At 41.2% G+C, this 57671-nt stretch carries 49 protein-coding genes, 1 pseudogene and 1 riboswitch (1 of these 51 cut by a window edge); of the genes and pseudogenes, 24 read left to right on the top strand and 26 right to left on the bottom strand.

Features of this window, described 5'->3' with window-relative positions:
• Positions 1 to 292 precede the first annotated feature (292 nt).
• On the bottom strand, positions 293 to 1579 hold the full coding sequence (locus tag EGC82_RS05970) for an acetyl-CoA hydrolase/transferase family protein (RefSeq protein WP_124729951.1): 1287 nt from the start codon (positions 1577 to 1579) through the stop codon (positions 293 to 295).
• Positions 1580 to 1931: 352 nt separating this feature from the next.
• Positions 1932 to 2561 (bottom strand): YitT family protein, encoded by a 630-nt coding sequence (locus tag EGC82_RS05965; protein ID WP_059746567.1) that lies wholly within the window; start codon positions 2559 to 2561, stop codon positions 1932 to 1934.
• Positions 2562 to 3869: 1308 nt separating this feature from the next.
• On the opposite strand from EGC82_RS05965, the gene EGC82_RS05960 reads away from it, so the two are divergent.
• Genes EGC82_RS05960 through EGC82_RS05950 form a run of 3 tightly spaced genes read left to right on the top strand, consistent with a single transcriptional unit; the run spans position 3870 to position 8562 of the window.
• The gene (locus EGC82_RS05960; protein WP_124729950.1) at positions 3870 to 6743 is read left to right on the top strand and encodes a xanthine dehydrogenase family protein molybdopterin-binding subunit; all 2874 of its coding nucleotides are present in this window, start codon (positions 3870 to 3872) and stop codon (positions 6741 to 6743) included.
• Positions 6740 to 7276, top strand: coding sequence for a (2Fe-2S)-binding protein (locus tag EGC82_RS05955; protein ID WP_124729949.1), 537 nt, complete (start codon positions 6740 to 6742; stop codon positions 7274 to 7276). Before EGC82_RS05960 ends, EGC82_RS05955 begins: the two co-directional genes overlap by 4 nt.
• A complete protein-coding gene (locus EGC82_RS05950) occupies positions 7273 to 8562 on the top strand; it encodes a cytochrome c (RefSeq protein ID WP_124729948.1) in 1290 nt (429 codons plus the stop codon). Before EGC82_RS05955 ends, EGC82_RS05950 begins: the two co-directional genes overlap by 4 nt.
• A gap of 131 nt (positions 8563 to 8693) precedes the next feature.
• On the opposite strand, the gene EGC82_RS05945 is transcribed toward EGC82_RS05950, so the two are convergent.
• Together EGC82_RS05945 and EGC82_RS05935 are read right to left on the bottom strand one after the other, a co-directional pair.
• On the bottom strand, positions 8694 to 9161 hold the full coding sequence (locus EGC82_RS05945; RefSeq protein WP_124729947.1) for a hypothetical protein: 468 nt from the start codon (positions 9159 to 9161) through the stop codon (positions 8694 to 8696).
• A 441-nt stretch (positions 9162 to 9602) separates the two neighbouring features.
• Positions 9603 to 9953 (bottom strand): HopJ type III effector protein, encoded by a 351-nt coding sequence (locus EGC82_RS05935; RefSeq protein WP_124729946.1) that lies wholly within the window; start codon positions 9951 to 9953, stop codon positions 9603 to 9605.
• A 69-nt stretch (positions 9954 to 10022) separates the two neighbouring features.
• Here EGC82_RS05935 and EGC82_RS21225 point away from each other — a divergent pair, with 69 nt between their 5' ends.
• Entirely contained in the window at positions 10023 to 10190 is a 168-nt protein-coding gene (locus tag EGC82_RS21225) for a hypothetical protein (RefSeq protein WP_164839097.1), read from the top strand.
• Positions 10191 to 10380: 190 nt separating this feature from the next.
• Here the strand turns inward: EGC82_RS21225 and EGC82_RS05930 are convergent, their stop codons facing one another.
• The 5 genes from EGC82_RS05930 to pbpG form a co-directional block, all read right to left on the bottom strand.
• Positions 10381 to 10857, bottom strand: a complete 477-nt coding sequence (locus EGC82_RS05930; RefSeq protein ID WP_124729945.1) for a hypothetical protein — start codon at positions 10855 to 10857, stop codon at positions 10381 to 10383.
• 232 nt (positions 10858 to 11089) lie between these two features.
• The gene (locus EGC82_RS05925; RefSeq protein ID WP_124729944.1) at positions 11090 to 12382 is read right to left on the bottom strand and encodes an MFS transporter; all 1293 of its coding nucleotides are present in this window, start codon (positions 12380 to 12382) and stop codon (positions 11090 to 11092) included.
• Positions 12383 to 12500: 118 nt separating this feature from the next.
• The gene (locus tag EGC82_RS05920; protein ID WP_124729943.1) at positions 12501 to 13130 is read right to left on the bottom strand and encodes an FMN-binding negative transcriptional regulator; all 630 of its coding nucleotides are present in this window, start codon (positions 13128 to 13130) and stop codon (positions 12501 to 12503) included.
• Positions 13131 to 13219: 89 nt separating this feature from the next.
• Positions 13220 to 13864 (bottom strand): cupin domain-containing protein, encoded by a 645-nt coding sequence (locus EGC82_RS05915; protein ID WP_124729942.1) that lies wholly within the window; start codon positions 13862 to 13864, stop codon positions 13220 to 13222.
• A gap of 171 nt (positions 13865 to 14035) precedes the next feature.
• Positions 14036 to 14884 (bottom strand): D-alanyl-D-alanine endopeptidase, encoded by an 849-nt coding sequence (gene pbpG / locus EGC82_RS05910; protein ID WP_341867784.1) that lies wholly within the window; start codon positions 14882 to 14884, stop codon positions 14036 to 14038.
• 350 nt (positions 14885 to 15234) lie between these two features.
• On the opposite strand from pbpG, the gene EGC82_RS05905 reads away from it, so the two are divergent.
• From EGC82_RS05905 to rpiA, 3 genes are all read left to right on the top strand, one after another.
• Positions 15235 to 16638, top strand: coding sequence for a hypothetical protein (locus tag EGC82_RS05905; protein WP_124729940.1), 1404 nt, complete (start codon positions 15235 to 15237; stop codon positions 16636 to 16638).
• Between the two features lie 11 nt (positions 16639 to 16649).
• Positions 16650 to 17462 carry a mechanosensitive ion channel family protein gene (locus EGC82_RS05900; protein WP_124729939.1) on the top strand — a complete coding sequence of 271 codons (813 nt, stop codon included), beginning with the start codon at positions 16650 to 16652 and terminating at the stop codon, positions 17460 to 17462.
• A 64-nt stretch (positions 17463 to 17526) separates the two neighbouring features.
• The gene (rpiA, locus tag EGC82_RS05895; protein WP_124729938.1) at positions 17527 to 18186 is read left to right on the top strand and encodes a ribose-5-phosphate isomerase RpiA; all 660 of its coding nucleotides are present in this window, start codon (positions 17527 to 17529) and stop codon (positions 18184 to 18186) included.
• Between the two features lie 206 nt (positions 18187 to 18392).
• Here rpiA and EGC82_RS05890 read toward each other — a convergent pair whose 3' ends face one another.
• The gene (locus EGC82_RS05890) at positions 18393 to 20255 is read right to left on the bottom strand and encodes a methyl-accepting chemotaxis protein (protein WP_124729937.1); all 1863 of its coding nucleotides are present in this window, start codon (positions 20253 to 20255) and stop codon (positions 18393 to 18395) included.
• Between the two features lie 276 nt (positions 20256 to 20531).
• On the opposite strand from EGC82_RS05890, the gene EGC82_RS05885 reads away from it, so the two are divergent.
• From EGC82_RS05885 to EGC82_RS05875, 3 genes are read left to right on the top strand one after another with little or no spacing between them, the layout of a single operon-like run.
• On the top strand, positions 20532 to 21095 hold the full coding sequence (locus EGC82_RS05885) for an RNA polymerase sigma factor (protein WP_244212544.1): 564 nt from the start codon (positions 20532 to 20534) through the stop codon (positions 21093 to 21095).
• The gene (locus EGC82_RS05880) at positions 21092 to 21733 is read left to right on the top strand and encodes a hypothetical protein (RefSeq protein WP_124729936.1); all 642 of its coding nucleotides are present in this window, start codon (positions 21092 to 21094) and stop codon (positions 21731 to 21733) included. Before EGC82_RS05885 ends, EGC82_RS05880 begins: the two co-directional genes overlap by 4 nt.
• Positions 21730 to 22668: a DUF4097 family beta strand repeat-containing protein gene (locus tag EGC82_RS05875; protein ID WP_124729935.1), complete on the top strand. Its 939-nt coding sequence runs from the start codon at positions 21730 to 21732 to the stop codon at positions 22666 to 22668. The genes EGC82_RS05880 and EGC82_RS05875 overlap by 4 nt, the downstream gene beginning before the upstream one ends.
• A 214-nt stretch (positions 22669 to 22882) precedes the next feature.
• Here EGC82_RS05875 and rsuA read toward each other — a convergent pair whose 3' ends face one another.
• Positions 22883 to 23572, bottom strand: coding sequence for a 16S rRNA pseudouridine(516) synthase RsuA (gene rsuA, locus EGC82_RS05870; protein WP_124729934.1), 690 nt, complete (start codon positions 23570 to 23572; stop codon positions 22883 to 22885).
• Between the two features lie 293 nt (positions 23573 to 23865).
• On the opposite strand from rsuA, the gene EGC82_RS05865 reads away from it, so the two are divergent.
• From EGC82_RS05865 to EGC82_RS05850, 4 genes are all read left to right on the top strand, one after another.
• Complete coding sequence (locus EGC82_RS05865) at positions 23866 to 25953, top strand: M13 family metallopeptidase (protein ID WP_124729933.1); 2088 nt, start codon at positions 23866 to 23868, stop codon at positions 25951 to 25953.
• 150 nt (positions 25954 to 26103) lie between these two features.
• The gene (locus EGC82_RS05860) at positions 26104 to 26883 is read left to right on the top strand and encodes a nucleotidyltransferase family protein (RefSeq protein ID WP_124729932.1); all 780 of its coding nucleotides are present in this window, start codon (positions 26104 to 26106) and stop codon (positions 26881 to 26883) included.
• 115 nt (positions 26884 to 26998) lie between these two features.
• Positions 26999 to 27400, top strand: a complete 402-nt coding sequence (locus EGC82_RS05855) for an SMI1/KNR4 family protein (RefSeq protein WP_124729931.1) — start codon at positions 26999 to 27001, stop codon at positions 27398 to 27400.
• 126 nt (positions 27401 to 27526) lie between these two features.
• Positions 27527 to 28027, top strand: a complete 501-nt coding sequence (locus EGC82_RS05850) for a DUF4447 family protein (protein ID WP_124729930.1) — start codon at positions 27527 to 27529, stop codon at positions 28025 to 28027.
• Positions 28028 to 28330: 303 nt separating this feature from the next.
• Here the strand turns inward: EGC82_RS05850 and EGC82_RS05845 are convergent, their stop codons facing one another.
• Positions 28331 to 30898, bottom strand: a complete 2568-nt coding sequence (locus EGC82_RS05845; protein ID WP_124729929.1) for a TonB-dependent receptor — start codon at positions 30896 to 30898, stop codon at positions 28331 to 28333.
• 224 nt (positions 30899 to 31122) lie between these two features.
• Here EGC82_RS05845 and EGC82_RS05840 point away from each other — a divergent pair, with 224 nt between their 5' ends.
• The 4 genes from EGC82_RS05840 to EGC82_RS05825 all read left to right on the top strand — a co-directional run bounded on the left by EGC82_RS05840 (position 31123) and on the right by EGC82_RS05825 (position 35528).
• A complete protein-coding gene (locus EGC82_RS05840; RefSeq protein ID WP_124729928.1) occupies positions 31123 to 31662 on the top strand; it encodes a PH domain-containing protein in 540 nt (179 codons plus the stop codon).
• A gap of 12 nt (positions 31663 to 31674) precedes the next feature.
• Positions 31675 to 32940: an Nramp family divalent metal transporter gene (locus tag EGC82_RS05835; RefSeq protein WP_124729927.1), complete on the top strand. Its 1266-nt coding sequence runs from the start codon at positions 31675 to 31677 to the stop codon at positions 32938 to 32940.
• 195 nt (positions 32941 to 33135) lie between these two features.
• Complete coding sequence (locus EGC82_RS05830) at positions 33136 to 33600, top strand: YehS family protein (RefSeq protein WP_124729926.1); 465 nt, start codon at positions 33136 to 33138, stop codon at positions 33598 to 33600.
• Positions 33601 to 33839: 239 nt separating this feature from the next.
• A complete protein-coding gene (locus EGC82_RS05825) occupies positions 33840 to 35528 on the top strand; it encodes an NAD-dependent malic enzyme (RefSeq protein ID WP_124729925.1) in 1689 nt (562 codons plus the stop codon).
• Positions 35529 to 35669: 141 nt separating this feature from the next.
• On the opposite strand, the gene EGC82_RS05820 is transcribed toward EGC82_RS05825, so the two are convergent.
• Entirely contained in the window at positions 35670 to 36104 is a 435-nt protein-coding gene (locus tag EGC82_RS05820) for a DUF3069 domain-containing protein (protein WP_124729924.1), read from the bottom strand.
• 423 nt (positions 36105 to 36527) lie between these two features.
• On the opposite strand from EGC82_RS05820, the gene EGC82_RS05815 reads away from it, so the two are divergent.
• Both EGC82_RS05815 and queG read left to right on the top strand, forming a co-directional pair.
• On the top strand, positions 36528 to 38411 hold the full coding sequence (locus tag EGC82_RS05815) for a tetratricopeptide repeat-containing diguanylate cyclase (RefSeq protein WP_124729923.1): 1884 nt from the start codon (positions 36528 to 36530) through the stop codon (positions 38409 to 38411).
• A 40-nt stretch (positions 38412 to 38451) separates the two neighbouring features.
• Positions 38452 to 39678 (top strand): tRNA epoxyqueuosine(34) reductase QueG, encoded by a 1227-nt coding sequence (gene queG / locus EGC82_RS05810; protein WP_124729922.1) that lies wholly within the window; start codon positions 38452 to 38454, stop codon positions 39676 to 39678.
• Positions 39679 to 39902: 224 nt separating this feature from the next.
• Here queG and EGC82_RS05805 read toward each other — a convergent pair whose 3' ends face one another.
• A complete protein-coding gene (locus EGC82_RS05805; RefSeq protein WP_124729921.1) occupies positions 39903 to 40109 on the bottom strand; it encodes a dodecin in 207 nt (68 codons plus the stop codon).
• A 224-nt stretch (positions 40110 to 40333) separates the two neighbouring features.
• A pseudogene (locus EGC82_RS05800) lies at positions 40334 to 40686 on the bottom strand (5-methyltetrahydropteroyltriglutamate--homocysteine S-methyltransferase); the annotation flags it as partial.
• A gap of 259 nt (positions 40687 to 40945) precedes the next feature.
• Between EGC82_RS05800 and EGC82_RS05795 the strand changes: the two are divergent.
• Positions 40946 to 41848 carry a LysR family transcriptional regulator gene (locus EGC82_RS05795; RefSeq protein WP_124729920.1) on the top strand — a complete coding sequence of 301 codons (903 nt, stop codon included), beginning with the start codon at positions 40946 to 40948 and terminating at the stop codon, positions 41846 to 41848.
• On the opposite strand, the gene EGC82_RS05790 is transcribed toward EGC82_RS05795, so the two are convergent.
• From EGC82_RS05790 to EGC82_RS05765, 6 genes are all read right to left on the bottom strand, one after another.
• Positions 41831 to 42571 (bottom strand): HDOD domain-containing protein, encoded by a 741-nt coding sequence (locus EGC82_RS05790; protein ID WP_124732569.1) that lies wholly within the window; start codon positions 42569 to 42571, stop codon positions 41831 to 41833. The two genes, EGC82_RS05795 and EGC82_RS05790, sit on opposite strands and share 18 nt — an antisense overlap.
• A 119-nt stretch (positions 42572 to 42690) precedes the next feature.
• The gene (locus tag EGC82_RS05785; protein WP_124729919.1) at positions 42691 to 44664 is read right to left on the bottom strand and encodes a TonB-dependent receptor; all 1974 of its coding nucleotides are present in this window, start codon (positions 44662 to 44664) and stop codon (positions 42691 to 42693) included.
• A 142-nt stretch (positions 44665 to 44806) separates the two neighbouring features.
• Positions 44807 to 45020, bottom strand: a riboswitch (cobalamin riboswitch).
• Between the two features lie 457 nt (positions 45021 to 45477).
• Positions 45478 to 46143 carry a hypothetical protein gene (locus tag EGC82_RS05780; protein ID WP_124729918.1) on the bottom strand — a complete coding sequence of 222 codons (666 nt, stop codon included), beginning with the start codon at positions 46141 to 46143 and terminating at the stop codon, positions 45478 to 45480.
• Positions 46144 to 46269: 126 nt separating this feature from the next.
• Complete coding sequence (locus EGC82_RS05775) at positions 46270 to 46599, bottom strand: DUF3622 domain-containing protein (RefSeq protein WP_124729917.1); 330 nt, start codon at positions 46597 to 46599, stop codon at positions 46270 to 46272.
• A gap of 194 nt (positions 46600 to 46793) precedes the next feature.
• Positions 46794 to 48707, bottom strand: a complete 1914-nt coding sequence (locus EGC82_RS05770; protein WP_124729916.1) for a peptidase U32 family protein — start codon at positions 48705 to 48707, stop codon at positions 46794 to 46796.
• 172 nt (positions 48708 to 48879) lie between these two features.
• The gene (locus EGC82_RS05765; protein ID WP_124729915.1) at positions 48880 to 49446 is read right to left on the bottom strand and encodes a phosphoribosyltransferase; all 567 of its coding nucleotides are present in this window, start codon (positions 49444 to 49446) and stop codon (positions 48880 to 48882) included.
• Positions 49447 to 49818: 372 nt separating this feature from the next.
• Between EGC82_RS05765 and EGC82_RS05760 the strand changes: the two genes are divergently transcribed.
• Both EGC82_RS05760 and EGC82_RS05755 read left to right on the top strand, forming a co-directional pair.
• A complete protein-coding gene (locus EGC82_RS05760; protein WP_124729914.1) occupies positions 49819 to 50478 on the top strand; it encodes a DNA-J related domain-containing protein in 660 nt (219 codons plus the stop codon).
• 525 nt (positions 50479 to 51003) lie between these two features.
• Complete coding sequence (locus EGC82_RS05755; protein WP_124729913.1) at positions 51004 to 51660, top strand: thiol:disulfide interchange protein DsbA/DsbL; 657 nt, start codon at positions 51004 to 51006, stop codon at positions 51658 to 51660.
• A gap of 57 nt (positions 51661 to 51717) precedes the next feature.
• Here EGC82_RS05755 and EGC82_RS05750 read toward each other — a convergent pair whose 3' ends face one another.
• Both EGC82_RS05750 and EGC82_RS05745 read right to left on the bottom strand, forming a co-directional pair.
• Positions 51718 to 53517, bottom strand: coding sequence for an alpha-amylase family glycosyl hydrolase (locus EGC82_RS05750; protein WP_124729912.1), 1800 nt, complete (start codon positions 53515 to 53517; stop codon positions 51718 to 51720).
• Between the two features lie 73 nt (positions 53518 to 53590).
• A complete protein-coding gene (locus EGC82_RS05745) occupies positions 53591 to 54562 on the bottom strand; it encodes an aldo/keto reductase (protein WP_124729911.1) in 972 nt (323 codons plus the stop codon).
• 144 nt (positions 54563 to 54706) lie between these two features.
• Here EGC82_RS05745 and EGC82_RS05740 point away from each other — a divergent pair, with 144 nt between their 5' ends.
• A complete protein-coding gene (locus tag EGC82_RS05740; protein WP_124729910.1) occupies positions 54707 to 55594 on the top strand; it encodes a LysR family transcriptional regulator in 888 nt (295 codons plus the stop codon).
• 82 nt (positions 55595 to 55676) lie between these two features.
• On the opposite strand, the gene EGC82_RS05735 is transcribed toward EGC82_RS05740, so the two are convergent.
• From EGC82_RS05735 to EGC82_RS05725, 3 genes are all read right to left on the bottom strand, one after another.
• Complete coding sequence (locus tag EGC82_RS05735; RefSeq protein WP_124729909.1) at positions 55677 to 56192, bottom strand: cytochrome b/b6 domain-containing protein; 516 nt, start codon at positions 56190 to 56192, stop codon at positions 55677 to 55679.
• Positions 56193 to 56195: 3 nt separating this feature from the next.
• The gene (hemG, locus tag EGC82_RS05730; protein ID WP_124729908.1) at positions 56196 to 56717 is read right to left on the bottom strand and encodes a menaquinone-dependent protoporphyrinogen IX dehydrogenase; all 522 of its coding nucleotides are present in this window, start codon (positions 56715 to 56717) and stop codon (positions 56196 to 56198) included.
• Positions 56718 to 56910: 193 nt separating this feature from the next.
• Positions 56911 to 57671, bottom strand: the final stretch of a protein-coding gene (locus tag EGC82_RS05725) for a di-heme oxidoredictase family protein (RefSeq protein ID WP_124729907.1). It continues 868 nt past the right edge of the window; only the last 761 of its 1629 coding nucleotides appear in the window; its start codon lies off the right edge, out of view — the gene reads right to left on this strand; its stop codon occupies positions 56911 to 56913.

Below are 57671 nucleotides of genomic sequence, written 5' to 3'. Positions count from 1 at the left end.
CATCAGATGTACCATCGGAAGCGTTAGCATTTTCACTCTTTATTAATAAGATGGGCTGAAGCTGTCTACAAATAAAGTCAAAAGCTGGATTACTTTCCGTCGCAATTTTTTCGCAGCTGTTGTTTTATAAAAAGCGAAAATGTTGCCGGAACGGCAGGGGCCAATTCTTTTATAAACAGTAAAGAGGGAACAGCCGTTGGTTTCCTCTTGCTCTGGTGTGGGCGAAGCGCCACGACTTTAGTGGCCGCAGGCCATAAACAAAAAATTGACTCAAACTGTCCAACCACAGTATTTAAACCTTTAGTCGCCACATCTCAAAAGCCTCTTGGCAAAGCTGGTCTCTAAATTTAGGATGGGCAATATCAATAAGCGCTCGGGCTCGCTCGCGCAACGATTTGCCGCGTAGATAAGCGGTTCCATACTCTGTGACAATATAGTGTACATGCGCACGGGTGGTTACCACACCAGCACCTGGCGACAAGACTGTGGCAATCCGAGACACTGTGCCATTAGCCGCAGTACTGGGCAATGCGATGACAGATCGGCCGCCTTCAGAAAGGCCTGCGCCGCGGATAAAGTCCATCTGCCCGCCTACACCTGAGTATATTTGCGTGCCCAGTGAATCAGCACACACCTGCCCTGAAATATCGACCTGTAACGCGGAGTTTATTGACATTACATTCGGATTTTTACGAATAATCGCAGTGTCATTAACCTGCTCAATATCCATGAATATCACCGAAGGATTGTCATCAACAAAGTCATAAAGTCGTTGGCTACCCAATGCAAAGCCTGTCACCGTCTTGCCGGGATGGACTTTCTTACGACTATTATTGATCACGCCAAGCTCGACCAAATTAAGCACGCCATCAGAAAATAGCTCAGTGTGAACGCCCAAATCTTTATGTTCGGTTAAGCACGCCAATACAGCATCTGGAATGGCGCCAATGCCCATTTGTAAGCAAGCGCCATCAAGTACTAATTTGGCCACATTCTGGCCGATAGCCAAGCTTATCGCATCGCTTGGGGCGAATAGATGTTGTGGTAAAGGCATGCTCTGTTCATACACAGCTGCGAACTTATTGTAATGAATAAAACCGTCACCATGGGTGCGAGGCATCATGGGATTAATGTGAGCAATAATTTTACCCGCCATTTGACAGGCCGCTAACGTTGCCTCAACCGATATACCTAACGAACAGATACCATGTTTATCTGGTGGGGAAACTTGAACGATAGCAGTGTCGATATGCTGTTCGCCGGAACGAAACAACTTGGGCACCTCAGAGAGGAAAATTGGCACATAATCGGCATCACCTTGTTGCAACAGCGAGCGCGTGGGTGTGCCAGCAAAGAAACAACGATGGCGTAGATGATCCTTTAAACTGGGAGCACTTAACGACTCTGCACCCTCGGTATGCAACTGCAATAATGTTAAACCATGCTTTGTTAACGCATGTTGGGCTAACGCGTCTAACAATAATGTTGGGGTTGCCCCCATGGAATGAGTCCACAGGGTTTCACCACTTTCAATTAAGGACACGGCCTCTAATGCACTGCTACAAATAATTGGTTTCATTAATATTACTCAAGGTAATTAAGCTATTTGTAGTGTAAGTGGTAAATTAGCATGTTAATAGTGTTGTTGTTTGTAACATTGATCTAACACAAAAGAGTGCAGTAATTGAGACATTGCAGGGCAAGATTTTATTTGAGAGGGGCCATTATTCTAGGTTATCTAACGAGTGTATTGAGTCCCATCAATCCCCCCGCTATATCTTGTTATTTTTGATATTAATGTGGCGAAGAAAATATTGTCGCAACAATTGGGATGCTTCGGATACTATGGGCAGCAGCACTATGTCAATTCAAACTGCGTTAGTTCAACAACACAGGCTAACAATATATAAAATAGGCAAATACAGCCCTATTTATGCGGCAACGCTAACTTTTTTAGTTTCGACATAAGCTTGGTAACGACCGGGTTTATGATTAACCGCAATTAACACATTTAGCATAGCCGCGCCCATAACCGACAATAACACCACTTCAAAAGGAAACATCAACAGCGAAGAGCTTAAAATGATGGTATCGACCAATAAACCAAAATTACCTGCACGGATTGAGTACTTGTTTTGCAAGTACAGCGCTAAAATACCTAAGCCCCCTAAACTCGACTTATGCCTGAACATAATCAACATTCCGACGCCAATCAGCATACCACCAACGGTGGCGGCAAATAATGGATGCACATTGTCTATATGAATAAACATCGGCATGTAATCAGTCATTACCGAGATGAGTGACACCGAAATGAAGGTGTTGATGGTGAAACGCTTAGAGAGCTTAGTCCAAGCGATGTAGTAAAAAGGCACATTAACTAAGAAAAATAACATCCCAAAACTTAACGATGTTAGATGCATTCCCATTATCGCTAAGCCTGCAGTACCGCCAGTAATAAGCTGATTACTGGTATATAGTGTCACGCCTAAAGACACCATTACACCTGCACAAAACAAAGCCATAATGTCTTCGTAAAATCGGTGTGTTGGAAACTGCATGCGATTTTGTATCCTTTAGTTATTTGTTACGTAATGATTGATTTAGGTTAGCAAGGCACTGGCTAAACAGCGGCGTTTAGACACTGCAACTTATCAAGGGCGCGCAGTGTACCGAATCAACTTGGATTAAACAGTTAGCTAAATGAGACAGATGCAGCGTTTTACAGCACAAGTGTTCATTCAGGTTTACGACTTTAGCAACTTAAGTAACAAAGGTGTTTGTTAATTGTTAAAATTAGTTTGGGTTGAGGTCTACGATATGAGCATGATCATACTTATAGGAAATATTGGCATTATATAAACAGAGGTAAAAATTAACCTTGGCAATGATTCTACACAACCTTTAGTGGTAACTCACAGCAGCCTAGTTGCAATATGGTTTGGTTAACATAACCTTAGTAATGGACAGTAATCACTTTTCAAGCTGCCTTTGCCTTTTGCAAAAAAGACATAAATAGTTGTACCAACAAGGCCAAATTAAGTACTGTGGGCACTCAATAACATTGAAGCCATGGAAAATAATTAAATGCAATATTCACTACAATAACCTAAGGATTTTGTAGCCACCATTCCCATCTAAAAGTAGTAAATATGAGTATAATTTCTGGAATATCATTGACCAATACCTCACAATTTGAATAAGTCACATCACACATTAAAGAGAATAAATTTTCGGCGTAATAAAGGTAAAAATAAGACCACTTCGTAATATCGAAAACTCAACTCATCGCTAAGCAGTTAACCTTGATCTTTATTAAACACCAAAAATGACGACACGAGTAAAACAAATTGATAACTTTAGCCTTACAAATCAAACGACTAATTAAAAAATAAAGCAAAAAATCATTATCGAACCCAATTATTTTTTATACTGACTAAAATTAAATAATTAATCTGCATAATAAGCTCAACAAGCTCAATTAAATCATGAATACTTTACTGTCTATGTACTTAATTCAACAATAAAAAATAATAATAACGCTAATAACACACTCAATAGTTGAGCAATGGTCATTATGACGATGCTAAAACTAAGCAACATTATTTTTATCATTAACTCGACCGCTAAAATGACTTATTCGCAGATTAAATCATCAAAAAGCTGAATTACTCAACCATGCTGTATGTACTAGAAAAGTCCTGTAACAATCGACAATATGCATCTTTATATCAATATGTTACCGTGGTGGGTGCTAATTTAGATTCTACGCAATTAAAATTAGTTATTACAATCAAGTAAATGAGTCTAAATCGGGCGACGACTAACATGACGTCTGATTTTCCCCTTAAGAGAAACTGAGGTGAGATATGGATATATCAAATGCGTCGCGCCGGAGCTTTATAAAACAATGTGTCATTGGTGGGGTCGCTGTATATTCAGCGCCTTTATTGTGGGAAATGGGTCGCGCCAATGCGTCGATCATCTCGCCTGAGCTGGCAGCACAATGGCAAACACAGGCTAAAGGCCAATCTAAACCTAAATTTCGCAACGACGGTATCGCTAAAGTCACTGGCCAAAAAGTCTATGGCCGAGATTACCGTGCAATGGACATGGCTGGCTGGCCAAAACAGCAAGGCTACGCCTTTATTTTACGCGCAGCCGATGCATCGCATATTTATCAAGGATTTTCCCTTGACCACCTTCCAGCTTCAGCTAAACCATATAAAGTCATTACCGCGGCAGATCTAGCACGCGATAAGGTAAAACTACCTGAGTTTTACGGCGACAACATGTTGTTGCCTGAAGGGCAAACTGCCGCTTATCTGGGCCACGCCGTAGCCATATTATTATTCGACAGTTTCCCCGCGTTTAAACAAGCAAAGTCATTATTACAATTTGATAATGCGCTACTACGTTATGGTGAGAAAACCCCTTTTGTATCTGACACTAAAGACCCTTATGCCAGCTGGCGTCTTATTCGGGTAGAAGGTGAAAATGGTGCTCGTGAAGATGTTTATAGCCCGTTGCACGATGGGTTATTTTTTCCCAACATTAAGAACCATCAACCAGAATGGTCTGGCGATCCGAGTGCCAAAGGTACTGTGTCAGAACGCGGTCTTTTTTATGCAGGCGAAATAGAAAAACAAATTGAAAGTGCAAAAGAAAGCCAACAATGGCAAGTATTAGAGCGCGAGTACCGCACTCAAATTATCGACCCGATGATGATGGAACCTGAAGCCTTTAATGGCTGGTTTGATGCCAGTAGCCAAACGTTCCATACGGTTATTACCTCGCAATCTCCACAAGATTTTCAAGAGATGGCAGTGCACATGCTGTCGTCTGGTCCATTAGCAGAAAAAGTTAAAAACCTCGTGGTACATTCGCCTTATATCGGCGGCGGTTTTGGCGCTAAAGATCATTCAATATTCCCGTATTATGGCGTGCTAGCCACTATTTATGCTAACGGTCCCGTACGTTTAGCTAACGACCGCTTTGAGCAATTTCAATCAGGTCTTAAGCGTCATCCTTTCATCATGAAGAGTCGTTTAGCGGTAGATAAAGCCACCTTGAAAATTCAAGCGTTAACCTCACAGATGACTGTTGATGGCGGTGGCCGCGTTAACTTCAGTCCGTCGGTCACCTCCGTTGGCGCAACGGCAATGCAAAGTATTTACTACACGCCGCGCAACGATATTATTGCCACCTCTTACGCGTCGCGTAATCCAGATGCGGGCTCGATGCGCGGTTACGGTACATTGCAATCGATGACTGCAATGGAAGGCATGATCCACGAGATAGCCGCTGAGTTAAATGTTGATCCGTTTAAGCTACGCGCCACTAACGTGATGGAGTCAGGACAGCGTAATACCCAAGGCGCTATCCCTAATGGCACCCTACGCTACCGTGAAATGCTCGACATGGCTGAACAAGCCCCTGTATGGCAAAACCGAGCTGCTACAAAGGCTAATTATGAAGCTAAAAATCCAGGCATGCGTTACGGCGTAGGCTTTGGTATGGCGACCAAAGATTATGGTACTGGTGCTGCTGCACCAAGTGCGGCAATTAGATTAGCCAAAGACGGTAAAATAACCTTAGAAATTGGCTTTATCGAAATGGGGACTGGCACGCAAACGTCTCAAGCGGTTGTGGTTAGTGAGTCATTAGGTAATTTTGCCCACGAAGTAAAACTGGCTGAAATAGATATTTGGGATGCAATGCAATTGGTGCAGACCGATAATCCATACATTATTTCCCAGCAACGCCAAGATGAAATGGCCGCCAACCCACGCTGGACACCCGTTAAAGCCATGGCATCATCGGCATCTATGTCGGCGTATTATCAAAGCCATGTCACTCGTATTGCCGCCGATATTATTTATCGTCACGGACTTTGGCCTGCTGCGGTGTCGATTTGGAACGAGTTGTATTTCAACACACCAATGGGCGCAACCAATCTCAATGATTCTCGTGATGGTCGTTGGACTGATGGCAAGCTAACTGCCATGGGCTTCCCACCGCTTTCAATCGACATTCTCGCCAAGCGTGCTCACGATTTAGGTTTAGTGGTTGGCGTAATGGGCCATGCCTTTAACCGTTGGGCTTGGGCTGAAGCTGATTTTGAAATTTTCGGCACCAAAGAGCGCATTGCCCTAGATGCATTAGCGCTGCAATACGGCGAAGGTGACAAATATCATGGTAGCGCAGATCGTAAAGCCCGCATGAGCTCAAACGGCTATCACTTAATTGATCGTCAAGCCATGAACTATCCAAAGGCTGAGCTTAATAATGCCATGGTGACTTACTATGCTCCGTGTGCAACCTTAGTTGAAATTGCCGTGAATGAAGGTAATGGCGAAGTCAGCTTGCTCAGTTCTCACACGTGGTTAGAAGCCGGTAAAGTGATTGTGAATGAGTTAGTTGAAGGCCAAATACAAGGCGGTCTTGCGATGGGGATTGGTCATGCTTTGCATGAAGAATTACCGCCATTTGAAGCCGGTGCCGGTAATGGCACTTGGAATATCAACCGTTATAAGGTGCCGCTAGCACGACACGTTGGGGTTTGGAGCCAGCAACATACTATTTTACCGCAGTTGTCTGAAACGGATCCGAGCCGCGGCATTGCCGAGGTGGTCATGATACCTGTGGTTTCTGCGCTAGTTGAAGCCGTTTATCAAGCTACCGCAGTGCGTTTTTACGAATTACCAATGACAGCGAAAAAAATCAAGGAGGCCATGGCATGAGCCAGTCAATTAAGTTAACTATCAACAACCAAGCTATTGGCCCGATTGACGTCGGCGATGGCACCATGATGATTGAATTTTTGCATGAGTATTTAAACCTCACTGGCACTAAGTTTGGTTGCGGTGCTGGGGTGTGTCATGCCTGTACTGTCATCGTAGATGACGAACAAGGCATGAGTGAAGTCGTCCGTACTTGCATCAACGGTGTTGAGCGTTTCAACGGTAAACGTATCCGTACGGTTGAAGGCCATGCTAAGCAAAACGCTCAGGGCGAAATCACTGCTCTAAGCCCTGTACAGCAAACCTTTTTGGAACATTTCTCGTTTCAATGTGGTTGGTGTACCTCGGGTTTTGTCAATGAATCGACCGCATTAATTGAGCGACTAGAGCGTAAACCTATTGCCAAAGATCAAGTAGAACGCGTGATTGAAGATGCCTTAGGCGAACATGTCTGCCGTTGTACTGGTTATGTAAAATACTATGCTGGGATGAAAGATTTAATCCTCAAGACAAAGGGGTTAACCCTGTCATGAAACCATTATACCAATATCACTTAAGCCGTTTAGTAAAGGCGCGAATAAAGCTCAGCCAAAATCTATTACTGATTTTGGGTTTAAGTTTAGGCTTGGGTTTATTCGCCTGTTCCAGCAACGCGGCTGATGAGGTTAGTACTAACAGTAGCGACTTCGAACGCGGTGCTTATTTAATGAAAATTGGCGACTGTGTGGCCTGCCATACTGCAGTAGGTGGACGAGAGTTAACCGGTGGACTGCCATTTGAAACCCCGTTTGGGGCGGTATATTCAACCAATATCACCTCAGATAAAGATACCGGAATTGGCAAATACAGTTATGACGAGTTTTTTGATGCTATGCATCATGGCGTCGGCGTTAACGGTAATTTGTATCCTGCCATGCCCTACACCTCTTACAGCCTGTTATCGGATCAAGATACCAAAGCGATATATGCTTATTTGATGAGCACTAAACCCATCAAGCAAGCCAATCTCGACAATGATGTCTCTTTTCCTTTTAACGTGCGCTTTGGCCTGAAGGCGTGGAACTTAATCGCCCATGATGCTGAAAAGTTTGCACCGAAAAAAGACAAAAGTGAGCCTTGGAACCGAGGTAATTACTTAGTCAATGCGCTAGGTCATTGCGGTGAATGCCATACTCCTCGAGACAGCTTATTTGCCATGGAGCAAGATAAGCATTTTCAAGGCGCTATTATCGAAGGTTTAGAGGCATCAGATATTACTCCTGCTGAACTTAACCGACAAAACTGGACTCATGATGATTTAAAGTCTTTGTTTACTGAAGGTTATTCTCGCAAAGGTACGGTATTTGGTGGCATGTATCCTGTGGTTTACCACAGTTTTAGCCACTTAACTGATGCCGACATGCATGCGGTAAGCAGTTATCTGCTTGATACTGACGAAACCGTTGCAGCTAAAGCGCTGACCTTTAATGGCCACCAGCGTGAATTACCCGGATACAACCTATACATGGGTTATTGCGCTGGTTGTCATAGTCAAAATGGTGAAGGTCGACCTAATGTTGCTCCAGCAATGGCGGGGAACGCCACATTAGATAAGGCTAGCCCACACAATGTTGTCGCGGTTATGCTTAAAGGCATAAAAAGCCAACACTACAACACCACCACCAGCTTTTATGCCATGCCAGGTTATGCCGAGAAGTTGAGTGATGAACAACTTAAAGACTTAACCAATTATCTGCGCGTCACCTGGAGTAATCAGCCAGGCGATGTAGATGTGGATACCATTCATGATTTAAAAGAAGTGATATTCGAACATGATTAAGCGTTTAAATCATATGTTTTGAATGATGTGTAAAATCTGTGATTAAGCAAAAGCCGACCCTTGGTCGGCTTTTTCGTTTCGCTAATGATTAATGGTAAAACTAACGCCATAACAAGGTTTACCCAACGCGGTTACAACACATCGTTAAGGTCTTGTATTGCATCAATCACCATGCCTGTACCAATGCTAATCAACAACAAATCAGTACCCACACGGACAATCTTTTGTCCTTCTGGCGTACGACCTAGCTGAACAGTAAGCGCTGATGGTACCTCGTAGTAAACAACATCAGCTGGCAGTGAGTAACCTTTTCGCCATTGTTTAGCACTGCCCGGTGGTTGACAGCCATTATTCTTTTTGGCTAATCCTGGTGGGCAATGCTTAGCATCACGGGTGGTATTATAGTAATTAATAATAATCACCTGGCGATCATTACTAAAATAAGTTTGGTAAGTTTCTTCATGATCCTTATGATGTTTTTTGTCATGTTGTTCAGATTTGTGCTTACCGTTATTGTCGTGGTCTTTAGCAAAACTATGGCTTGTCGAAAACACCATTAAAGAACTTAACATAATAAGAGGTAGTATATGACGATTCATAAAATGGATTCCTTTGCGATTAAATAGGCGCTAGTCATAATGCTTAACCAGCGATAATGCCTGACCGTTAAAAAAACCAAATAACATTATTGATACTATTACTATGGATGCAAGATAGTCGTATTTAAAACTATTGTCGATATTAATCGATGCTAGGGCCTGTTGATCTTTGCTGGTTGAATTTTGTTCGAGTTAAAAACGTTTTAATCGAGGCGAATGGATTGATGCCTAGTCATCTAAGCAAAATGCATTCAACAAAGAGTAAAACGTTTTTAGCCGAACCCTTCGGGCAGCGTTTGTTGGCCATTTTTACTGTGTTATCGACTTTTTATGTAGAATAACTACACCTCAAAGTCTCTGCCTTGTACAAATGGCCAACAATTCGCTGCAAAAATAACCTTGAAAGATCAACAGGCCCTAGTGCTTTGGTATGATGATTAATTACTTCAGTGCTAATGCCAATTGCGAAAATAAAACCCCATCCCAACCGTATAATGAAAACTGACGAATATTTTGATGATCAGATCCCTGTGGTGCAGCCAGAACATCTCGATAATGCTGGCCAAACATCGCCAAGGTTTGCTCCATAGATAATTGATGAATTTGCCCAAATGCCAATATTTTACAAGAACCAGAGTTTTGCCCTGCCTCGTTAAGCTGATCACCATTTTTAAATGCACTTGGACTAAAATCATAATGGCTATCAATCAATACCATAGACTCTTCGAAACGCACTGAGTCAGCTTGTTCAGCTAAAGATAATATAAACTGACTGATCGGTGTTAAAGCCATAAAGTACGCCTGCCCTTCGTTAACCTCTGATCGGGTTAATATAGATAAAATGATAGATACACGAATAATATGACTACAGACAATATCAAAACAGCTGCCGTTACTACAGTGAAAAAGACTAACGATAGCGATGACAGCGGAATAAATGAAGTGAGAGTGATAGTTGGTACTAATAGTGTGGTACTAGTATTGGTATTGGTATTGGTATTGGTATTGGTATTGGTATTGGCAGGATAGTAATACCAACAGCTAGCTCAATGTGCATTGAACTAGCTGCAAGCTATTACGTTAACGCTGGAGGATCTTAATTTTTTGCAGCTAATTGTTAACCATTTGTACAAGGCAGAGACTTTGATGTGTAGTTATTCTACATAAAAAGTCGATAACGCAGTAAAAAGGGTCAACAAACGCTGCTCGCAGGGTTCGATTAAAAAGCACCATTAAGATCATCAAGTGCATCGAGAACCATTCCGGTGCCGACACTGATTAACAGCAAATCGGTACCCACACGGACAATCTTCTGACTTCTTGATGAGAGCCCTAACTGAACAGTAAGCGCTGGAGGCACATCATAATAAACAACCTCTGCGGGCAAATATTGGCCTTTCTGCCATTGCTTTGCATATCCAGGAGCGTAGCAGGCATTATGCTTCTTTTTTAGTCCTGGTGGACAATGCTTAGTATCACGCGTTGTAACGTAGTAATTTTTAATAATAACTTGGCGATCATTACTAAAATAATTTTGATAGATTACTTCGTCATCATGATCATGCTTATGCTTTTTTTCATGTTTTTCAGATTTATGTTTGTGACTATTACCGTGTGAGTCATCTTTAGCGACGCTATGGCCGCTAAACACCATTAACATACTGACAATAATGAGGGAGACTATTTGACGATTCATATAATTGGTTCCTTTGCGATTAAATAGGCGCTTGTAATTATGCTTAACAAGCGATGTGCCTTACCGTTAAAAAAGACCAAATACTATTATTGATAGGGTTGTAATTTTGTCAATCTAGCCCCATTCAATGTTGTTGTCGAGATTAACTTATTAAACCTGCGCTCGCATTTTAACAAGTCGCCAACAACGCATTGTAATTAAAGTAGATTAACGACTACTACACATCATTAATCTATTTTAATGCAGCAAAATCAGGTCTCGGTAGCTTATCTAACATGCTGTATAAATAAATCACCACCAGCGATAAAGCAGCCCCAATGATAAACAACCAATAGCCGCCTAAGTGGTCTAAAATAATCCCGCCGCCCAGAGGGGCAAAAGCAAAACCCAAGTCATAAAATGAAGCCGCGCCAAAATAGGCCCCGCGCAGATGTTTAGGTGCTAAGCGATCAATATGTACATTCATCGTGGGGAATAAAATGGTTTCCGCTAGGCTCATAATAACAACCGCTCCTATCCAGCCCCAAAAGAAATCAATCGGGTTATAGGCTAACCACACTTGTGAGAACACCAGCAGCATTAGTCCAAACTGGATCCGATGGATTAAGCTATAACCCGCCATCAATCTCAATAATAAAAACTGGGTCGAGATAATCACCAATGCATTGGTAAAAATCATTGCTGAAATCAGTGTCAGTAAATTTGGCGCATTTGCTCGGGTAAGATATTGAATAAGCGAACTGTCCATTTGCGCATAAATGAACATGCACAAAATGTTAGCAAAAATAAGCCCTTGTAGGAGCTTGTCTTGCCATAAAATAGACATTATTTGTTGTCTACTTAACGCCGCTGGCTTACGTTTAATTGCAGCGGTTGCATCACCCATAACCGGAATAAGCCCATCAGCGGCAGGTTCGGTTGCTAAAGAAGCCGTTTGCCGAGCTTGGTGCCTAAAACCCCAAAATAATAATCCCAGTAATACCGCAAACGCGGCTGCGGTGATGTAAAAACTCGACTGTTTACCGGTTAAGCCTAACCATATGCCTAGCATGGGCCCTACAGCACAGCCCACGTTAACGATGAAATACAAAGACTGCATCGCCAATTCGCGGGTTTTAGGATCGTCAATAATGTCGCCGATAGTGGCCGACGTCAGTGGTCGCCATATTGCTGTTGCCATAGAGCACAGCGTCATGACCACCACATAACCTTTGACAGAGTCGACTTGTGCCAGCAATGAAAACGAGATGATATAAAGCACACCGGTAAAGTACATTAACTTGTGGCGGCCAATGCGGTCGGATAATGAACTACCAATAAAACTGGTAAATACCGATATAATCGCTGCACTCGACAGCACTAAACCCACTTCGGTGGCGCTTAAGGCAAACTTTTCATACAAGATGACCGCCAAAAATGGCCACACCATGTAAAAACTGCCGCGGGTAATAAATGAGCCAAACAGCAAAATCCACATCAACCGTGGAAACTGTTTAAATCGTGCTATCGATACATCGCTGTGCACTGTTCATCCTTAAAGAGTGAAGAGAAATAACCTGATGTGATGGTTAAAAAAATATTGCCCATTAATTTAATGACCAATAAATAGAGTTCATCGTATCGGTGATGGTGCTATTGAACCACTATTGATTACCTAATCCGATGTTGTGACGCACCATATAGTCTAATAGCTGTTTTTCATCGGTTCGAGTTGACTGTGATAGTCCTTGAGCAACACCTTGCTGATCGCGTTGATGACGATGTTGCCCAAGTTTTTGTTTACCTTGTAATTCATCAATGACAATCTTAAAGCCAACAATGCCCTTGGCTAATTTATCCTGGTAGCCCTGTGGTATAAAACCACCATTGTCTAATAATGAAGGTTCATATTGTTCAATGGTAGATTCCAGCACTTGCACTGTGGTTGCATCATCGAGTAATTCAAGACGTCCTTTGGCATGCACAACACTGTAATTCCAAGTTGGTACCGCAGGTTGCGAGTCGTACCAAGTGGGTGAAATATACGCATGTGGCCCATTAAAAATGCATAACACTGTCGCGCCTTCAGCCTGTTTCCAGTGCGGATTAGTTCTAGCAAAATGACCATACAAGGTGCCATGCTGGCCCTCTAAAGGCGCAAGCAATAGTGGTAAGTGGGAGCAATCTAAATCATCAGTAATCACCGCGGCAAAACCATACTGCTGAATAAACTGATGAATAAACTGATGAATAAACAGTTGTGCGCTCATATCCCACTTGTCAGGTACGTGCATCGTCATTCCTTTATAAAACCTTAAATTAATTAAGCCTTTATAATAAACTTATTGACTAAACACAATATTTTTAGCGCATTATAGTCGGCTTACAGATGACCGACTTTAACTAAAATAACCGTGTCTTGTTCTACATACGGGTTGTGCTGACTTAAATGCGGGCTGCGGATCCAAGTTCCTGCAGGATAGCGACCAAGTTCATCGATAAACTCTCCGCTAATGACATAGATTTCTTCGCCGCCAAAATGTCGATGTGGTTGAAAATGTGTCCCCGCAGGCCACTTCACTAATGCAGTCGACTCGGTACCATGTTGATGTAACGGCATAACTTGCAACCGACCATGACCCGGCAACCATTGTGTTTCATTGGTATTAATGGCCACTTGTTGTGAGTCTGTAGGTTGAAATTGGTGCAGCTTTACCAACAACGTACAACCTTCTACGCTAAACGGCGCATGGACAAAACCTTCAGGATTACGCAAATAGGTCCCTGCAGGATAGTCACCGGTTTCATCAGAAAACACCCCGTCGAGCACTAAAATTTCTTCACCTAATGGGTGAGGATGTGCATTAAACTTAGCGCCTGCTTCATACTTAACAACACTGGTCGCATGGCCACGTTCAGCTTCTTCACGCGCTAGACGTTTACGCACGACCCCAGCAGCGGGGCTATTTTGCCATTCAATGTCGGCAGTGTTTATCACCACTCGTTGGTTAAGATCCATGTTTAACATATTGCTACCTTACAACCGTTTAATTGCCACTATTGTAAGGCTTTAACAATCGATAAAACAGCAGGTACTTTATGGTACCTATGGATGTGAATAAGCCAACATCAAAAGTAAATTGACAAAAAAAGCCCATTCAATAAAAGTGAATGGGCGTTAATTGTGGTCATTCAGCAGTTAAATACTGTTATTCAGCATCGCTTGGCGTTGTTTTTTATAGGCTTTAGCCGATGCAGGGATTGGTGTTGTACGCCCAGTCTCTAGCCAGTTCTTTAATCGGTTGGCATCAGCCATGTGGGTGTATTTACCAAATGAGTCCAGTACCACAAATGCCACTTTACGCTTGTTCATTTCAGTTAACATCACTAAACAATGGCCCGCTTTATTGGTAAAGCCCGTTTTGGTTAATGCAATATTCCAATTGTTTTTAAATACCAGTTTATTAGTGTTTTGAAAATCTAAGGCATAACGTGGTGATTCAAAGTTAACGTGCTTTTTAGTAGTCGAGCTCAGCTTGCCTAATAACGGATATGTTTGGCTGGCTTTAAGCAATAATATGAGATCGTTAGCGCTAGATACATTGTCAGGAGACAAGCCTGTTGGTTCAACATAACGAGTTTGGCTCATGCCCAGAGCGGTCGCTTTGTCGTTCATTGCACGCACAAAAGCCTTAAACCCACCTGGATAATTATGTGCAAGTGAGGTCGCTGCACGATTTTCTGACGACATTAATGTTAATAACAACATGGTTTCACGAGTCACCACGCTGCCTAAACGCACACGTGAATAAATATTGCGCATCACAGGTGAGTCAGTAATTTTTACGGAGATTTTTTCATCTAATGCAAGCTTGGCATCCAATGTCACCATGGCCGCCATTAACTTGGTCACTGACGCTATAGGCACAGGTTGATTTGGATTACTTGAATATAAAACTTCATTGGTGGTTAAGTCGACCAACATAGCACTACCGGAGGCTAACTCTTGCTGAGGTTTGTTTTGCACGGCTTGTGCCGCAAAAGACATTGGGCTGCTCAACGAAGTTGAACATAATAAGGCACAGGCAAACAAGAAACGAAATTTCATTAGTATCACTTGAAAAATAAACCTAATAATTTGACTGAGTATACGATAAAGGATTAGGCGGACAATAGATAAATAATCACTTTTAGTTAGTTTTTAGTGGATCATTATCATAGATCAAACCAAAAACATTAGTAACGGCTAATATTTGTTCGTTTTGATTACCACTATCATCGCCTTGCATTGAATTCATCATTATCCATCGTATTCGTTAATGTATGCGTCTGGCACCAATACCGCTTTTTGTTTACTTCATGTTAAGATTAAATAATGCGTTAAAAAAGAGAGTGTAAATGGATATTAACTTGCGTTTATTTAGTCGATTGAGTCAATGGGTTAATACCTTTTTCGCACCTAAGGCGACCCTTAAAACTGAGTCTGATGACGCACAGAAAGGGCTTATCTCACTCAAAACCATCGCAAACCAATATCAACCGCGAACAGGCGAAGAACCCGTTAATGAAACCATGTCATCGCAGTTCATCTACACTGCAGAAGATTTTATTGCTCGCCAATCACAAATAAAACAAATCACCGACGTGATTAATTTATGGCGTAACCATCATGGTGAAATAAGCGCTATTGTGGCACCCGCTGGCGCAGGGCTGTCAGCCTTTTTAGGCCAAATTCCCTCGTTATTAGCAAACATCAACACACAACAGCAAGACGCCTCAACATCTAAAGTCAAGCCGTTACCCGAAAAAGGGCTAATAATGAGCTTTTACAATGCCCCGCTTAGTGCTAGTGATGCGATAGCAAATGTGTGCTACTGCTTTGACATGCAACCACCAGCGACAATGACCGATACAACGATTACGGACATCATCATTGCGATAAACAAACTGCCAGCACAATTAATTGTTATCGATGATTTGCACAAATTGATGTTAAGAATGATGGGAAATGCGCAAGCGTTAGTGACCTTTGCCACCATTGTGATGGAAACCCGTAAGCACCACTGCTGGATTCTGGGCTGTGAAAAGTTCGCTTGGCAACGATTAAGCACGCAATATCAAATTACCCACTTTATTAAGCACATTATTACATTCGACTATTTCAATGCAAAAGAACTTGCCAGCATACAAACCAAACAGTTGGTCGATTTAGGCTTAATAAGTGATGATTATTTAATCTTGAAAACGGACGAAGCTGAACGTAATCGAACGCAAAATTTATCTGAGGCAACGCACACTGAAAGTGAAAAAGATGATGATGTGAACCCATACGATGACCAATTAAAGCAGCTGCATATGATTAGCCAAGGTCATCCTAAACTCGCTATATTATTATTACAGTATTCGTTAACACATCAAACGGATATTGCTCAAAGCAGCTCGAATAACAAATCTGACAATAGCTCTAAGAATAATTCAAGTAAAGACATTGGTGACAACTCAAAACAATGTACTGATATTTGTAAAGTTAACGCATCCGTTTTGCCATTGTGTCAAGACAACGACTTGTTTTCATTAGCTGAAATTTATATTCATGGTGGATTACGCATAGCACAACATGCACACATTTTTGCTCAAACAATTGAGCAAAGCAGCTTACAACTGGCTTATTTAGCACGCCAAGGGTTGATCATTGCACAATATTCGCAGCGAGATTTTGCACAACACTTTTATTTTATTACTCCTGCATTATCCAAAATTATCGCCAGTCACTTGGTCAATAACAATAAGCTGTTTAATTAAACGAGGCCAACATGGACGATTCACGTAAAGCATTACAAGCATTTTTAGACATCATCTCGTTTGATCGCATCGTCAGTATTTTACTATTGTGTTTAATTGCGTGGCTATTGCTAATCTCTATCGAGTTTTTATTAAAGCAGTTAAATAAAGCACTGCCTAAATTCCGCTTGATCTGGAATCGGTCATACCCTTTTGTCCGCTTATTCGTGTGGCTGTCTGTCATTATTTACTCGATTGTTGGCATTATCGACCCGCACGAAAATCTCATTCTAGCCGTGGTCGGGTCTATCAGTATTGTGGTGGGTTTAGCGACACAAGAACCGGCTAAGAATATGATTGCAGGGTTTATTATTATGATTAACCCGCCATATCGCGTAGGCGACATGGTCACATTGTCTGGCCATTATGGTGAAGTCATTAAGCTGGAATGGAGCGTTACCTGGTTGCGCACTTTTGATGACAATACCGTGATGGTACCTAATGCTGAGGCGTTAAAAACGGCAATATCCAATGCAAATAGCGGCGCTTTAGATGAAATGGTAGTGGTAAAGTTTACGTTGCCTATGCATGTCGACCACAAAAAAGCCATAGCCCTTGCTCGCGAAGCCACACAGTGCTCACCTTATACTTTTTTAAATAAACCCATTATTGTCAATTTAGGTAACGAATATGACTTAGGTGAGTTTTTACAAACCATTACCGTTAAGGCCTACGTAATGGATGTACGTCTAGAGAAAAAGTTCATGAGCGATATTAATATCAGAGTATTGAGTGCGTTTAAAAATGCACGTTTTTATGATGGACAGCAAACGCCGACACACTAATTTGCGCTATAATCGCGCCAATTAGAGTAGAAATAACAGATTTTTTAGCATTGGGAATACTATTATGACACAAGATGAAATGAAAAAAGCAGCAGGTTGGGCAGCACTGCAGTATGTCAAAAAAGATACTATCGTCGGCGTGGGCACAGGCTCTACCGTTAATCACTTTATTGATGCACTTGCCACCATGAAAGATGATATTGAAGGTGCGGTATCAAGCTCAGAAGCATCAACTAAAAAACTCATTGAACTTGGCATTGAAGTATTTGATTTAAACAGTGTTGATTTGATAGATGTGTATGTTGATGGTGCGGATGAGATTAACGATCGCATGGACATGATTAAAGGCGGCGGAGCTGCATTAACTCGCGAAAAAATTGTCGCGGCGGTCGCTAAACGGTTTATTTGTATTGTAGATAATACCAAACAAGTGCCAATTTTAGGTGAGTTTCCATTGCCTGTTGAAGTGATCCCGATGGCACGATCTTATGTGGCACGTGAGTTGGTAAAATTAGGTGGCGATCCGGTTTACCGTCAAGGTGTAGTAACTGACAACGGCAACGTAATTTTAGATGTCTACAATATGAAAATTCTAGACCCTAAAGTGATGGAAACTAAAATCAACGCCATTGTCGGTGTCGTTACCAATGGTTTATTTGCTAACCGCGGCGCCGATGTCCTACTCGTAGGCACCCCTGATGGCGTTAACACCATTACACTATAATGAGCTAAACCACGGACTTGGTTTAACTCATTAGACTGAATAAAGCGTATAGCCGACATGTATAACGACGCATCGTTACTATTGATAGCAAATATTTACCGCTAAATGCATGCAGCTAAATACGTACCGCCAAAAATGGCCTTGCAGTTAATGCTAGGCCATTTTATTATCTTTTTATTATCTTTTTATTACTGCATGAACAGAATTTACACGCTAAATTGGCTCACTGCTTCATTTAGTGCTTTGGCGCGTACTCTTACGTCTTCTGATGCAGCAGCATTCTTTTCTGCAGCATGTGAAGACTCATCGGCAATATCGCGGATCACTACCACATTTTTATTTACTTCTGCAGCAACCATACTTTGCTCTTCAATCGCTGCAGCAATTTGAGTACTCATGTCCATAATATTAGTTACATCGCTGGTAATTTGACGTAACACCTCGCCAGCAATTGATGCTTGTTCAACACTTTCGCGTCCTTGTTGCTGGCTTTCTTGCATGAGGTCCACGATAGAGCGAGTACGCATTTGTAAAGTCGATATAATACTCGTGATCTCTTGAGTTGATTTTTGCGTCCGTACAGCAAGCGAGCGTACTTCGTCAGCAACCACAGCAAAACCACGACCTTGCTCTCCCGCCCTAGCCGCTTCAATTGCCGCGTTTAACGCCAATAAATTAGTTTGATCAGCAATGCCACGGATAACATCAAGCACACTGCCAATGGTGACACTGTCTCGCTCTAATTCAGCCACTACCGTTGCAGAAGCCGTTAACTGTGTTGCCAGTAGAGTAATTTTTTCAATGGTTTGCTCTACACCTTGCTGCCCAGATTGAGCATTATCGTGGGTTTGACTGGCTTTGCTGGCAGCTAACTCAGTATTTTTAGCAATTTCGTCAATGGTTGCTCCCATTTCGGTCACTGCTGTAGCCACCATGTCAGTTTCATTTAATTGCCGTAATACCCCTTCTGAAGCCGAAACAGCATTGCGAGACAGTTCATGGCAAGACTCATTCATGGCTGTTACAGATTCATTAACTTGCTGAATTAACTCTTGGAATGTCATCAACATTCTATTGAAGTGATGGGCAATAAGCGATAGTTCATCGTTACCCGACTCATCACAACGCATCGATAAATCTTTGCTGACCTCAATCGATGAGATTACAGAAGTAATATTCCTAACTGGATTGATGATACTTCGAATAATCAATAACGTTGAAATACATAACGCTGCAGCGATAAGCAAGAAAATACTTAGACCAACAATAAATGCTTGACTTTTACCACTGGCAATTTCGGCTAACGTTTGATCACGAAGTACCACGGTATCATTATCTGTTTGATGGATTTTATCTCGTAGTTCAGCCATTTTACCGTCTTGCTCAGACAACCCAAACAACACTTCTTTGTCGACCAAATTGTTAAAATTAATCTGATAATCTTTGATGTCTGCAGTCAATTGCTCTTTATGAGTGAAACTTAAATTAGACTGTTGAACTTGAGTTAAAAAGCGGACAACTCCGTCATCAAAAGCTTGTACATACTTAATATCCCGACGAAGCATAAAGTCTTTTTCACTGCGACGTAGTTGTAACATACCCACCAGCAAAGCATCCTCCGAGCTGTTACTCAGTAAGGTTTCGACTTTTTTAACCGCCGAACGCAAGTCGCCATATAAACCGGAATCGTGGCTTAAACCTATTTCCACTTTTAGCGCAATAACTTCATTGAAAATCGTTTTATAATCGTTGAGATTGTTTTTAAAATGATCTAAAGCATCAACATTCATATCCTGATGCTCAAGGGCGACACGTACTTCAGCCATAAAGACCAAAATATCATTCATACTGCGTGTAAACTTGTCGATGTAGACGGTGTCTGATCGATGGAGAAAATCCTTTTCTTCAGTACGTAATTCCAGCACTTTTTTTTCAATTTCAACAATGCTATTTGATGCGGTAGATAATTCCGACAACACTGATTCGGAATAATTTTGTAACCCAAACATCGCAAGTACTGACAAAACGGAAACAATAGAACTTAAAATCAGTTTTGAACGAATAAGCATATTTTTTACCACCTAGGAGTAAGATTAGAATCTTGTCGTTATTATTATGTTGTACTGCCTTTATCATTATCGTTGTAACTGACATGGTTAATTATCAATACCGATCAATTTAACACTTATGCAACAAATGTATTCTATTTAACTATCGGCCCACATAAAAAAAACTAGACCATAAAGTGAGTAACGCTTATTTATTTCCCCCCGATATAAACCTTTTAACGACTTGTATCTGTCAAATAACTACACAATTATAATGGACATATTGCGACATTAAGGATGCATGTTATCAATCAGCTAATTTCAAAGCCCTTGAGCCACTTAGAAGCACTTGATGACAATCAATTGGCCGCCATCGCAGCTTCAGGTTGTAAGCAAGCATTCGAACAACTGTATCTGCGACACCATCAACGTGTTTATGCCATCTGTTTTCGACTCAGCGGCCAAACAAGCTTAGCAGATGATATGACCCAAATTTGTTTTATCCGCTTATGGCATAAATTGGATCAATTTAGAGGCGACAGCCAATTCACCACTTGGCTACATCGCTTATGCGTTCGCCAAGCGATTAACGAGCTAAAGGTACAGCAATCGTGGTGGCGACGCTTTATACCGACAGAGCAACTTGAGCCGCTGGACATACCTACAGTTGCCTTTGATGAGTATCACCAATTGGATAAATGTATTGCCAAGTTACCTCAACGAACTCGTATCGTATTTGTACTGTGTGCGATTGAAGGTTATCAACATAAAGAAATTTCCGCCCTACTCAACATTGCCGAAGGCACCAGTAAAGCGCAGTACCATAATGCTAAACAATTCTTACAGGAGATGCTTGCATGAACCCGTCACCGCAAGACCTCGATAGTCTAATCAAGTCATTGCCGCTAGAAATGCAACCGACAACTGATTTGTGGCCAGAGATTACAGCTCAGTTGTCGCCTCAATCTCAGCAAAAAACACATCTAACTCGACCTTGGCTTATTGCCGCTAGCGTTGCGGTTTTGTCTTTACTAGCGATGCTGCTTTGGCAACGCCCTGATGGTAATTCGTTACAGCCGCAAACAGCCGCAATATCGGTAACTGCACCAGTGTCCACATTAAATACGGTAGTAAGCCTAACAACATCGTCCCCCCAAACAGAGGCAACTCAAACGGAGTCAACATTAGCCGAATTAGTCGATCAAATCGCGTTGACTCATCAGACCCAACTGGATGTGTTTAATCAAAACCAATACATCGTGAGTTGGCAATTATCATCAACTGATGCTCCACAACAGATACAGAGTGATATTAGCCAAGCATTAGCAGCGTTGGATATCGCCTCAAAACAAGTACAAGCGGCATTAAAACAACAACCGACTAATCAACAAATGTGGCAATTATGGCGCTGGATCATGCAACGTCAAATAACCCTATTACAGCAAGGCCAAAAGCTACCATTTACGTCTAAACGGACATCACAAGGAAATACAATATGAGCATTCTTAAATACGTGTTAATCGTGCCGTTAATCGGTATCAGTTTTATCTCAATGGGCAAAGAAGCCGTTGACCAGCAATTGAGTGTTTCTGATAACCCTTCGGTAAGTATGAAAATACAACGCGGTAATGTTGAGCTAGTCAGTTGGGATAAAAATAGCATTCAAATTAAAGGTGAACTTGATGACTTAAGCCAAGGCTTAATATTTGAAGTTAAAGGCAATAGCGTTATTGTAGAAGATAAATTACCCCGCAGTTATCAGGGCAGTAATAAACAAGGATCACAACTAACCATTTACCTTCCTAAGCAACTTGATTTAGATGCTGAGGGAGTATCAGCAAATTATCAATTATCACAGCTAAATGGTCAAATATCGTTAGCGTTGGTCAGTGGTAAGATTAACGCCAAACAACTCGGCGGTAACACTAAGCTGACTACCGTATCAGGTAATATAAATACTACCGAGTTAGCGGGAAAAATTAATCTCGAAACGGTATCGGGCGATATCACTGACAGCAATAGCCAAGGTGAAGCTGAGCTGCGCTTAGTGAGTGGCGAACTGAAAAGTCAAAGTGCCTTTACACAATTGTCTGTCGACCAAGTGTCTGGTGACATAAACGCAACGGTTAACCACATAACCGAGCTAAATGTGGTGACGATTAGTGGCGATGCACAATTTAACTTAGGGGCAGACTTACACAAAGCCCGGCTGGAAACGATTAGTGGCGATATGACACTGACGTTTACCAGTATGCCTAACATCAGTTTTATGATTGATGGCGGCCCTGGTGGAAAAATTGACAATCAATTAACCGATGATAAACCGCTAAAACAAAAGTACTCACCAGCCAAAACGTTGCAGTTCAAAACTCAAGCTGGCGCAGGTCAAGTCAATATTAATACCATTAGCGGTAAAATCAACCTGACTAAGTAGCCTCTACTCGGAATAATAAACAGTTAATAAACCGCTCTTTGTTGCATTAACGATATTGAGTTAATTGTATTAGTTGACAATATTTAGCTAAAAAAATACCCACTGGTGATGATAAATTATCACCAGTGGGCGTTGTTGATATCGGCAAGCAAATATCAATAAGGTAATACTCTAAAACCAACAGACTCAAACTCAAATATTGAGATAAATACCACTACACTGACTTGATTTCAGCATCGGTTAAATAACGCCATTCACCTGCTGCCACGTCCGCATTTAATTCTATGCCACCGACGGCTTCACGATGTAAATTAACGACATGATTACCGACTGCAGCAAACATGCGCTTAACCTGATGATACTTACCTTCACTAATCGTCAATCGCACATGCGTTGAGTCTATAATATCCAGCAAAGCTGGCTTGGTCAGGCCATCTTCATTGCGCAGCTCAACACCATCGGCAAATACCTTGATTAAACTATCATCAATAGGTTCGGCCAATTCTACCCAATAACGTTTGCCACAATCTTTCTTCGGCGAGGTAATTTTATGCGACCACTGACCATCACTGGTAATTAACACTAGCCCTGTGGTGTCGACATCTAATCGGCCTGCTATGTGCAAGGTGTCCATTTTTTCAATATCAAGTAAACTCAATACTGATGGATATTCTTCATCAATGGTTGAGCAAATAGTGTTTATCGGTTTGTTTAACATGATGTAACGCTCGCCAATCACGCTAATTAAGGTACCGTCTAAATGCACCACCATTTGTGGTAATACTTTAAAGCCGGAGTTTTTTACCACTACACCATCACAGGTAACATCGCCACGATGCAGGGCTCTCTTGGCCAATGACCGAGTTAATTCGGTACTTTCACAGATAAATTTGTCTAAACGCACAATACTTACTCAATCAAAAAATATTGGCGCTATTATGCTGCTTACTCACTTAAATAGAAATCAATCGCCGATTTTTTTCACCACTACGGTAATTTTTGGTTACACATAGTCACAAAAAACCCTGTAAAAATGCGCCTATACGGCTTGTTTTATAGACGGATAAGGCTTTAACATACAATTCACAATAAAAGTAATAGCTTTTCCCTTTGGATAAAGGGGTTATTGCTGGATTAAGCGACACTGCTCGCAATGCCCCATATGAAGGGCTCTATAAATAAAGCAAAGGAAACAACATGAGAAAACTGGTTATTGGCGGTCTATGCGCCTCGTTAATTACAGGCTTAAGTGCTTGTAGTGATGACAAAGCTGTCGTTGCACCTGCTGCAGACGTTGCTAAAACAGCGACAGCCACTGCGGTAGCACAAGCCCTGACTTCAGGCATCAACTTTGACAACATCGACAAGTCTGTTCGCCCTCAAGACGATTTCTACATGTATGTTAACGGCGCATGGATGAACAAAGCTGAAATCCCTGGCGACCGTACTAGCATTGGTGCTTTTTACGACTTACGTGAAAACGCTCGTGATGACGTTAAAGTCATTATCGAAGATTTAAGCGCTACGCCTAACTTAGCCGATGGCACAGACGAACAAAAAGTAGCTGATTTATATCGCTCATTCATGGACGTAGAAACCTTAAATAAAATAGGTATTGCGCCAATTCAAGCTGACTTAGATAACATTGCTGCCTTAAAAGATAAAAAAGAGCTAACTGCATTTTTTGGTACAAGCCAAGTCAATGGTGGCGGAACGCCTTTAGCGTTCTATGTTGAAATCGATGCAAAAGACTCAAGCCGTTATGCCACTCATATTTGGCAATATGGTTTAAGCCTGCCTGAAAAAGATTACTATTTTAATCAAGAAGAACGCTTCGTCAGTATCCGTAAAGCCTTTGTTGAACATATTGAAAAAATGTACAACCTTGCAGGCTTACCTAATGCAAAAGCTAATGCTGAAGCCATTTTAGCGCTTGAAACTCAAATTGCAGCAAAGCATTGGGACGTGGTTGAAACCCGCGACAGCACTAAAACCTATAACCTATACCAAGTTGAGAATTTGCCAGAGTTGGCATCAGAGATTAACTGGGATGGTTATTTAGCGGCAGTAGGCGGCGATAAGCAAACTGATATCATTATCAACCAACCAAGCTATATCCAAGGCTTAAACGAGGTGCTTAAAAATAACGACCTTGCGACTTGGAAAAACTACTTAACGTGGATGAGCCTAACTCACAATGCTAGTAACTTGTCTGAAGCATTAGACAATGAAAACTTTGCCTTTTTCTCTAAAACCTTAAATGGCCAAGAAGAACAAGAACCGCGTTGGAAACGTGGTGTGAGTACAGTGAGCGACACATTAGGTGAAGTGGTAGGTAAAGTATACGTTAAACGTCATTTTGCTCCAGAAGCGAAAACTCGTATGGAACAACTGGTTGAAAACCTACGTGGAGCCTATGGTTCAAGCATTGAGTCATTAGATTGGATGAGTGCTGACACTAAAGTGGCGGCTAAAGACAAACTGGCTAAGTTTAATCCTAAAATTGGTTATCCAAATAAGTGGGATGATTACACTAAACTAAGCATTAAAGCCGATGATTTGGTGGGCAACGCCAAACGTGCTGCTATTTTTGAGCATAACAAAAGTCTTGCTAAGCTAGGTCAACCGATTGATAAAGACGAATGGCACATGACGCCACAAACCGTCAATGCTTACTACAACCCAACCATGAATGAAATCGTGTTCCCTGCAGCGATTTTACAACCACCATTCTTCAACTTAGAAGCTGATGATGCGGTTAACTATGGCGGTATTGGTGCGGTTATTGGCCACGAAATGGGCCATGGCTTTGATGACCAAGGTGCAAAGTTTGACGGTGAAGGTAACATGCGTGACTGGTGGACCGAAGCTGACTTAAAAGCGTTTGAATCTAAAGGTAATGCATTAATCACTCAGTATAATGGTTATCAAGTATTTGACGATCTAAACGTCAACGGTAGTCTGACATTAGGTGAGAACATTGGTGATTTATCAGGTGTTACTATCGCCTATAAAGCTTACAAAATGTCACTTGATGGTAAAGAAGCACCGGTTATTGATGGTTTAACTGGCGATCAACGTTTCTTCATGGGCTTCACTCAAATTTGGCGTGTGAAGATGAAAGAAGAATCAATGCGTAACCGTGTTGCTACTGATCCGCATTCACCTGGTCACTTCCGTGCCCTTGGCGCGTTGTCTAATATGCCTGAGTTCTACTCAACATATGGCGTAAAGCAAGGCGACAAGATGTATATTGAACCAGCGAGTCGCGTAAAGATTTGGTAATAATACTCATAGTCAAATACTGACTATGATCACAATTATCCCTAAAAGGGCATCATTCGATGCCCTTTTTTATTAAACCTTGTTCATTCAGCCCCTATTCAGCCAAAAAGCGGTACATTGGATTAACAGACATTACGCTGGAGCTATTCAATGAATAAGTTGTTTCGTACCTTCTTTATATTCTTAATTTTACTGTCTACCCGTGGTGCTATTGCCCAGCCTAACGAGCTTAAATACACCAAGCTAGCTCAGCCATCTGACTTCAGCCAAAAATCATCTAATGATATTGAGCAGCTAATGGCACTTTATGATCACAACACCGACTTGGTGACACAAGATAGTGATAACTTGCATGCTCTGATGTCACGGGCACCGGCGGCGCAGCAAGAACTGATTGACCTACTCCACTTCATTGACCAATCAAGTAATACCAAAACCATTCTTCCTGCTACCAAAAGTTATCAGCGTGCGGCTCAAAAAGTACAAACTAAATTTAATGGCGATGCCAGCCAACTAACCGATATAGCACGGGCAAGTGTGGTGGCCTATGACGTAAAAAGCTTGCTATCAAGTTACCAACAGTTGAGCCAATACACCGAAATTGTGCAATTGAAAAATCGTTTTGCTCATCCTAAAGTGTCAGGTTACCGTGATTTGAATGTATTAGTGAAATTACCCGTAAGCCAAATGGTGGTTGAAGTACAATTTCATTTAAATGATATTGCCGACATTAAAAGTGGCCCTGAACATCATGTTTATGAGCAAATCCAACAGATTGAATCTAAGGCTAAAGCCACATCTAGACGCTTAAATGACATAGAACAAGCCACTATAGCTACACTGCGTCAAAACTCTCACAAGCAGTATCACAAAGCGTGGTTAAGCTACAAACGTCAAAGTTTATACAGTTCACAACGCCAAGTTGCATAGTATCCACACCACCCTTTAGCGCTCATATGAGCGCTTTTTTTTTGCCAAACAAGATCCGCAACAAGCACATCTGCTATACTCGCGCCCATTACGAAACGATCTGCTGGACACTGCGATGAATGACATTATTGAACAACTACAAGAATTAAGCGAAACCGTACCGGTGCCGTTAGAATTGCCAACATTTGAGCAACTTGTAGAAGTTGAAGAACAAATCTTAATTGGTTTACCCAACGATTTAAAAGAATTCTTACTCTATGGCAGTGATGTTATTTATGGCACGATTGAACCCGTTACCGCAGCCGATCCATCTTCACACACCTATCTACCTGAAGTAGCCTGTTATGCCTGGTCTATTGGGCTACCTCGTGAACAAATTGCTATTTGCCAAATAGGCGATAGCTTTTATTGTATCGATGAAGAAGGCCAAGTGTTGTTTTGGAAAAAAGGCCGCTTTAGTGACAAGGTTTGGGAATCATTTTGGCATTGGGCCGAAGATGTGTGGCTGAATCGATAAACTGATTGATTAAGCGTATCAGTTAACCCCATTGGTTAAGCTAGATCATCGCTGTGCTATGGAAAAATGACAACTGCGTTATGCCTAGCTATCACACACACATTAATACTTAAGATGAGAATAACCATGTCGAAAAATACCGGTTTAAATGCCATTGAAGTCCAATGTTTACGCCACTCTTTTGGCCTAACAACAGAGCAAGTTGCTAGTATCACTAACGCCAGTAATGAAGATGTAATGTCATGGGAATCTGGCGAAAAAGAAGCGCCTATTGCGGCACAAAAAAAGCTCCTAGAAATCGATGATATTATCGAAATGCAGGTACTTAACACCTCTGATGGTATTGAAGCGCTATTTAAAAAAGAGCCTAAGCGCCGTTTAGCGTTTGTGGTGTACCCAACTCAAGCTTTATATACCCAATACAATCCAGAGTTTTTAAGCTCTTTACCATTAACAGAATTGTACAATACCGCGGCATGGCGAATTAAAAAAGAATGTAAGTTGGTATTGGAAGTAGATGTTAGCTTAGTGGCATTAGATGCCGAAGCTTATAAAGCTTACCGTGCAGATAACGGCATGAGTGAAAGTCGTGAAAGTCGCGCTAAATGGGCTGCAACCCAACTGTAAAGACCTTAACACTAACCGATAACTTAATACTTAATACTTAATACTTAATACTTAATACTTAATACTTAATACTCACGGTATGTTGTCAAAAAAGAAGCCTTATGCTTCTTTTTACAATCCGCATTATAAGGCATTATTTATCAATATAGTCCGCCAGCTCCTTCAACATCACTTCAATATTAACAGTAGGCAATAAGGTTATTACCGCAATAATTGACATCAAAGTTACTCATTTTAGATGATAAAAAAGCCACATTGCACTTTAAAGAGAATGTGGCTGTAATTTATCTTATGAAGTTATGTTTAGAACTTCATGGTGACTTTAGTATAAACATAACGACCTAACGGGTTATGAACGCCCATCGCGTAACCATAAAGGTCTGCATCACCGTCACCAATTGCAAATGATGGATCTTCATCAAATACGTTATTCACACCTACAGATAACTTAACCGTGTCATTGAAACGATATGAACCAGACATATCGACTAACAACTGGGCATCGACTGTGCGAGTTTTGTTGAAGTCTTCAAATTCGCCAGTGTAGCTAAAGTTTACGTTAGCGGCAAAGTCGTCCATGTTCCAGTTAGTGGTTGCTAACCAACGGTGTTGTGGATACTCATACTCACCGGTGTAATCGACGACATCACCATCAATTTCTTTTTCAAAGCTAATTAAGTAGCTGTACTCTAAACCAAACTTAATATCGCCATAGTTGTTTAGCTCAATACCATAATGGCTAGATAAATCGATACCTTGTACTTCTTGTGAACCAATGTTGACGAACGCAGACTTGATGACATCAATTGAACCAAATGTTTCGCCCGCTTGTGGTGCATTTCGTAGACAAATAGTACTGTTTTGATCATTACAGTTTTCATCATAAAGATCTTGGTTTTGCAGTGAGTCAATTTTATGATCTTGGACAATATTAAATATATCAAAACCAATATCAAACTGCTGACTTGGAGCCCAAATCATACCTAAGTTCCAAGTCTCAGACTCTTCAGCTTTAAGGTTAGGGTTACCAGCAAACACGAAATTGTAGTCAAGTAATTCACAATCTACATTGTCTGCAGCACAACGGTAGCTATCAGTTAAAAAATCACTCTTTTCAGAGGGACCTAAGCCAATTTGTGCTAATGATGGTGCACGGAAACCAGTAGACCAAGAACCACGAGCAGTTATCTCGTCACTAATGCCCCATTGGAAAGCAATTTTAGGGTTAGTGGTTGAGCCAAAATCACTGTAGCTGTCGTAACGACCCGCAACTTGTAACTCAAAGCTGTCGGTTACCGGGATAGAGAATTCAACATAGGCAGCATGTTGATCACGCGAACCAAACGCAGACACCGCTTCAGTACCAAAAATCAGACCGCGTTGAAACTGCTCGTCTGGTATGTCACTGACGCTTTCTTCGCGATACTCTGCACCGGCAGCCATCATGATATCACGATCAGCAATGGTAAATGCTTGACCTGTAATACTGGCATCATAAGCGGTAATACTCGACTTACCTTGTCTTACCAGGCTAGTAGTAATGCGATCAATCACATCTGGCGAGTTGATAGTGCCACCAAATGGATTGTAGTTACCGGCATCAATTTCAGCTTGTAAATAGTCGGTTCTTACCCAACCCTGTGAACGATTACCTGTTTGAGTTGATTCGCTGCGACCACGTTGTGCTGATACTTCCCAGTCCCAATCGTTTATGACGCCACGAAGGCCAGCCACAATACGCATAGTATCTGATTCGATATTCCAACGACGAGCACCGGCATCAACCGTACGGTAGCGGCCAATATCAATGTCTTGCCCAAAAGGATTGTTGGGATGAGTTCCTGGTACTGTTAAGCCTGCATCTTCATCTAATGGTGTTGGTGCACCACCGGCCTCAGAAGTATTGTGTTGTACTGATAATTCTAAAAATGCAGTTAAATCTTCACCTAACATGTAATCAAACTGGCCAATAGCACCAACACGTTCAGATGTTGGGATAGTCAAATTGTATGGACCGTAATCAAACAAACAACTACCGCTTGCAGTCGCATTTTCAGCAGGGCAATCTGGATCGATTGTTTTAACACCATTAACATAGAAATAACCAGGAAAACCACGTGATGAGCGATAATCTTCACCGCCGTAAGGTGATTGGTTAGCGGTACCAAAACGGCCCATGTCTTCTGCAGACAAGGTGCCATTGGTAAAGTAATCAAGGATAATTGACGCACTGCCTTTATCCGCTTTTACACCCCACACTAAGCTAGCTGTGGTTTCATCATAACCCGTGCCACTGTCATCGCCATAACCTAGGTTAAGTTCAATACCTTCAATATCTTTTCTTAAAACAATGTTGACCACGCCAGCAATAGCATCAGAACCATAAATAGCTGATGCACCGTCTTTAAGAATATCGATGCGCTCAATTGCTGATACAGGGATGTTGTTGATATCAACAAATGAATTCGAAATCCCTTCAGCAAAGGCACTCGATCCCACTCGGCGACCATTAATAAGTACCAACGTGGCATCGGGCCCTAAGCCACGTAAACTGATTGACGCGCCACCGTTAGCGGTAGAATCTTGGCTATTACCACGAGTCGAGAATGCGCCAGAACCGTTTGCTGGCATACGTTCAAGCAATTGTTGTAGGTTATCAAAACCCATATTAGCAATATCGTCTTTATTCAACGATTGTACTGGCGAAGGTCCTTCAATATCGGTGCGTTTGATACGAGAACCCGTCACTTCAATTCGTTCAACTTTTGATTGTGCACCGGCTTCGGCAGCTTGAGAAACGAATGCTATAGGGGCAAGGGACAGAGATATGGCGATAGCGCAAGCACTGCGCAGTAGGTTAGTTTTTTTCATGATCATCCTTAACGTTAATTTATTGTTTTACATCCTTGACTGCTGCACACTGCCGTTTAAAACTATAACGACGCGCAACTCGTGCGGATTTATATTTACGTAACCAAGTTAAGTTATTTCTTAACAAAGTCAATACAAGCCAGTAATGTAAATGTAACTAGTTGCTTACACAAGAGTAAATACTTAAAAAAAGCGAATTTAAATGCTTTTGGTATGGAGATCAGATGAGTGATAAAACGCTAGTTCGTGCCCACTTTCATGCAAACCTAGGTTTGTACTGGTTATTGTCTGGCAGTGTATTCTTTTTCTTAAGTATCGTTGGTATTCCATTGTTATTATTATGGTTTCACCTAGGATTACTGGCGACAAAACGTTACATTAATAACATGAATGCTGAATTAACCGAGCAAAAACTCATCGTCAGCAAAGGGTTGTTTACTCGAACAGAAAATACCGTTCCATTGGATAAAATCACCGATATGGCACTTATCCAGGGTCCCATTATGCGCATGTTTGGCATTCATAAACTTACCGTAGAAACCGCCGGGCAATCTGGCGCAGGGGCATTAATTAGCTTAATTGGCGTCATAAATGTAGTCGATTTTAGAGCACAAGTACTGGCACAAAAAACACAACTCAGTGAACGGCAAAACAGCGCATCAGCTCGTCCAAATACCGATGTATTAATCCTCGACAATCTACAACAAATGAACGCCACCTTATTGCGAATAGAACGATCATTAACCGCTAAACAATCAAACTAGGTCTTTTTTAACATGCTTAATCAACAAACTGCATCAGCCTTACCGTGGGTCTCTCGTGTTAGCACACTGTTTAAAGCCACAGGACCAGGAATCTTAATGGCCGCCGCCGCAATTGGCGCTTCTCACCTAGTGGCCTCAACTCGAGCAGGTGCCGAATTTGGTTGGCAACTGGCGTGGCTCATTTTGTTAGTTAATATCGTTAAATATCCTTTCTTCGCGGCTGGCGCTCGCTACACCGCAGCAACTGATGAGAGTTTATTGCACGGTTATCAAAAGCAAGGCCGTGGATATTTGATGCTGTTTACTGGGCTTAATGTTATTGCCGCCATTGCCAGTACTGCTGGGGTATGTATGTTAACGGCGGCAATGTTAACCCAGTTTATTCCGCTATCAATTGACGTATTAGCGCTGATTGTATTGGCCAGCTCATTAGCATTATTAATTTTCGGCCACTACAAACTGCTTGATAAAATGACTAAAATTATCATGTTGGCTCTTACACTAACCACCTTAGTCGCCGTAGCATTAGCCTTTAATCGTTATAGCGGGTTCGGCACTCCAGTGGTCAGTGAATCTCCTTGGCAATGGGCATACGTCGGTTTTTTAGTAGCAATGATGGGTTGGATGCCAGCTCCGATAGAGGTCAGTACTTGGAACTCGTTATGGTTAATAGAAAAACGTAAAACCCAAACGGTAACTGCCAAGCAGGCTATTTTTGATTTTAATCTAGGCTATGTCACCACGGCATTACTGGCGATTGTATTTTTAGCGTTAGGCGCATTAGTGATGCACGGCAGTGGCGAGCGTTTTTCAGACTCAGGTGCGGTATTTGCCTCACAATTGATCACCCTTTATAGCCAAGTCATGGTCAATGAAAGCCGCTATCTAATTGGGATTGTTGCATTTTTATGTATATTTAGTACCACGGTTACCGTGATAGATGGCTACAGTCGCACACTTGATATGGGCTGGCGATTACTGTCTCACAACACGTCACCACGCAGTTATTTAACCCAGGTGATGCTCGGGATCAGTGCGCTTGGTTTATTACTCATTTTATTCTTTAAAGGCGCCTTATTACCGCTACTTGAATTTGTGATGATCCTTGCCTTTATGACTACCGTTATTTTTGCATGGCTTAACTTTCGTTTAATGACAAGTAACACCTTGGCTAAAAAACATCGTTATGGCCGTGTGATGGTTGGGTTGTCTTGGATTGGTTTATTGTATTTAGTTAGCTTCGCTATCTTGTTTATTTATTGGTACTTCACAAAATGATCTCACTAAAAACCGAGAGGCTAGGACGCTACGCGGCTAGATCCTATAAAATCTTAGCAGCGAAGCGATACTAGCAGCGTTAGAAATCGATTGCAGCTTAAGCAGGATTAATCTGACTAATCAAAGATTTCTCGCTATAATAGTGTTTCGTCAATTGACCTAAACCATTTATGCGCCGCCGCGCCAGAGAGCCTTATGATTAACAACGATATTCTTCGCCGTATTCGCTTTGTATTTGACTATTCAAATGCCAAAATGATTAACATTTTCAGCCAAGCCAATGTAGACATCTCTTCAGAGCAGATTATTGCGCTGTTGAAAAAAGAGGAAGAAGAAGGTTATCAAGCATGTAATGACACATTAATGTGCCAATTCTTAGATGGTTTGATCATTAAGAACCGTGGTTTAAAGCCTGGAGCTGAAGTCCCTACGCCTCTAAAGCAGTTGACCAACAACTTGATGTTCAAAAAATTACGCGTTGCGCTCGAAATGCGTGAAGAAGATATTATTGCTGCATTAGCCTTAGCAGATTTTTCGATGACTAAATCTGAACTAGGGGCGCTATTCCGTAGCCCTGATCATAAAAACTATAAACCTTGTGGCGACCAAGTGTTAAGAAACTTCGTCAAGGGTTTGTCAATAAAACATCGCGGTAAGTAATATTCGCCTAGATGTTGAGATAATACTTTATTAATGCGTAGCTTAGGCTGCGCATTTTTGTTTCTAACGTTTACATATAAACAGCACCGTAATGAGAGATGAATAGAAATACCTAACAATAATGTGATTTGACTCACTTAACAGACCACAAAAAAGATCAGACGTGATAATCTACAATGACAAAAACCAGCATTATTCTAATAACGATCTAACTGGATCTAACACATTAAGGTTCCCCCATGGACGATAACAAACGCCCCCTCTATCTTCCTTTTGCCGGCCCAGCCATTCTTGAATCACCACTGCTTAATAAAGGCAGCGCATTTAGTGAAGAAGAGCGAATTTATTTTAACCTCGAAGGCCTTATTCCTTGGGTAATTGAAACCATAGATGAGCAAGCCTCTCGTGCCTATGCACAATTTAAAAACTTCACCAATGATCTCGATAAGCACATTTATTTACGTAATATTCAAGATACTAACGAAACCTTATTTTATCGTTTAGTGCGTAATAATATCAGTGAAATGATGCCCATTATCTACACCCCGACGGTTGGCTTAGCGTGTGAACGTTTTTCTAAAAATTATCGTCGTAACCGCGGCTTGTTTATTTCGTATCCGAATAAAGATCGCATTGATGATATTTTAAATAACTCAACTCGCCACAAAGTAAAAGTCATTGTGGTTACCGACGGAGAACGCATTCTCGGCTTAGGCGACCAAGGTATAGGCGGCATGGGGATCCCAATTGGTAAATTATCGCTATACACTAGCTGTGGCGGAATAAGTCCTGCATATTGCTTAGCGGTAACCTTAGATGTTGGGACCGACAATCCAAACCTTCTTGAAGACCCTATGTACATGGGGTGGCGTCATCAGCGTATTGGTGGTGATGAATACACTGAATTTGTTGAAGAGTTTATGCAAGCAGTCAGTCGTCGCTGGCCTGATGCATTGATTCAGTTTGAAGATTTTGCGCAAAAAAATGCGATGCCATTACTTGAACGTTATAAAGATCAATACTGTAGCTTTAACGATGATATTCAAGGCACTGCAGCGGTTACAGTTGGCTCACTACTGGCAGCTTGTAAAGCCGCTAACAGTAAACTCAGTGAACAACGTATTACCTTCTTAGGTGCAGGTAGTGCAGGTTGCGGCATTGCCGAAGCGATTGTGGCTACCATGGTGTCAGAAGGCATTAGTGAACTACAAGCGCGTTCGCAAGTATTTATGGTCGATCGTTGGGGCTTGTTACTCGACAACATGCCTAACTTATTACCGTTCCAACAAAAGCTGGCTCAACCTTGTGCCACGATAGAAGCATGGGACAATTACAGTGACAATATTTCGTTACTTGATGTGGTTAATAATGCCAAACCGACTGTACTCATTGGTGTATCTGGATCACCAGGTTTATTTACTGAAGAAATTATTAGAGCAATGCACAGCCATTGTAAACGCCCTATTGTATTTCCATTATCGAACCCGACTAGCCGTGTTGAAGCAACACCAAAAGATATTCTACATTGGACATCAGGCCAAGCATTAGTCGCAACAGGCAGTCCATTTGAACCTGTGGTTATTAATGGTGAAACCTTTGAAATAGCTCAATGTAATAACAGCTTTATCTTCCCGGGTATTGGTTTAGGTGTTCTATCTTGTGGCGCAAGACGTGTATCTGATGAAATGTTAATGGCATCTAGCCGCGCTTTAGCTGAGTGCTCTCCACTCGGTAAAGATGGCACTGGTTCACTGCTTCCCCGTTTAGAAGACATTCAAACAGTGAGTAAATATATTGCTTTTGCCGTTGCTAAAGCTGCCATTGACCAAGGGTTAGCATTGCCTTGTACCGATGAATTGCTGCTGCAATCAATTGAAGCTAACTTCTGGGAACCTGAATATCGTCGCTACAAACGTACGTCATTCTAACGGATTGATAAGCTCAACTAAGCCTGTTTAGGCATAAAAAACCCAACTTAAGTTGGGATTTTTATGCCTGTTAAACAACGCGTTTATTAGCTCAACCACCTTGGTTTACAAAATTTAACTCATAAATGTTAATTTAACCATTTAGGCAGACATGACGAGTCTAAAGCTATTTAGCAGTGGGCGATCAGTACGGGCTTTTTTAAGCTTACGTAAACACTCTTTCAACGACTGCTCCGCTAAGCGACCGAATACACCATCATATTCGTTATTATTCATCTCTTCTTCAGAATCTGCACTGTCAGCAATTTCTTGTGCAACTCGGCTTAACTGCATCCATGCATTGGCAATATAAAAACCATGAAACTCAGCTTTAGTCATCAACTTTTGTGCACTAGCTGGTAATGCATCCCAAGCATGGGTAAACGCATTCGCATTGTCTTCAATAAGTTCTTTAAACAAGCCTTCATAAGCTTGTTGCAATGTTTCTGGTAACTTGTCCATCGGCAGCACTTTGTTTGCTACGTTATACGAAACTTGCTTTGCTACTTCGAGGTACTGCAAATCAACTTTTTTCATGATTTTTCTCTTAATTAAAATGCTTCACATTGATTCACATCAGGATATTAGCTGACACTATGATCAACCATTTATTGAAATTAGACAGGACTAAACCCACTCGAATCACATATCTATGTAGTGATATTTATGTTATCAATATAAATTAAACAACCTAGTACAATTATGACATTAATTTTTACTGTTTGTATTCTCAGTTTTTACCATACTACTACGCAGATATATCACCTTGAGAACGTATCACCTTCCAATATTCACTTTAATCTGCAGGCAATATCAATTTATCCTTGATAAAACCCTTGTTGTGCACAATAATTGTGCATCGTTGATAACAAAAGTGTATACAACAATGTTACAACTACTTTTACAGCATGACTATTATTGCCCACTAAAAACTATAAATAAAAAAAGCGGCTTGTTATCTTGAAAAAAAAATTAAATTTTTACTTCTTTATTGCCATTTTTATCGCAATATATTTTTTGCCCATATCTGTTTTTGCTGCTTATTATGATAACGTAAAAGCTGATGCCATCTATAAAAAGATTGATTTAGCGGATTATGTTGACCAAATAGAAGGCGAAAAACTACTTAACGAATTTAAGCGGATCATTGCTGCTGACGATGATATCCGTCAAAAACTCTATGTCCGTTTATATTGCTGGAACCAACCTTCTACTACAGATAGTGAACTTGCCAGCGCCATTAAGTATGCTCAACAACAACTGCTAATATATTCAGTACCCTATCCATCAGCAATTCATACTGATTTATTATTATGTTTAGGTTATTACAAACAGTTTTCAGGTCAATTAGACGAAGCTCTTGACGATCTTTCTAATGCAATAAATAACGCATACGAACTTGAAGATCCTCGACTTATCGCTGACGGCCGAAGCATTCGTGGATCTATGCTGTCGTACCAAGGTAACTATTCCTCTGCATTAGAAGATTTAATTACATCACAACAATTGTATGAAAACCTTAATTTAACTTATTGGGCCAATGATAATTTAAGCGAACTAGCTGCAAGTTATCGACGTTTTGGTGATGCTGACACAGCCCTTAAATACCAAATAAAACTTGAACAAGTGTATCTTAAGGCCAATCTATTAATGGAAGCCGATAGCATCAATAATCAGATTGCATTTTCACTTTTAGAGCTTGGACGTATCGATGAATCTACAGCTCGATTTAGACAATCTCTCACATTTTGGAAAACTCAACAGGATAGCGTTTCGATTGCCGATGCTAAAACGAATATTGCAGGAAATCTGATAAAGCTGAACAAAATAGATGAAGCATTAGTGCTGTTAAAGCAGGCAGAAAAAGAACTACCAGCGAGCTATGATGGGCCGCATAGTTCGTTAATGCTATACCTAGCACAAGTGTATTTAGCTAAAAATGAATTTGATAAAGCACTTGAATATAGTCAGCTTGCATCAATTGACTTTAACCGTGGTGGCAATCAACGCGGTGAAAATGAAAACATCTATATAAAAAGCGATATCTACCAAGCCAAAGGTGATATAGACAATGCATTAAAAACATTGCAAAAATTTATCAAAATACACATGTCTCTTGATAAGCAAAATATGTCTGATCGCAACTCAGAAATGCAAGCTCGTTTTGATACCAATAAGATTAAAACCGAAAACGAATGGCTAATACAACGCGACAAAGATAAAGAGCAACAATTACAGATTTTACAGCGTAATGAAAACATGCAAATAATAATTATTATTTTAGTAGCCATCATCTTAATGATCGTATCTGTATTTGCTTACAAGCAAGTCGTGCGAAAACAACTATTTAGACGTTTAGCCCTAACCGATGAACTGACTAAATTAGCCAATAGGCGTGACACCTATTCTCAAGGTAACTATTTCCTAAAATCATCGCAACAATCGGCTAAACCTTTTTCAATCATCTCTTTTGATGCTGACCACTTTAAAATAGTTAACGACACACTCGGTCATGATATGGGCGATAAAGTACTGGTAAAACTCGCAGCGATTAGCGCTAGCATGATGCGCGATACCGATGTTGTTGGTCGTGTGGGTGGTGAAGAGTTTTTAATTTTATTACCTAACATCGATAAAACCAAAGCGATTGAAATTGCCAACCGCCTAGTCGATACCATCGCAAAATATGATTGGTCACAAATATCGCCAAGATTACATCAAACCATCAGTGCGGGCGTGGCAAGTTACACTAATGAAGTCGAGTTATCACCATTATTGCTAAAAGCCGACAAAGCGCTCTATTGTGCCAAAGCTGCTGGCCGAAATTGTGTCAAAGCCGAATAAAACGAGTATAATTTTAACGTGTTTACTCAATGATAGTGTTATGACAACAACAACCCCTGCATTAACTCCAGATCCTATTACCGATTTAGAGACCCATCTAACCAAGCCCTGTCCATTGACAGTGGCTCAGCTTGACGTGCTCAATAGGCAAATTAAGCAATGGGGTAAAGAACTTGGTTTTGCTCATATTGGGGTTGCTGATATCGACTTAAGCCAGCACGAAGCCGGACTGCAAGATTGGTTAGATAAAGGTTACCACGGCGAGATGAACTACATGGCCAACCATGGAATGATGCGCGCCAGGCCCAATGAGTTACATCCTGGCACTTTAAGGGTCATATGCGCGCGCATGGACTATCTGCCGCCCGATGCTGGCTTTGCCAGTAATTTAACTGATCCCAATCTGGGCTACATTTCTCGCTATGCTGGCGGACGCGATTACCACAAAATGATCCGCCAAAGGCTCAAAAAACTGGGTGATAAAATTACCGAGCATTGTCAAACACTTGGATTTGATGACACTGACTTTAGGCCTTTTGTTGATTCTGCACCGATATTAGAGCGCCCTTTAGCCGATAAAGCTGGACTAGGTTGGACAGGCAAGCATTCACTGATTTTACACCCTGATGCAGGCAGTTGGTTCTTTTTAGGTGAGTTATTAATCAACCTACCACTACCGTTAGATATCCCTATAGAAGAAGGCTGTAACACTTGTGTTGCATGTATAAAATCGTGCCCAACAGATGCGATTGTAGCGCCTTATGTAGTTGATGCAAGACGTTGTATTTCTTATTTAACCATTGAGTTACAGGGCGCTATTCCAGAAGAATTTCGACCATTAATAGGCAATCGTATTTATGGTTGTGATGATTGCCAGCTCGTGTGTCCTGTTAATGCAAAAGCACCACTGACTCAAGAGACGGACTTTCATACTCGTAGTGTATTGATTCAACCCGATTTGCTAAGTTTATTTGCCTGGTCGGAAAGCCAATTTTTAAGCCAAACAGAAGGCAGTGCAATTCGCCGAATTGGCCACAAACGTTGGTTACGTAATATTGCCATTGCATTAGGTAATGCCCCAGCTAACCCCGCGATTATTAGCGCTTTAGAACGTAGAAAAGACAGCCAAGAAATAGATGATATGGTGCTTGAACATATTGACTGGGCCTTGCTGCAGCAAACACAAAAAGCGCCACTAGAGACGCTTTCACGCAAAACTCAACGCGTTATCCGCTCCATACAAAAAGGCTTACCAAGGGATGCTTAATCCTCATAGCATCATAACAATCGCCTAACCGTTCGATGATATATCTATTTACCCCTGAACCTGTGCCATCATCCTTGGTGGCACTACGACATTTAAATCACGCGATTTCTGACGTCTTAGTACAGAGAATATTGTTATCTTTTGGTGTATGTGGATATTTAAGTAAAGTCTTCTCTGTTGAAAAATTCGAACGAAAGCAAACTTGATGATTAATTGATAAATACTTAGATATCTAAAGTAAACCCTACTTTAATGGTTACTTGCCAGTGAGCCACTAAACCTTCTTCTAAATGACCTCGGGTTTCCACAACTTGAAACCAGCGTAAATGTTGTAAACTTTTATTGGCTTGGGCAATCGCGTTTTTGACCGCTTCATCTGAACTAATCGGTGATGACCCAACCAGTTCAATCACTTTATAAGTGTGGCTCATAATAGCTCCTACTGTTAACTGAAATACTTATTTTGAGTGTAGTCAATAATGGTTCAACTCACATAAAAACTAATCATTAACCGATAAATAACTAGAGGATAACCAACAAAGCCAGCGTTGAAATCGTCAGTATTTAATCACTTATGACAACAATCAGGACTTCACTCGACCGCTCAAATGACATCACGCTCTGATAAATTAAACGTGACTTATCATGGATGATATTATCCCGATAAAAATCGTCGTCTAAGCGCTTTAGTCACTTCAATCATATATGCAGTGCGAGCTCAACTTCATCCCAGTAACGGGGTTTTAAACCACAATCAGGATTAATCCATAATTGTTTTACGGACACTTTTTGCACTGCTTTAGTGATAAGGTAGACCATTTAATCTACCATTGGAATATTTGGTAAATGAATATCATAGACACCAGGACCTATTTCATTTGGATAACAAAAATCTTCAAGCATATTCAATAATGCCATCCTTGAATCAGATGTCTCAATAGTCATCACATCGGCATCCATGGCCGCAATAGCATTCATCGTGTCGTTAAACTCGCTGTAACATATGTATACTCAAGTCACTTCAGAATGCTCATTTCAACACTCCTATAGGAATTCTATAGCAAGGTCCGCCCTGGTAGTGAAGCGACTCTAGAAATCCTAAATTTGAAATTTCATACTACTTTCCTTTTTCGTTGATAAAAAATAACTACTTATGCAAAAAATATGCATAGGCGTCTGGACGTCTAGAAGTTTATTGTGTTACTCTGTTGTCAAGCAATCGAATTGATTTCATCGGCTAGTTGAGCAAGATTCATGTGGAGAGAAAATGATAGAGCTTAGACACCTTCGCACCTTGATGGCGTTAAAAGAAAGTGGCAGTTTAGCGGGTGCAGCTAAAAAACGATTTGTAACTCAGTCGGCGCTTTCTCACCAAATAAAAGAGTTAGAGACACGGATTAACTCAACTATTTTTGTACGTAAAAGTAAACCACTCACTTTTACTCATGAAGGTTCGCGTCTGCTAAATTTAGCAGAAGAAATCTTACCGAAAGTGATTGCTACCGAGTCGGATCTTAAACGCGGTTTAGAAGGTGAAAGCCAACAACTAAAGCTGGGCATTGAATGCCACAGTTGTTTTCGTTGGTTAATGCCCGTTATTGAACAATTTAAACAACACGCGCCAGCAGCGCAAATTGATATTTCAAGTCGGCATTTATTTGATTCGCTCAATGCCTTAGAGACGGGGAGCTTAGACATAGTGCTAACATCAGACCCAGTGCCAGGACACCGTGTCGCTTATCAACACCTATTTGATTTTGAAGTTAAATTAGTCGTTTCCAATGATAATACATTAGCAGCGCAAGCGTTTGTCACACCAGCACAATTGGCCAAACAAACCTTAATTAGCTACCCAGTGCCATTAGCTCGTTTAGACATTTATAAGCACTTTTTAGAACCTGCAGGTATTGAACCTGGCGAGCAAAAGCAATGCGATTTAACCTCAATGCTGTTACAACGCGTAGCCTGTAATGACGGCGTAGCAACCCTACCTACCTGGTCTATTCGAGAGAGTCAGGGGCTCAGTATTACTGCAGTTAAATTAGGATCGGAAGGTCTGAAACGTCCATTATTTGGGGCTTATCGTCGCGACGCCACTAATGCAAATTTAATCCAAAAGTGGCTCGAACTGGTAGCGAGTGAAGGCATAAATCTACAACGGGTTGATTAATAAACCTCGCTTAGATAGCACGCGTCGAAGCACAAGTCCTGGGGAATCAGGGTTTTGTGTTTGACGTAAATTATGTGCAATCAAAAATTCTTCGCGTAAATCTTCATCTAGTCCTAGTGACGAAAATGCCTCAAGTGATAACTGTTGCTGTTGCTTATCAATAAGTGACTTCAGTACTTTTAATGATACTGGACGAGAGAGTTCAGCGTTTAAATAAGCAAAAGCCGTTAACGCAATGACCTGACCAAACACACTAAACAGCGCTAATGTTTGCATCTCATCTGCATCAATTTTAGTCCCTACACCAATATCATTCTCTTCACGCAACAGCGCTATACAATCCGTCGCAATCTTTTCATTTAAAGCCCAATAGCCTTGAACGAGTTTTTTGTAAGGTTCAGAAAGCTCATCAAGTCTTTCTTTAAGGTAAAACGAGAACGCATAGCGGTAAATGTTTACTTGGCCTAAACGGATTAAAGCATCTTTAACACTGCGGCTTTTAGCCGATATTACGCCTGCAGCTTGCGCGGTATTACTGCGCAACAACAAATGAGCAGCAAGCGCAGGATCAGCCGACACAGTATCGATAACAACTCTAATATCAGCTTCGCTAATTAAAGCCTTTTTCAATGGAATTAATATGCCACGACGACCAATGACCTGTTCTTCATTGCCAATAATAGCTTGAACTTGAGTCAGAACTTGTTGCTCAAGATTAGTCATATTCATCGGTTACCTTTTTTAAAATAAACACGCTATAAATTAATCTAACGATATATTAAAACGAAAGCCAGTAATAGTTTACTGGCTTTAGTGGGTGAGAATCTATTAAGTCGAATTATCTAGAAACGATAACCGGCTGTTAGCCTAATTGAACGACCAGTACCTGAATAATAACCGCTACCATAGGCAGAGTAATAACCCGTGCCGACATAATCTTCGTCAAGCAAATTATCTACACGTAAACTGCCATTCCAACCTGAATAAGTATAGTTTAACGCAAGGTTTGTTAGCACGTAACTGTCTAACTTATCACCGGTATTGCTGTTATCGCCTTCCATATAGCGCTCGCCGGTGTAAACACCTTCAACATACGCTTGCCAGCCATCAGAAAAATCGTAACTGACAAAGGCTTTACCTGAATGTTTAGCTACCCAAGATAAGGCTTTACCGTCATTTTCGCCTTGAGTGAATTCTGCATCAATATAGTCGTACGAAGCACCTAATAACCAATCGATCGATAACTGTACATCATAAGCTGTGCTCACACCAAAGCGACGAGATTCGTCGGCATTAACGTTAGCGCCACCACCATAAGGTCCATCTGTACGACCGCCTTCGTAAACAATCTCATCTTCTAACTCTAGTTGATAAGCATTAATTTTTAAGGTTTGAGTGGCGGTAGTAAAGTCCCAACCGGCTTCGTAAGAACGGCCAGTTTGTGGGTCTAAACCTTGTACTGCCAATGGCGTATATGCTTGCTCATCTACTTTTGCAAAGCGAAAGTTATCATTTGCGCGGACATAAAAGCGATTTTCACTGCTTGGACGATAATTAAAGCCTAACTCAAATGCATGGGCATCATTATCGATTTCAACACGGTTAGGATAAAGTAATTGGTCATATAAATCGTCAGTCACTTCTGAGTATCGACCACCAACAACATAAGATAAAGTAGGCGTAATAGGCACTGATGCTTGCACATAGGCGCTCTTTTGTGTCTGTTCATTATTTCGTTGCGTATAAAGCGTATCGAAATCTGCTTCACCTTTACTCACATCAACACCGGCAACAAAATTTAAATCGCCATGTTCTAAATGGTAGTCAGCTGTGGCTTTAGGTGAAAAACTTAATAGATCCCGCTCAATACGCCCTGCACCACCAAACAATATACTCGTGGTTAATGTGTCTGAATAAGTTAAATCTGCGCCTAAGGCCCAAATATTATTCAGCTGGTATTGGTAACCACTGCGCAGTGCTGTGGTCATTTCATGAGTGTATTCACCCGCAGAAAAAGCCGCAACTTGGCGAGGGTCGGCTTCGTATTGCGCTAACGTTAGCGCGCCAGGCGCTTGACGATCATTATCAAAATAATTAACTTCTACATAAAAGTCTTCGGTATCAGTTTGATACTGTAAGCGACCTAAAATAGAGCCTGTTTCACTCTCATTATTATCGCGATAATTATCACTGTCTTTATAGCTTGCCGCTAGAAAATAACGCCATGCGTTGTTGATAGCACCTGAAATATCACCTTTAGCTTCGTAGGTATCAAAACTGCCACCACTGACTTGTAAACCTCCGCCGGTTTCAGTCGGTGCTTTGGTAATGATATTAATCACACCGCCAACAGCTTGGTCACCATACAACACCCCTGCGCTACCTGATAAAATCTCAACTCGCTCAATTAAATTAATTGGGATAGATTCAATGCTTGGCGCTGAAATATCAATATTATTCAGTCTGCGTCCATCAACTAAAATAAGTGTATTATTAGCCGCTTGTGATGCAGAAAAACCACGCATAGAAAATACAGTGCCCGAGTTATTATCCGACACCTGAATACCAGACTGTCCACGTAATAAATCGGTTAAATTGGTGGCCCCACTCATTTGAATATCAGCAGCATCAATAACATTAACATTGGCAGCAATATTTAAAGGGTTAGCAGCAGTACGGCCAATAACCACAATGGTTTCATCCATGGTGATTGCCGAAGAGGATGTAGTAGCGGGATCAGCCGCGATAGCATTAGCACTGACTACACTGAAGACAGCACTTAATAGCAGTGCGATTTTTGTTGGTTTAGTACCCATTTACCTTTAACTCCTGAAAGGAAAAATGGGGCAATAGCGCCGCAATATACATCACTGCAGTCGGCTTACTCAATAGACAGCGTCTATAGAACAAGCCGACAAGCGATGTCACATTACATTTCGAGATCTGCCCACCGAAATCATCGAAATCACCTTTAAGGCCGGTCTCCGGACTGAGGTTGTGGCGTTGCCCCTGGGGGCAACACACGCGAGTCGAGATGATTAACGCAACGCTGTTGCGTACCTGACTCTCACCAATCACCGTTGCGGGGGCAGTACCAGATTTGCACTGGTTTCCCGATTATCCAGCTGAGATCGATAGATCCACAACAAGCACCGTAAAGATTGACTAACTAACCTCAGCTCTCATTAAGAGTTGCGGTTAACTATTGAAATAACATGAGTTGAGGTTCAACTCATGATTGAAAATATGTGTTTGATTGGCCAACGCTAGCATTGCGTAGCACGTACTGTTTGACTATCGTTGCCATCATAAAATAATAGCGCGGCGATTATAACGGATCCACAGGGGAATTTGATACTCACAAAAGGTTAACTCACAGATAATTCAACTTATTGATGGTTTAACATATCGATTGATAATATTTAAGAGGCTCAGCAAGCACCTCAATACTGTGCAAAGTTTCGATGTGAGCATGTTTATACTAAATCTAGGGACTTAATCTAAGAACTAAATCTAAGGACTAAAGCTCAAAACTGACTATCTGAGCAAGAGCTAAGCACTTGAATATGGATGCTAAGATTCAGGATGCAAAACTAAGGTTCAAGATTAGGGCCAATACGAGAATTAAACTAGGGATGAGTCATGAAATCACGATAATTATCGATAGTGATGGGTACTGTATCTATCGTAAACACCGCTGTACGAATCGATTTATGAATTAAGTAGACATTTTCGTCATCACTTATTACCGTAAAATAGCCCATTTCACCTTGTGGACTGGTGATATAAGGCTCTTCAACTGCCGCTAAAGATTGATGAATATTAGGCATGCTGGTACAGCCTAATAAACCATGTACAGCCTCGAGCTCACCAACTTCAGAACGACCAAGCTGCTGATAAACAACTTGCCCTTGGCAATGCTCTTGATAGGTGGCAGCCATTGAATCTAAAAAACGTTCTGGCTCAACGTCATTTGCTAAGCCTTTAAAACCTTGCATGCAGACTAAACTAGACCAATCATTTAACGACTCATTCGCTGGAATAAACTCAGCCATCGTCATGTCGCCACGTTTATCGCTAAATGCGAGCTTCCAATCTAATGGTGGTAAAAAGCCAAATTTTGCAGACAAGCTTGTGAGTTGCTGGACATCATTAGACATCACTATAGTACCTGATGAGTTACCAAGTTCGCCAAAAGTCATCAGGGCAGTAGGAGTAGCCGATGCACTGCTGGGGAACAGGAACATTATTCCTAAGCACCCCAAGCAGCCTATAATTTCAGCAATCTTGTTCATCCAAATGAATCCTTATTTGGTCAAGATAGAGATAAGTTGATCGAAAATCATTCTAATTAAGTACATCCTATCCTGAACATACAAAAATTGAAACTTATCTATAACATTTACATGCTTGATGAAATATTAGTTTAACTCTTCGTCATCTTCGTCTTCTGCATCATCTTCAGCATCGAATAGCTCTTCTTCATCGACAGCAGATTCAGCTGCAATCGCAGCTGCTAAACTTTTAGCTTTAAGATGCTTTTCAGTTTTACGCTTGTTACGATCAACTTGCTTAGATAAAAAACCTTGTAGTGATTGCTCACCCCATGCAGTAGCTTCTGCTTCTGACGCAAAACCATCTTGGCTTTTTGACACTATCGTTTTAGTCGATGTCATACGACGAGTAATTTCGGTTTTCCACGTATCTTCAATTTGAATAACACGTAAAGCATACTTTTTGCTATCGCTCATAATCTATTCTTTCCTACTTAAGGTATCACAGGCTAAAACCCATGAAATTTCAGCCGCGCAGTGTACTCGAAACACACGAGTTTTGGCAGCTATTTAATGGTTATTTTTGCAGCTTGTTTGAAAAACTAAACCACTGGCAAGTGTAATACTGTCAACGCAAAAACAATAATGTATAAAATATCGCTGCTTCGTTGTTATTGTTTCACTAATTGGTTGGAGCCAACAATCATCATTTCACATTTGTGGCAGTCAAAAACTAACTTCAATTTATCTTTACCTACTTCTAAAAACATCGGGTCAGCTTTGATGCCTTCCACTTCTTTCGGGCATAAATTAAAACTGTAGCGCAGACAATGTTTAGTGACCATTAACGGTGCGTCATGCAACACGGTATTTTTCTCATAGGTGTCTTCAATTTGAATCACCCCATGCTGATGATAAAATGACTTGGCGTTTTCGTTAGCCACATTGGATAAAAAGCTCAAAGCTTTTTGCGGAAAACGCGCGCTTTTATCGTGCATCCAACGCTCTGGTCGTTGGTAACAGGCAAGCCTTACAGCCATTAACGCACTCACCGCATCACGGCGTAGTTCGTTAACAACTGAGGTGGGTAGAAACCACATCTGCTGCGTGAGTAAATTAACCTTATTCAATACAAAGTCACTGCTACCCAGTTTACTAAGTTGTTTTTTGAGATTTTCTGCAGTTTTGGCTTGATCGTTAGCCGGAGATTTATCACATACTAACGTGGCGGTAGCGCTAATATTATGTACATCAATGATGGTTAACCCTACGCCATCATCGGTATCAAAAAATTGCATGTCGACCGCTATTTTACGGCTGGCAGAGTCTTTATTTAAGATAGCCTCGAACTTATGGTCGAAGTTACGGAACATCATCACGCCGACTTTTAAGTCTTTTGGCACTTCGGTTAAATACAAGGTATTACCGTCGGCGCGGTTAATGCGCACGCCGGAGAGCTTATCGTCAGACAACCGCTGGGTTTCATAATGTTCAACAAAAAAACATAAGCCATCACCATTGTTAAAATGAATGTCTTTGCCACTTTCGCTGGTATCGATTTTAATAAACGCTTTACCGACTTGGGTGATACGACCCACTTTCTCACCAATAAATTTAGGCGAACTAAAATGTTCAATCGCCTCTGTACGTTCATTGACAAAATAATCAGTTTTACCGCGGTTAAAACTTTTATCCGGATCGGGGGTAAAGTTAAACTCGCAACGACCATGAGAGATAGACGCTAGGTCGGCACGCTTAGCAATAATAGCATCCAGTTGCTGGCGGTAATGTGCGGTAACATTCTTAAGGTAAGTAATGTCTTTTAAGCGGCCCTCAATTTTAAATGAGCTAATGCCGGCATCAATTAGGGCTTCTAAATTATCAGTTTGGTTATTATCTTTGAGTGACAACAAATGCTTATTTTCGGCTAATACTTCACCTTCACGCGTGGTCAGATTGCACGGTAATCGACACATCTGTGAGCATTCACCGCGGTTAGCACTTCGATTAGAATAGGCATGGCTTAAGTTACACAATCCACTGTAACTGACACATAATGCACCATGAATAAAGAACTCTAACTTCATTTTAGTGCTAGCAGCAATCTCGCGAATTTGCGCAAGATTTAGCTCACGGGCTAACACCACCTGTGAAAAACCAACTTGTTCAAAAAATACTGTTTTTTCTGGGCTACGGTTATCCGTTTGGGTACTCGCATGTAACGCAATAGGCGGAAGATCGAACTGTAAAACGCCCATGTCTTGAACAATTAAAGCATCAACACCCGCTTCATAAAGCTGCCAAATAAGCTTTTGGGCTTTATCAAGTTCGTCATCCAGTAAAATAGTATTTAATGCCACAAACACCTGGGCATGATAACCATGAGCAAACTCTGTCAAGCGAGCAATATCTGCAACACTGTTACCAGCATTATGACGCGCACCAAAGGCTGGTCCACCAATATAAACCGCATCGGCACCATGTCGGATTGCTTCAATACCATAATCAGCATTTTTGGCCGGCGCTAACAGTTCAAGTTGGCGTTTTACCGGAGTATCGGGGGTAAACAATTCTACAGAAGCCATAATGTTCACTACATTTTCATCGATTCGGATAAAAAAGTGCGCCAACATACTGATATTGTCGCATTGACATTAGTATGTTGGCGCACTCACATAGCGGCATACTCTAGCAAAACCTGCCCAAAATCCTAGCAAATTCGTTGCCATTACCGCCTAAAAAACGGTCGCATAGTATTTATAAAAACAGTTCTTGAATATTTTTAAAGTCGGCTTTGCCTTCAGCAATTTCTTGGGGGGTTAAACCAGATACTTCATGGGGAAACACTAACCAATCTTCAGATGAATGAATAAAATATTCAGGTTTTAGATCTACTTTAGTATTTTTAGGCTTGTAATAAGGACATGCTATGCGGATATCGGTTGGCATATTCAAACGCATAAACTTTCTTAATTTACCAATAAGCGCATCAATGCTACGTCCTGAATCGAATACATCATCAACAATCAACAAGCCATCGCTAGCATTGGCATTTTCGATAATGTAATGCAAACCGTGCACTTTAATATTCTTATCTTGTTTGTCGGTACCAATACCATAATAAGAAGAGGTTCTAACAGCTATATGATCAGTTTCAACTTTTTTAAAGTCAAAATACTCTTGTACTGCAATGCCGATTGGAGCTCCACCGCGCCAAATACCCACAATAAACTGCGGTCTAAAGCCACTGTCATATACTTGTGCCGCGAGCCTAAATGAATCTTCTAGTAGTTGTTGCGCACTAATATAGTGTTTATCTGTCATTGGTTAAGCCCCGGATTATTTATTGCAGAGAATTTTATACCAAATAACGTTTTCTTGCCTGTAAGAATAGGAATTAATTGATCAAAACCAATAAAAAATTAAAAGTGTTAATCAAATCGCAATACTATTCACTAGCAATTTCCACATTCTGTATCTAACCCGATATTGCTATCTGGTTACGCTAATATCACTAAGGCACATTTAGGCCATCATTAAGCCTAGCGAAATACTTAGCCAAATTAACGCACTGCACAGTGCAGTCAAACTAACGTATCTGCAAGGGTAAATCTACTTGTGATTAACAACGACTATGGCATAGTGGGAGCTCATAACAAGTAGATTTTATCGCCAATTCAGGATGAATACGCCGCCATGCTACTCAATAAAACCTTACATAATGCCTATAGCACTGAACTGACCCACACCACGGACAGTAACGAACTCAATGCACCTAAAGGTGACAACCCGCTAATATGGTCTGTGCTAAGCTTATTGCAATCAACCAACCAAAGTTGGAAAGTGCATCATTTGGCGAGCGAGTTACAAGCCAAAGGATTAATGCATAATCTTGATCCTTTACCCGAAAAAGACCTCTTTAAACGCAACTTTCTGTTGATGAACGCCTTGTATGCATTACAAGACATATTAATGCCCAAACAGTGGTTACAAGTTAAGGCAATGGAAATTCAAATATTTAGAATTATTCCTGCCAGTGCTGATGTACAACATATTCGCGATGGGGCATTACGCGATTACTATCTCGACTGGGCCAATTATGATGCAAGCGTTAACGTGGTGCGAGAAATGCTCGAGTCATTCTGGTCAACCTATCAAGAGTATATTGGCGTTAATATAAAATTAATGCATCAAGGCCAAGCCTTAAAAGTATTTGAGCTTGATGAAACGGCTACTGATAGAGACATTCGTAAACAATGGCGTAAGCTGGCGCTAAAATGGCATCCCGATCGTGAACAAGGTAATGCTGAACGCTTTCGAGAAGTGTGCGAAGCATGGCAAACACTGAGAGATTAACGTTAATCTAAACTATCGTGGTTGAACACTCTTCATCCACAGCCGTTATCGTTGTCAGCACTGAAGGTTCAGTTGGTCGTCCTACATTCATCCTTCCACATGAGCCCTACTTATTCATCATGCCATATCGGCCTTTGTACATAACCTACCAACAACCATAATTAAACAGCCAGGCTCCTTGAAATTAACCCTCTACATTAGTCTTTGCACAGAACTCACCAACAATGAACAGTTCATTGTCACTCAATGGTGACATTGGCAGAAATCATTAACCTCATATCAATATCTGAACTTTATTAAAGGATTATCCTCATAAAACACGCAGCGATCACGAAATTAGCGTCTTTTTGATTGATGATTTAAGCCATAATTCAGTTAACAAACTTACCCTAATTAGTTCAAGCAGATTAATCGAATCCTAGTGGCTATTTACTACTAACATCGATTTGCTACTAATATTAATTCGTTATTAACACTGATTCACGACTAACACTGATTTACGACTAACATTGATTTGAGGTTTACATGATTAAATATTTCGCCATTATCCTAACGCTCATCACCGCCTCGTTTAGCACATTTGCTACGCCATTTGTTGAGGGTAAGCACTATACTCAGATTTCTAACAACATGGTTCCAAGTGAACCTAAAGTCACTGAATTCTTCTCGTTCTATTGCCATAACTGTTTCAATATGGAAAGCCAGTACTTACCTGAAATCAAGGCGGGTTTAGACAAAAAAATCACCTTCGACAGTAAACATGTCGACTTTATGAATAGCGACTTAGGTACAGAAGTCATGCGCGCATTAGCGGTTATTCATGAATTAGATAATAAAGAAGCGTTAAAAATAGCCATGTTTGGCGCAATCCAGGGCAAAGATAATACTGGCGGCCACGACCACGCTGCCGCAGGACATGAACACAAATCACAAATTAATAACCGTGATGATATTAAAAATGTTTTTGCTCAGTTTGGTGTTGATGCAAAGCAATATGACACGGTAGCAGACAGTGCAGAGACCAATAAAAAGTTAACCATGTGGCGTCAACAGCAAGTAACGTATGCAGTACAAAGTGTACCGGCATTTATTGTTAACGATAAATACGCCATCAATTTAAATGAAATGCGCAGCTTGGAAGATATCATTGGGGTCATTAACTACTTAGCATTAAAGCAGTAGTGGTTAACCGATACAAAAATGGCTATCCAGTGGATAGCCATTTTTTATCTCTATTGCTTAACTTGCTGTGGTATAAATGGCATAACTTAATCGCGGTAAAGTCACCATTAACTCTACTGATGCGGCCTCTATGGCATCTTCGCTCGATGGCACGACAACATCTGGCCATGTGGTCATTAAGCGATAACGCTTACCCTCTTGAGTAACATTAATAGTCTGCGCTTGTTCACCGCTATTAAACACCATCAAAAATTCTGCCCCTGTTTCAGGGTCTACCCGCGCAAATGCAAACATGTCTTTGTCTGCTTGGTAAAAACGGTCTTGATATTGTCCACGACGTAGAATGGGATATTGTTTACGCAGTTCGCTCAGTTGTGCAATGGCTTGATACAGTGGATGCTTTACATCAAAGTTATCCGCTGCAGTAGTAACATTACTCCCGAGTAAAACGTTGTCATTGTAACTGGCCACTTTAGAGGAAAACATATCTTCACGTGCGCCAATGTCATTACCGTCACCCGTAAATCCTTGCTCATCGCCGTAATAGATAACCGGAATACCACGAGATAGAAACATAAATGCATGAGACAAAATACTGCGTTGCAGTTTATCTTCTGCAGGCATATTCGCTTGAGCTTGATTGATAAAATAGCCCGTGCGTCCCATGTCATGATTACCTAAAAAAGTCATCAATAAATCAGCCTGGCTGTCTTCATCTTGGTAAAGGGTATCTTGGGCAAATAATTGCTGGGCTAATACAGGACTCTTGCCGCGATAGAAAATATCTGCCGCGGTTTGCTGAAAAGCAAAGTCGAGTACCGACGGTAGGTTGCCTTTGGTGGTATAAACGCTCAGGTTGTTGGGATTGGTATCATACACCTCGCCAAACACATGAAACTGAGGAATGCCTTGCGCCTTGGCAAAGTTAACGATTTCAGGACTAAAGGTTTGCCAAAATGACAAATCTACATGCTTAACGGTGTCGATCCTAAAGCCATCAGGCTTAAATTCTTTAATCAAATGTTGATAAATATCAACCATGCCTGAAACGACTTCAGGATCCGCGGTATTGAGATCATCTAAGCCATTAAAATCGCCATTTAACGAGCTTTCACCTTTAAACGTACTATCACCTTGATTATGGTAAAAACGTGGGTCGTTTAACCATTCAGGGACTTTTACACTCGCTTGATTTTGAGGCACAAACGGCGTGTAGCTATCGCCCTTTTCAACCTGAGCTAATGACTTATATGCACACTGAGTGTTTGGTGCAATAAACTCGCCCGACGCTTGATGGCACTCTTGATACTTGATCACGTCGGCAGTGTGGTTAGTAATAATGTCAAAAAAGACTTTCATGCCGCGTTGATGAGCAGACTCGATAAGCAGTTTCAAATCGTCATTAGTGCCAAAGTGTGGATCTACTTCGGTAAAATCGACAATCCAATAACCATGATGCGCAATACCATCTGATTGAATCGCTTTATTTCGCAATAATGGCGTCATCCAAATAGCGGTAATACCAAGATTTTGTAAGTAATCCAGTTTCTGTTCAATGCCTTTAATATCGCCACCATGAAAACCACGGGGCGACGTTAAGTCTACGCCACCTTGAGAAATACTCTCGGTAGTCGAGCCATTGTCATTGCTACTATCACCGTTATAAAAACGGTCTGGCAGTACAAAGTAGAAAATGTCGTCGCGCACATCGCGGTGTAAGTAATCGTTATATATATCAGTTTTATCGGTAGGCTGCTGCAAAGGCTGAACCGCTGACGCTACCACTTCTGGTTCTGCCTGCTGACATCCACTTAACACCCATACTGCACTCAATAGTGCCCATGTTGTCTTGTTCATATTGTCTTAGAATCCTTTAATTGAATGGCATCGATAAATGCTCGGGTATTGCTCAAACATGTTGTCGTAATGGTTAAGGTAACTCATGTCCTTTAGCGCTGACATACAATGCATACCAGTGCTCCCGACTGAGCGATACTGTAGCGACTTGTGCACAAGCCTTAATACGCTCAAGATTGGTGGTGCCAATAACCGGTTGAATTTGGCTAGGATGGCGCATCAGCCAACTTAATAAAATAGCTTCTGGGCTAGTATTATATTCCGCCGCTAATGTGGCGACTAACTGACTGATTTGTGTTACCGCATCAGACTGACCTACCGTCGAGATGCCACTGTAAATCCCTTGGCATAAGCTGCCCCACGCCTGAATTTGTACATTATGTTGATTACAGTACTCGATCGTACCAGGGGTAAAGTTAATGTCTTTACCGTCTTGATTACCCGTATAAACGGTTTCGTCTAACCAAGCATGTTTTTGCAGGCTCATTTCTATTTGATTGACCACTAATGGCTCATCAAGCACACGTTGCAGTGCGCTAATTTGATGTTGCTGCATATTCGAAACACCGAGAAAACGCACTTTACCTGCTGCTTTAAGCTTGTGGAAAGTATCGGCAATATCAGTAACGCGCATTAAGGGGTCTGGTCGATGAAGTACCAGCACATCGATATAATCAGTGTGTAATTCGGTTAAACTTTTCTCGACACTATAGTTAATCCAAGCCAACGATAAATCGTAACGCTTAGGGCCTTTGCTGTCCTCAAGTCGAATACCGCACTTGGTTTGTAGGTACATTTTTTCACGTAGATCAGGGCGCAGAGCCAATACCTTGCCAAAAACGGATTCTGCTTTACCAAAAGTATAAATATCTGCGTGATCAAAATAGTTTATTTGGTTATCCAGCGCAGTATCAATGACCTCATGGGTTTGCTGAATATCCGCTTGAGTAATGGCATTGTTGTTCCAACCGCCACCCAGCCCCATACAGCCATAAACGATCGGGCTAACGTTTGGTAGAAATTCAGTTAAGGGTAAACCCGTCATATTGATGCTCTTTTTATAATGGAGATGAACATGAGTGTATGGGATCTAGCGTAAAAATGAACCGCAAAAACCAAAATCATTATTTGGTATATCTACCAATAACAGATTACAGTTCTCTATAAAATATTATTGATGGTTATAATCATGAGTCGTGAACACAAAAAATTCGAACGATTATTCTTATTCAGCGAAGTTGCCAAACAACTGAGTTTTACTGAAGCCGCGGCCTCGTTAGGAATATCGAGAGGATATTTGTCTGAGCAAATTAGACAACTTGAAAAGGAAGTCGGTCGTCCATTGCTGATCCGCACAACACGCAGCGTCAGGCTAACGCCACAAGGTGAGATGATCTTATCGAGTATGGGACAAGTGAAAGCCGACTTACTTTTATTAGATAAAAGAATTCGTCACGATAATGAAGATATATCAGGCAGAATACGCATTACGGCACCAAGCCAACTAACTCAACGACATTTACTTAATATTTGCCATGAGTTTACTCAATTGCATCCACAGGTACAGTTTAGTATTGATTGCAGCTATACCTTGTTTGATTTGACTAAAAACGACTTTGATCTTGCTTTTAGGGCGACCGCAACACCACCACAAAACATGATTGCTAAAAAATTATTTGATTATCGCCAAGTCTGTTGTGCTGCCCCAGCTTACCTTCAACAACACGGTACACCTGATTCGATTGAGGATTTGCAACATCACCAATGCTTAACCGCAACAGAACAAAGTCACTGGACCTTCAATGCTCAACCGGTGTTCATTAATAGCGGCTTGAGTGTTAACGATAATCATATGCTTAAACAGCTGGCATTATTGGGCCGCGGTATTATTGTCGGGCCAGAGTATTTAGTCGATAACGAAATACAAGCAGGCACATTACAAGCCATCTTAACCACAGAAACCATGAACACATCGACTGCATATTTAATTCACCCGCAGTTAGTGCAACAATCAGCAAGGCTAGCCAGTTTTATTCAATTTACCGTCAATTGGTTTCAGCAATTGAATACTCAATAGCGGAGCGATTTGAACTAAGCCATTCTACTGGTGATAATGCTGGTGGCAATGCCGGTTTGCGAGAAAACCATTAAGATTACAGTTAATTAAAAAAATCCCGAAGGTGTAAAAGTGCCAATAAACCATGGACTACAATAAAGCCAATAAAACCCTGAGCAAACACAATATGATAGCCGCGCCATGCTAGAGCATTACTAGGATCTGCTATGTACCAACCAGCTCCGCTAACCACCACCAGCAGTAACAAAATAACCCCAACGCCTTCAATGACACTGATTAAGCCTTTGCCACCAGAATATGGTAATTGACCGTGTACTAACCCTCTCACATCTGCAAGCAATGGCGTTAATTCAAAAGTAAGCCAAGGAAAAAACTGCCGCCACTGCCCAGCCGCACACACTTTATAAGCAAAAATCAATGCTAACAGTGCGGTAAACAAGCCACCATAAACATGAAATATATCCCAAACACTGGCGCGAGGACTTAATTGACGTCCAATAAATATCCATGGGCTGGTACAAATTAATAACATCGACATCAATATTATCAATGGATGCAATACTGCTTCAATACGCTGCCATAACGGCTTTAATACCATTAATTATGCCTCTATTATTTGCTGAGCAAACTCATCAACCTTTTGCCAATCAGTAAACTCTACTTTGGTATTAGGGTCTGTGGGTCCTTTAGTTAACCACATAATAAACCGAATAATATTCCGGTCCATGGCACCATAACCTTGGTAATCTAAATTACCACCAAACACTTGCAATAACTTAGGTTTCCAGGCGCTTTGGCTTAAAAACTGTTGCATATAGCTGTTAGTTTGCGGCGTATTCTTATTGGGTTTGCGCGCCACTAAGCTCACCGAGAAAAAACCACTGGGTTTATGGTCCAATTCCGCACGATGATCTTCAATAAATTGATACAGAGCTGGGCGATGTTTGCCATGACGAATGCTGGCGCCAATGTACACTTTATCAAATAGGGCTAAATCGGGAGCTTCCGCTAAGGAGGCTACCGTGACCAACTGATCTTGGCCTGCAAGCTGATGTTGTAAATATTCACATATTTTTTGAGTGTAACCATGGACACTTGAATGGATCAGTAAAATTTGGCTCATGCTGACCTCGAATGAAATCATTTAAAAGTAATACAGCATCTTAGACCACTGACGCGAAAATTTACATGAAACAGATCACGTCATTATCATCAATAATTACCGCAAGATGAACTACCGTAATGCAATGTGAGGTACCACGCAAAAAAATGCCCTAGGCATATATGGCTAGGGCATTGTTAACTGCATGCTACATTTACAACGACTGTAAAAAGGCGATTACCTGATCACGCTCTGCTTGCGTTAAGGCCATAAAGTCTTGCTTAGACGTTTTAGATTCTCCGTCATGCCACAAAATGGCTTCTTCCAAGGTTGCTGCGCGGCCGTCATGCAAAAATCCGGCTTGTGGATTAACCGTTTGGGTTAAGCCTATGCCCCACAATGGTCGAGTACGCCATTCGTTACCGTCGGCTAAAAAGTCTGGACGACCATCTGCCAGTCCTTCACCCATATCGTGCAACAACATGTCACTAAAGGGATAAATAGTTTGGCCTTTTAAGCTTTCGCTCATCGGTAATCCGCCAATATCACCTGAAATTTTGGTCACAAACGACGGCGTATGACAACTGCTGCAATTGAGTTGTTCAAATAACCGAGCGCCTTCGCGCACTGCCGTTTTATCAACGTTACGTCTGGCTGGCACCGCTAATGTTTCGGCATAAAACACCACAGAATCACTGAACTCTGCACTGGCCTCAGGCGCACCATTAACATCTTCACCAGTATCAACAAACCCAGTTCGTGTTAAATATGAATCATGTAAGCTGGTGCCAACAATACTTTCATCAGGAAATAACGGGTTAGTAATACCAATGTCGCCACGTAATGCACCTAATGATTGTACTCGCACACTTGGCGTGTTCGCTTTCCAACCAAAGCGACCTAAAGACACGGGTGTACTGTCACCATTTTGTGCTTTTATGGCATCAAATACCCAATTAGCCCGTCCAGAAATAT

This window comes from Shewanella livingstonensis (assembly GCF_003855395.1).
GTDB lineage: Bacteria > Pseudomonadota > Gammaproteobacteria > Enterobacterales > Shewanellaceae > Shewanella > Shewanella livingstonensis.
This window is presented reverse-complemented; position numbering and strand designations above follow the sequence as displayed.

Bases quoted from the DNA above. Each gene is read 5' to 3' on its own strand.
- EGC82_RS05950 (WP_124729948.1), top strand. From the start codon at position 7,273: ATGAAACCATTATACCAATATCACTTAAGCCGTTTAGTAAAGGCGCGA.
- EGC82_RS05760 (WP_124729914.1), top strand. From the start codon at position 49,819: ATGCTACTCAATAAAACCTTACATAATGCCTATAGCACTGAACTGACC.
- EGC82_RS05735 (WP_124729909.1), bottom strand. From the start codon at position 56,192: ATGGTATTAAAGCCGTTATGGCAGCGTATTGAAGCAGTATTGCATCCA.
- EGC82_RS05875 (WP_124729935.1), top strand. From the start codon at position 21,730: ATGAGCATTCTTAAATACGTGTTAATCGTGCCGTTAATCGGTATCAGT.
- pbpG (WP_341867784.1), bottom strand. From the start codon at position 14,884: ATGTCTTTTGCGGCACAAGCCGTGCAAAACAAACCTCAGCAAGAGTTA.
- EGC82_RS05965 (WP_059746567.1), bottom strand. From the start codon at position 2,561: ATGCAGTTTCCAACACACCGATTTTACGAAGACATTATGGCTTTGTTT.
- EGC82_RS05850 (WP_124729930.1), top strand. From the start codon at position 27,527: ATGTCGAAAAATACCGGTTTAAATGCCATTGAAGTCCAATGTTTACGC.
- EGC82_RS05795 (WP_124729920.1), top strand. From the start codon at position 40,946: ATGATAGAGCTTAGACACCTTCGCACCTTGATGGCGTTAAAAGAAAGT.
- EGC82_RS05935 (WP_124729946.1), bottom strand. From the start codon at position 9,953: ATGGCTTTAACACCGATCAGTCAGTTTATATTATCTTTAGCTGAACAA.
- EGC82_RS05970 (WP_124729951.1), bottom strand. From the start codon at position 1,579: ATGAAACCAATTATTTGTAGCAGTGCATTAGAGGCCGTGTCCTTAATT.
- hemG (WP_124729908.1), bottom strand. From the start codon at position 56,717: ATGAGCCAAATTTTACTGATCCATTCAAGTGTCCATGGTTACACTCAA.
- EGC82_RS05860 (WP_124729932.1), top strand. From the start codon at position 26,104: ATGAATAAGTTGTTTCGTACCTTCTTTATATTCTTAATTTTACTGTCT.
- EGC82_RS05930 (WP_124729945.1), bottom strand. From the start codon at position 10,857: ATGAATCGTCAAATAGTCTCCCTCATTATTGTCAGTATGTTAATGGTG.
- EGC82_RS05915 (WP_124729942.1), bottom strand. From the start codon at position 13,864: ATGTTAAACATGGATCTTAACCAACGAGTGGTGATAAACACTGCCGAC.
- rpiA (WP_124729938.1), top strand. From the start codon at position 17,527: ATGACACAAGATGAAATGAAAAAAGCAGCAGGTTGGGCAGCACTGCAG.
- EGC82_RS05830 (WP_124729926.1), top strand. From the start codon at position 33,136: ATGATTAACAACGATATTCTTCGCCGTATTCGCTTTGTATTTGACTAT.
- EGC82_RS05845 (WP_124729929.1), bottom strand. From the start codon at position 30,898: ATGAAAAAAACTAACCTACTGCGCAGTGCTTGCGCTATCGCCATATCT.
- EGC82_RS05750 (WP_124729912.1), bottom strand. From the start codon at position 53,517: ATGAACAAGACAACATGGGCACTATTGAGTGCAGTATGGGTGTTAAGT.
- EGC82_RS05945 (WP_124729947.1), bottom strand. From the start codon at position 9,161: ATGAATCGTCATATACTACCTCTTATTATGTTAAGTTCTTTAATGGTG.
- EGC82_RS05840 (WP_124729928.1), top strand. From the start codon at position 31,123: ATGAGTGATAAAACGCTAGTTCGTGCCCACTTTCATGCAAACCTAGGT.
- EGC82_RS05825 (WP_124729925.1), top strand. From the start codon at position 33,840: ATGGACGATAACAAACGCCCCCTCTATCTTCCTTTTGCCGGCCCAGCC.
- EGC82_RS05790 (WP_124732569.1), bottom strand. From the start codon at position 42,571: ATGACTAATCTTGAGCAACAAGTTCTGACTCAAGTTCAAGCTATTATT.
- EGC82_RS05740 (WP_124729910.1), top strand. From the start codon at position 54,707: ATGAGTCGTGAACACAAAAAATTCGAACGATTATTCTTATTCAGCGAA.
- queG (WP_124729922.1), top strand. From the start codon at position 38,452: ATGACAACAACAACCCCTGCATTAACTCCAGATCCTATTACCGATTTA.
- EGC82_RS05805 (WP_124729921.1), bottom strand. From the start codon at position 40,109: ATGAGCCACACTTATAAAGTGATTGAACTGGTTGGGTCATCACCGATT.
- EGC82_RS05755 (WP_124729913.1), top strand. From the start codon at position 51,004: ATGATTAAATATTTCGCCATTATCCTAACGCTCATCACCGCCTCGTTT.
- EGC82_RS05960 (WP_124729950.1), top strand. From the start codon at position 3,870: ATGGATATATCAAATGCGTCGCGCCGGAGCTTTATAAAACAATGTGTC.
- EGC82_RS05880 (WP_124729936.1), top strand. From the start codon at position 21,092: ATGAACCCGTCACCGCAAGACCTCGATAGTCTAATCAAGTCATTGCCG.
- EGC82_RS05780 (WP_124729918.1), bottom strand. From the start codon at position 46,143: ATGAACAAGATTGCTGAAATTATAGGCTGCTTGGGGTGCTTAGGAATA.
- EGC82_RS05865 (WP_124729933.1), top strand. From the start codon at position 23,866: ATGAGAAAACTGGTTATTGGCGGTCTATGCGCCTCGTTAATTACAGGC.
- EGC82_RS05955 (WP_124729949.1), top strand. From the start codon at position 6,740: ATGAGCCAGTCAATTAAGTTAACTATCAACAACCAAGCTATTGGCCCG.
- EGC82_RS05820 (WP_124729924.1), bottom strand. From the start codon at position 36,104: ATGAAAAAAGTTGATTTGCAGTACCTCGAAGTAGCAAAGCAAGTTTCG.
- EGC82_RS05920 (WP_124729943.1), bottom strand. From the start codon at position 13,130: ATGCACGTACCTGACAAGTGGGATATGAGCGCACAACTGTTTATTCAT.
- EGC82_RS05905 (WP_124729940.1), top strand. From the start codon at position 15,235: ATGGATATTAACTTGCGTTTATTTAGTCGATTGAGTCAATGGGTTAAT.
- EGC82_RS05890 (WP_124729937.1), bottom strand. From the start codon at position 20,255: ATGCTTATTCGTTCAAAACTGATTTTAAGTTCTATTGTTTCCGTTTTG.
- EGC82_RS05835 (WP_124729927.1), top strand. From the start codon at position 31,675: ATGCTTAATCAACAAACTGCATCAGCCTTACCGTGGGTCTCTCGTGTT.
- EGC82_RS05785 (WP_124729919.1), bottom strand. From the start codon at position 44,664: ATGGGTACTAAACCAACAAAAATCGCACTGCTATTAAGTGCTGTCTTC.
- EGC82_RS05765 (WP_124729915.1), bottom strand. From the start codon at position 49,446: ATGACAGATAAACACTATATTAGTGCGCAACAACTACTAGAAGATTCA.
- EGC82_RS05855 (WP_124729931.1), top strand. From the start codon at position 26,999: ATGAATGACATTATTGAACAACTACAAGAATTAAGCGAAACCGTACCG.
- EGC82_RS05900 (WP_124729939.1), top strand. From the start codon at position 16,650: ATGGACGATTCACGTAAAGCATTACAAGCATTTTTAGACATCATCTCG.
- EGC82_RS05885 (WP_244212544.1), top strand. From the start codon at position 20,532: ATGCATGTTATCAATCAGCTAATTTCAAAGCCCTTGAGCCACTTAGAA.
- EGC82_RS21225 (WP_164839097.1), top strand. From the start codon at position 10,023: ATGACTACAGACAATATCAAAACAGCTGCCGTTACTACAGTGAAAAAG.
- EGC82_RS05775 (WP_124729917.1), bottom strand. From the start codon at position 46,599: ATGAGCGATAGCAAAAAGTATGCTTTACGTGTTATTCAAATTGAAGAT.
- EGC82_RS05770 (WP_124729916.1), bottom strand. From the start codon at position 48,707: ATGGCTTCTGTAGAATTGTTTACCCCCGATACTCCGGTAAAACGCCAA.
- EGC82_RS05745 (WP_124729911.1), bottom strand. From the start codon at position 54,562: ATGACGGGTTTACCCTTAACTGAATTTCTACCAAACGTTAGCCCGATC.